The following is a 57,671-nucleotide window of genomic DNA, read 5'->3' as shown; positions in this document are numbered from 1 at the left end:
TGGAAGTTGGTTCTAAAGTGAAAGGTAAGATCGTTAACGTTGCTGACTATGGTGCATTCCTTGAGTTGGCTCCTGGTGTTGAAGGTTTGATCCACGTATCTGAGATGTCTTGGTCTCAGCACTTGAGAAACCCTGCGGACTTTGTGAAAGTAGGTGATGAAATCGAAGCAGTAGTACTTACTTTGGATAAGGACGATAGAAAAATGTCTCTTGGTATCAAGCAATTGACTGAAGATCCTTGGACTAAGCAAGATATGGTGACTAAGTACGCAGTAGGTACTAAGCACAAAGGTGTGGTAAGAAACTTGACTAACTTTGGATTGTTCCTTGAGCTTGAAGAAGGTATCGACGGTCTTGTACACGTTTCTGATCTTTCTTGGACTAAGAAAATCAAGCACCCATCTGAATATGTTAAGGTAGGGGATGAATTAGAAGTAATCGTTCTTGAGCTTGACGTTGACAACAGAAGATTGGCCCTAGGTCATAAGCAATTGGAAGAGAATCCATGGGATACTTTTGAAGGTATCTTCCCTGTTGGTTCTGCTCACAAGTGTACCGTTGTTTCTAAAAACGACAAAGGTGCGGTTCTAGAGCTTCCTTACGGATTAGAAGGATTCGCTACTATCAAAAACCTAGAGAAAGAAGATGGTTCTCAAGTAGAGGTTGGTGAATCTCTTGACTTTAGAGTAACTGAATTCTCTAAAGATGATAAGCGTATTGTTCTTTCTCACACTGCTACTTTCAAAGAAGAAGCTATCCCTGCTGCTAAGCCAGCTAAGAAAGCTGCTCCTAAGAAGAAAGCTGCCGGTGCTGAGCCTCAAGAGAAGTCTACTCTTGGTGATCTAGATGCTCTTTCTGCATTGAAAGAGAAAATGGAAGGTGGAGACAAAAAATAAGCATTTGCTTATTCCGCTATAAAAGTAAAAGCATCCCGAGTAATCGGGATGCTTTTTTTTGTTATTTGAGACCGTTGAGAAAAGTCTGGAGATAAAATGGTTCTTACCGTAACTCATAGTTATAGCGTGAATTATCGCTAGTCTTCGTTGGGGATTTTAATGTCCAAGTTAAATTGCTTGTTTAATTTTTTAATAAAGTAAGCAGAAAGGAGGGGTGATTCCTTTTCAATGTTTTGATGTACAAAGAAGTAGAGCTTTTGTAGGCCCATAACTCTCCAATTAATGATTCTTTCCAACCAGTCGTCCAGTCTGTTGTAGTCGCTTTCATCGTTAGCGCCAACATATCGGATAAACGCAGTGTCATTTGTTAGTCTCATGTGAAGCATGTCCCTTCTTCCGGCTGTGTCAACGACTATATTGGCCCGGTTGTTATTGGCCAATAGTTCGCAGTATTTATCCAGGACCTCTTCATCGGCAAACCATTCAGCATTTCTCAATTCCAAGGCAAGAGGGATTTCTGGAGGGAATTCATTGACGAATTTTTCCACCCTGTCAAAATCTTTAGGCTTGAAGTTATTGTGCATTTGCAAAAAGCTCATGCCCAGTTTGTCTTCGAAGTTGGCAATGGCATCTGCAAAAGCCATGACTGGTTCTTGAACGTTGATTAGGCGTTTGAAATGGCTGACCGAATTAGGGATTTTAGGAAAAAATTTAAATCCATCAGGTGTTTTGTTTGCCCATGTTTTTACTTGTTCGATGCTGGGTGAGCTATAAAAGGTGGCGTTGAGTTCAATAGAGTTGAATTGGGTGGAGTAATAGGTGAGCTCATCTTTGGTACCTCTAGGGTAGAATCCTTTCAGGTCAGCCCTGTTCCATTTGGCACAGCCCACATATACTTCAAAAGGCTCGTCTGATTTGTGTTTATTGAGGATTTTTTTTGTTTCCGGATGGTCTTCCGGTAAGGTGAAATCTATAGATGATGGATCTTCAACACTTCCAAATTTCATGTTTTAGTCATTTAAGTTTTATCGACTTTTAATTTAGGAAAAATACAGAAAGAATTAACGTTCTCTAAGGCTAAAGGTTGTCGGCTAGATAGGGGGATGGAGGGCAATCAATGTTTTTGGGGATTTGAATTGATTGCTATTTACTTTTTATCCGCCGAGTATGCAGAGAAGATCATAGTAAAGGGGGAGCTTTGGATTCTTTGCTTTAGTCTGATATCTAGCTACTTGATACCAGGTGCAGTTTCTCAGTTTTCAACTTCTCTGCTTGATCCCATTTAAGCTTGGAATAGAAAGTGAGTTTGCCTAAAAAAAGAAAAGCATCCCGTGAAACAAGGATGCTTTTTTTAGGAGGTCGAGAGCGGATTCGAACCGCTGTACAAGGTTTTGCAGACCTCTGCCTAGCCACTCGGCCACTCGACCTTATCAGAATTGAGTTGCAAATGTAGGAGATAATTTTTTATATGCAAAATTCCTTTACTTAAATTTTAGTGAATTTTCAAGCTCATAGAAAAGCTCGAAGATTTCATAATTGAGGTTTTGAGTAAATTAACCAAGGAAATAGAGGGCTGTGAGAACTATTTGCACTAATCGGCTTATTTATAGAAATTCTAAATAACCTATTTAGGTAGTCTAATAGGGGTAAATAGCTGTTTATCAGCTGTTAAAATCCTTTTTACGCAGAAAGATGAAAAAGGTTAGGCTAAGTGTACGGGTTTGAAAAATAGAAGTTGGGTAGTACATTTGTGGGGAGTTTTAAAAACCGTGAAATAAACTGATTAAAGTGTTATAAATATGTCAATCAAACGCTCATTATTAAGTGTTCCCTTCAGATTTTGCAACATGGCGTTGATTTTTTTCCTTTTGATAGGAATTAATGCCTTTGCTGCTGATCCTGAAGTTTCTGATAGTGAAGAGGCTGTTAAGGCCGGAGAGTCACTATTCAATGCCAACTGTAAGACCTGTCACAAACTTGATCAAAAGTTTACTGGCCCAGCCTTGCGCGGGGTAAGTGACCGAAGAGACATTGCGTGGATTCAAGCATTTATTAAGAACTCACAAAAAGTGATCCAAGAAGGTGACCCAGTTGCCAATGAGCTTTTCGCTGAGTTCAATAACACGGTTATGCCGGCTCATCCATTCTTAAGCGATGAAGATGTGATGAACTTGCTTTCTTATATCGAATTCGGCGGTAAGGAAGAGGTAGCAGCTGCCGGAGCTGCAGGTGAAGGTGCTCAAGCTGGTGCTGCTTCGGGCGGTGTTCCAAGTGAATACCTTACTATTATATTAGCGGTTTTAGTTCTAGTGTTGTTATTGATCCTAATCGTTTTGGGATTGATTGTTTCTGTATTGAGCAAATACTTGAACAAACAACATTTGGATGAGGAAGATAAAGAGTTTATCAACCAAAAGACTGATTTCAAAAAAGTATTAAAGAGCGATGCGTTTGTTATCATCATCACAGCATTAGTGGTGGCATTGGTGGCAAAGACTGCTATTGATGGACTTTTTACGGTAGGGGTTCAGCAAGGCTATGCACCGACTCAGCCAATTGCATTCTCTCATGAATTGCATGCTGGTGAAAAAGAAATTGAATGTCAGTATTGTCATACTGGTGTTGAAATCGGTAGATCGGCCAATATTCCTTCTCCAAATATCTGTATGAACTGTCATATGCATATTCAGAATGTAGGTGGAAAAGAGGGCGTTTCTCCTGAAATCCAAAAAATATATGATGCGGTAGATAATAATCAACCAATAGAGTGGGTAAGGGTACATAACTTACCAGATTTGGCATACTTTAATCACTCTCAGCACGTGAATGTTGGAGGTATTGAGTGTCAGACTTGTCATGGTCCTATTGAGGAGATGGAAGTAGTACGCCAGCACAGCGCCCTTACAATGGGTTGGTGTATTGACTGTCACAGACAGACAGAAATCAAAACTGCTGGTAATGAGTACTACGATAAGTTGGTACAATTGCATTCGGAATCTAAGGATGCCCTGAAGGTGAAAGACATCGGAGGGTTGGAATGTGCTAAGTGCCACTATTAATTAAAAAATCTTTTAAGAACATTCTTTTCTTTAATATAAAATGAAAGAAAATAAAAAGACATACTGGAAGGGATTAGAACAGCTGACAAACGATCCGGAATTTGTAAAGAATGCAGATCGGGAATTTCCTGAATACCTTCCAATAAGCGACCAAGAAGAAGGGGGATCATCAAGAAGGGATTTCCTTAAACTAATGGGATTCAGTATTGCGGCTGCGTCATTGGCTGCTTGTGAGGCTCCTGTTAGAAAGGCCATTCCTTATGTGAACAAGCCAGTAGATGTAAATCCTTCTATCCCTAATTATTACGCTTCAACCTTTGTATCTGGTGGAGACTATGCTTCCGTTGTAGTTAAAACCAGAGAAGGTAGACCTATCAAAATTGACGGTAATAAGCTTTCTCCAATCACTCAAGGTGGTGTAAATGCCATCGTGGAAGCTTCAGTATTGTCTCTATATGATAAAGAAAGATTAGCCAGCCCATACAAAAACGGTGAAAAATCTGATTGGGCTACTATAGATAAAGAAGTTGCCGCTAAGCTTAAGGCTGCTGGCAATGTTAAAATTGTTACTAATACTATCTTATCACCTTCTACAGACAAAGCTATCGGTGCCTTGTCTGAAACGATAGGCGGTGCAGAGGTTGTTACTTATGATGCAGCTTCTACCTATGGTATTACTAAGGCCAATGAAACCTACTACGGAGTAAATGCGCTTCCAAGCTACAGCTTTGACAAAGCTGATGTTATCGTAAGTTTTGGTGCCGATTTCTTGGGAACTTGGATTTCTCCAATTGAATTTGCTAAGCAATATTCAAAAGGAAGAAAGATTTCTAAGGAAAGCCCTAATATGTCTCGTCATTACCAGTTTGAATCTAACCTTTCATTGACTGGTGCTAACGCAGATTACAGAACTCCAATCAAAGCTTCTCAAAGTGGATTGGCAGTATTAGCGCTTTATAACTTGATCGCTAAAAAAGCTGGAGCTGCCACTGTTAAGGGAGCTGCTGTTGAAGTGGCTCATTTGAGCAAAGCTGCTAATGAACTTTGGGCCAATAAAGGCAAGTCATTGGTAGTATCTGGTTCCAATGATCCTAATGTTCAGATCGTGATCAATGCGATCAACGAACTTCTTGGAAATAATAATTCAACTATTGACTATAGCAATACAGCTTCTTTCAAAAAAGGAAACGATGCTGGAATGGCTAAGTTTGTTGCTGACCTTGCCGCTGGTAGGGTAGATGGAGTGTTGTTCTACAACTGTAACCCAGTTTACGATTACCCACAAGGTGAAGAGTTAGGAAAGGCAATTGCTAAAGCAAAGGTATCTGTAAGTACCAATGCTACTATGGATGAAACTTCTTCTATGGTTCAGTATATTGCTCCTGATCACCACTACTTGGAATCTTGGAATGACTTCCAGCCAAAAGCCGGTGAATTCAGTTTATCTCAACCTGCTATTTCCCCACTTTTTGATACTAGACAAGCGCAAGAATCTTTCTTGACTTGGGCAGGAGTTACTACTAATTACTACGACTTCCTTCAAGAAAATTGGGCTGCCATGTTTGCTGCTCAAGGTGAGACTGCTTCTTTCCAAGAAAATTGGGATAGAGCACTTTACAATGGCGTTTATTCTATTGAAGTTCCTGCTTCTGAAGAAGCTTTAGTAGGCGCTGGGGATATAAGTGCTGCCGCTGCTGCAATTGGAAAAGCTTATTCTGCTTCTAATTCAGGTGTGGAGCTAGTGGTTTACCAAAAAGTAGGTATTGGTGTAGGTACATTTGCTAACAACCCATGGTTGCAAGAAATGTCTGATCCAGTGACTAAAGCTACATGGGATAACTATTTGACTGTTTCTCAGAAATGGGCGACTGAGCAAGGTTTGAAAATGTTTGAGGGAGCCACACAGAAAGCTAAAATCACTGTAAACGGGAAGTCACTTATTGTACCAGTATTGATCCAACCAGGTCAGGCTGATGGTACTATCGGTTTGGCTCTAGGATACGGAAGAACTAAAGCTGGTAGAGTAGCCAATGGAGTAGGGGTTAACGCTTACCCATTATTGGACAACTCTAAAGGTTTTGTTAATTATGATATTACTTCTGGAGTAAGTATTGAGCTTACTTCTGATAGCTATAAAATTGCACAAACTCAGACGCACCAAACTTATATGGATCGTGGTAATGTGATCCAAGAGTCAGTTTTGTCTGAATACAAAAAAGATCCATCTGCTGGTAGAGTTTCACCAGAGATCTATAAAGATGGAGAGTTTGTAAAACCATCTAAGGTATCTCTTTGGAGCGGTCACAAGTATAGCCAGCACCACTGGGGCTTGGCCATTGACATGAACTCTTGTATTGGTTGTGGTGCTTGTACCGTAGCTTGTCAAGTAGAAAATAATGTGGCTGTAGTAGGTAAGCAGGAAGTGCTTAACCGTAGAGAAATGGCTTGGATCAGGATTGACCGTTATTACAGCTCTGATGCTGAAGCGGGAGATTTGGAAGGATTGGAAAAAGCTTCTGACAATCCAGAGGTAACCTTCCAGCCAATGATGTGTCAGCACTGTAACAATGCTCCATGTGAGACGGTATGTCCAGTAGCTGCTACCACACACAGTTCAGAAGGTCTTAATCAAATGACCTATAATAGATGTATCGGTACACGTTATTGTGCAAACAACTGTCCTTATAAAGTAAGAAGGTTCAACTGGTTCAAATACCATGATAATAAGGACTTCTCTCAAGTCAATGTTGCTCAAAACGATGATTTGGGTAAGATGGTACTTAACCCAGATGTTACTGTTAGAGCTAGAGGGGTTATGGAGAAGTGTAGCTTGTGTGTTCAACGTATCCAATCTGGTAAGTTGGCTGCTAAGCGTGAGAAGAGGAAGATCAAGGATGGAGAAGTAACTACTGCTTGTGCCGTAGCCTGTCCTACTGACGCCTTGGTATTCGGTGATATGAATGATCCAAATAGCCAGGTTTCACAAATGTTGAAGATCAAGGAAAACACAACTTCAGCAGTGAAAGAGGTTAATGAGGAGAGAGCATACCATGTATTAGAGGAAATCAACGTAAGCCCTAATGTATGGTACTTCACCAAGATTAGAAATAAGGACAAAAAAGAAGCGTAAATAATAATTTTATAAGATATGCAGGTTACTTCATCCGTACGCGAGCCGTTAGTTACGGGCGGTAAAACATACAAAGACGTTACCCATGACGTTTCCAGACAGGTGGAAGGCAAGCCAACTGTTGGTTGGATGCTTGGTTTAGCTGTAGCTATTGGTACCTTATTGTTAGGTGGCATAGCTGTGGGTGCTACTGTTTGGGAAGGTATAGGTATGTGGGGATTGAACAAGACAGTAGGTTGGGCATGGGATATCACCAACTTCGTTTGGTGGGTAGGTATTGGTCACGCTGGTACTTTGATTTCAGCGGTACTCCTTCTTTTCAGACAAAAGTGGAGAACATCTATTAACAGAGCTGCTGAGGCGATGACAATTTTTGCCGTTATCTGTGCGGCTATGTTTCCAGTACTTCATATGGGTAGACCATGGTTAGGTGCTTATTGGGCATTGCCACTTCCAAACGTTTTTGGTTCACTTTGGGTTAACTTTAACTCACCATTGCTTTGGGACGTATTTGCCATCTCTACTTATTTCTCGGTATCATTGGTTTTCTGGTATATCGGTTTGATTCCTGATTTTGCTACCATTAGAGATAGAGCAACTGGTTTAAGAAAAACTATTTATGGTGCGCTTAGCTTTGGGTGGACAGGGGCTGCAAAATCTTGGATGCACTATGAAGCTGTATCTTTGATCCTTGCCGGATTGGCTACGCCACTTGTACTTTCAGTACACACCATTGTATCGTTTGACTTTGCTACTTCAGTAATTCCTGGATGGCACACTACTATTTTTCCTCCATACTTTGTAGCGGGTGCAATCTTCTCGGGGTTTGCGATGGTGTTGACCTTGATGATCATCACTAGGAAATTGTTTAAACTGGAAGATTATATTACAATGGTACATATCGAGTTGATGAACATTGTAATCATTATCACTGGTTCAATAGTAGGTATAGCTTATATCACTGAGTTCTTTATTGCGTGGTACTCAGGTGTAGAAGCAGAGCAATATGCCTTTATCAACAGAGCATTTGGACCATACTGGTGGGCATACTGGTCAATGATGACTTGTAACGTAATTTCACCACAACTTTTCTGGTTCAAGAAAATCAGAACTTCAATCGTCTTTACTTTCCTGCTTTCTTTGGTAGTGAATATCGGTATGTGGTTTGAACGTTTTGTAATTATTGTAACCTCACTTCATAGGGACTTCTTGCCATCTTCTTGGGCAATGTTCTACCCTACTTGGGCGGATGTTGGAGTTTACCTATTCACCTTTGGTTTGTTCTTTACCTTATTCTTATTGTTTGCTAAGTTCTTCCCGGTAATCAACATGGCTGAGGTTAAATCTGTATTGAAGTCTTCATCTGAAAAAGTAAATAAATAATGGAAAGAGATACGAATTTTATCCTCGGTATTTATGATGATGAGGATGTATTGAAAGATGCAGTAACCAAGGTACGTGAGAGTGGAGTGAAAATCCATGAGGTATTTACTCCATACCCTGTTCACGGTCTTGAAGATGTATTAGGATATAAAAGAAGTAAACTGCCAATAGCTGCCTTTTTGTTTGGTATGCTAGGGACTTGTTTGGCCTTGACTATGCAGGTGCTAATGATGTCAGTGGACTGGCCAATGATCATCGGTGGTAAGGACCATGCTCCACTACCTGATTTCATTCCTGTTACCTTCGAACTTACTGTATTATTGGCTTCCTTCGGTATGGTGGGAGTATTTATGGTGAGCAGTAATTTGAAGCCATGGGCCCAGCCTCGAATTTTTGATTTGAGAAGTACTGATGATAAGCATGTGATGGCAATTGATATTGCCCATAATGCCAATATTGAAGAAACTAAGATCAAAGAGTTGCTTCAGACATCAGGAGCTTCAGAGGTGAATAATAAAAGTTTTGAATAGGTAACATTGAAGATATGAAAATTATTAAGTCCATATATTTAGTTGCGCTTTCTGCTGCTTCTTTGGGAGTAGTATCTTGCGGGGCTTCAGGCGATGATCAGGGGCTGGAATATGCTCCTCAAATGTACCACTCTGTAGCTTATGAGCCGCTTACCCAAATTCAAAATGAAGAAGCTGGAAGCTGGTTGTCAAACAGAGAAGATGGAAAAGGTGAATTTTTCAATAGTAATGTTCACAATCCACACAATATGAATATGAGAGAGCCTGTGGCCAACACAGTAGCTCGTAATCAATATGACATGCTTCCTTACAGGCTTAAAGTAGCTGATTTGGAAGGTGCTAATGCTGTTGAAAATCCAGTTGAATTGACTGATCAGGTATTGGCAGATGGTAAGCGTTTGTTTACCCAGTACTGCTCACCATGTCACGGTGATGGTGGTCAAGGAGATGGTAAAGTAGGTGAAGTAATCGGTGGTGTAGCTAACCTTACCGGTGGTGCTTATATCAACCTTACAGAAGGACACATTTTCCATGTAATTACACACGGAAAAGGTAGAATGGGAGCTCATGGTTCTCAGATTTCTCCAGAGAGAAGATGGAAAATTGTTCACTATGTTAAACAAGAAATTCAGAAACAATAATAATGGCGCACGTTACAAATTTTAACCTGGATCAAAAATTTGACTTCACGGCTGCCCTGAAGAAAACCATCATGATGGTTGGAGGTATTGGGGCGATCTTGTTGGTCATTGGTATCTTCACTTCTATGGGAGGTGATTCACACGGTGGGCATGAAGCTGCTGGTCATCAGACTGAACATGTAGCTGCAGCAGATGATCACGGTGATGCACATGCTGCTGAGGCAGGACATGAGACTGGTGGACATGATGAATTCCATTGGTCTAAGCGTTTTTTCGCTAATCTTTGGATCAATAATGTGTACTTTGCCGGTATTGCCATTATTGGTGTTTTCTTCTTTGCTATTCAATATGCGGCTCAAGCTGGATGGGCTACAGCTATCCTAAGGGTAATGATCTCTTTTGGTAATTGGCTTCCGTTTGCTGCTATTATGATGATCGTTACTTATTTCATTGCTGGTCATGACTTGTTCCACTGGACTCACCATGATCTTTTTGTTAAAGATAGCGGGCATTACGATTCTATTATAGATGGAAAAGGCGGATTCTTCTATTGGCCATTGGCTAAAGGTAGTTTCCCTATTTTCTGGGTAGCTAGATTGGTCATCTTCTTTGGACTTTGGATTTTCTTCTTCAATAAATTGAAAAACCTTTCTTTGCAGGAAGATATCAATGGGGGAGATAGTTATTGGTATAATATCAGAAAATGGTCTGCAATTTTCTTGGTGATCTTTGCTGTATCTTCTTCAATAAGTGCATGGGATTGGATAATGTCAATTGATACTCACTGGTTCTCTACATTATTTGGTTGGTATGTGTTTGCTTCTTGGTTTGTTGCCGGTCTTTCTTCAATTTGTCTGGTAACGATCATGTTGAAAGAGAGAGGTTACTTAGAGATGTTCAATGAAAACCATCTACATGATTTAGCTAAATTCATTTTCGGGTTCTCTATATTCTGGACTTACTTATGGTTCTCTCAGTTCTTATTGATTTATTATGCCAATATTCCTGAAGAATCAGTTTACTTCCTTGAAAGGTTGAATAGTGATAAGTATGGTGCATTTATCTTTGTGAATATTATTCTAAACTTTGTGTTGCCATTCTTAGTTTTGATGACTAGAGACTCTAAGAGACATACCATCTTCTTGAAAGTTGTTTGTACTCTTATCATTATTGGACACTGGGTTGATTTCTTCTTAATGGTTCAGCCAGGTACATTGGGACATAACGGTGGAGTTGGATTTATGGAAGTTGGTATGTTCTTGTTATATGGTTCTGTTGTAATCATGGTGGTATTGACTGGTCTTTCTAAGAAAAATCTTATCGCTAAGAACCATCCAATGTTAGAGGAAACTTATCATCATCACATTTAATACGTATCCGAAAAAGATAAAATTATGTACGGATTTCTTATTGCACTAGGTGTTTTATTATTGGTATCCATCATTTGGATGGTGTACAGGATACAAACTTTGGTTTCTGTAGTTAAGGGTTCTGAAAAGAAAATTGCTACTGGAAGTAATAAAGTTAATGCTGCCTTATTCATCGTATTCCTTTTGGCTGCTGGAGCCCTAATGTTCTGGTATTCTATTAAGGAGTTTGATAACTATAATTTGCCAATTGCCTCTGAGCATGGCGTAGTAACTGATCAGTTGTTCTGGGTTACTATGGCCATTACTGGGGTGGTATTCATCATTACTCATATTCTTTTGTTCTGGTTCAGTTATAGGTACCAATACAAAGAGGAGAGTAAGGCGGCTTTCTTCCCAGACAATAACAAACTTGAGGTTATCTGGACAGCAGTTCCTGCTTTGGTATTGACAGTTTTGATTGTTTATGGTTGGAAGTCTTGGACTGAAATCACTGCTCCGGCCCCTGAAAATGCCCATGTGGTTGAAGTTATGGGATATCAATTTGCTTGGGAATTTAGATATCCAGGTAAGGACAATCAACTGGGTAACTATGATTATAGATTGATCAATCCTTCTAACTCCAGAGGTATTGACTTCACAGATAAAAATGCTTTGGATGATTTTCCTGCTCAAACAGTTGTGATTCCAAAAGGAGAGCCAGTTTTGTTCAAGATTCGTTCTAGAGATGTACTTCACTCTGTTTTTGCTCCTCACATGAGGTTGAAAATGGATGCTGTACCAGGTATGCCTACTAGGTTCTGGTTCGTGCCGACAAAAACTACTGCAGAAATGAGGGCTGAGTTGGGAGATGACGAGTTTGTTTATGAAATAGCTTGTACAGAAGTTTGCGGTGGAGGTCACTTCTCCATGAGAAGAGAGATTGAAGTTGTCGAACCAGCAGAATACCAGAAATGGTTAGCTGAGCAAAAGACCTTTATTGAAATGGATCCTGCTTTGATCGCTGATGCTCCGGCTGAGATTAAAGAACTGGCTCAGATTCAAAGCGGTGAATAAGATATAACTTGATATAATAAAATAATTATGGCAGTAGCTAACATATCAACGCACGGTACTACGGAGCATGACCATCACGATGATCATGCTCATAGTGATAATTTTATCACTAAGTATGTCTTTAGTACCGACCATAAAATGATCGGTAAGCAGTTTTTGGTTACCGGTATTGTATGGGCATTAATTGGTGGTTTCCTTTCTATCCTTTTTAGGTTACAGTTAGGTTTCCCTGACATGGACATGACTTTCTTGAAACCTATACTAGGTGGGTGGATTGATGAGTCTGGGGCTTTAGATACGAATTTCTATTTGGCCTTGGTAACGATGCACGGAACCATTATGGTGTTCTTTGTATTGACAGCAGGTTTGAGTGGTACATTCTCAAACTATTTGATCCCATTGCAAATTGGTGCTAGGGATATGGCTTCAGGCTTTATGAACATGCTTTCTTACTGGTTCTTCTTCGTAGCTGGTGTTATCATGTTTATCTCCTTATTCATCTCTACCGGTCCTGCTGGCGGTGGTTGGGTTATCTATCCTCCATTGTCTGCTTTGGAGCAAGCTATTCCAGGTTCTGGATTGGGTATGACACTTTGGTTGGTGGCTATGGTATTCTTTATTGCCTCTCAGCTTTTGGGTGGTATTAACTATATCACTACTGTCATTAACCTAAGAACAAAAGGGATGTCTTTCTCAAGACTTCCATTGACAATTTGGTCATTCTTCTTGACGGCTGTTATTGGTCTATTGTCATTCCCTGTATTGTTCTCTGCTGCGTTATTATTGGTATTCGATCGAAGTTTTGGTACTTCGTTCTATTTGTCAGATATCTATATCGGAGGTGAAGCACTTCCAAATACTGGAGGTAGCGCTGTATTGTTCCAGCACTTGTTCTGGTTCTTAGGTCACCCTGAAGTATATATTGTATTATTGCCTGCTTTGGGTATTACGTCTGAAGTAATTGCTACTAACTCAAGAAAGCCAATTTTCGGTTACAAAGCGATGATCTTGTCCATGCTTGGTATTACTGTATTGTCTTTCGTAGTATGGGCACACCATATGTTCGTGTCAGGTATGAACCCATTCTTGGGATCGATCTTTATGTTCTTGACATTGATCATTGCGGTGCCTTCTGCAGTTAAAGTATTTAACTATTTGACTACACTATGGAGAGGTAACTTGGTGTTTACACCAGCAATGTTGTTCTCTATTGGTTTGGTATCTTTCTTTATCTCTGGTGGTCTTACTGGTATTTTCCTCGGTAACTCCGCAGTAGATATCCAACTTCACGATACTTATTTCGTGGTAGCTCACTTCCACTTGGTAATGGGATCTGCTTCTTTCTTCGGATTGATGGCTGGGGTTTACCATTGGTTCCCTAAAATGTTTGGTAGAATGATGGATGCCAAATTGGGCTATATCCATTTCTGGTTGACATTTGTTGGGGTTTATATGGTGTTCTTCCCTATGCACTATATTGGTATTGCAGGATTCCCAAGAAGATATTACAGCTGGACTAACTTCAACTTTGCTGATATGTACACTGATCTTAACATGTTCGTATCAGTTGCTGCTATCGTTACCTTCGGTGCTCAGTTTATCTTCTTGTTCAACTTCTTCTATAGCATGTACAAAGGTAGAAGAGCTCCTCAGAACCCTTGGAGATCCAATACTTTGGAATGGACTACACCAGTTGAACCTGGTCATGGTAACTGGCCTGGAGAAATTCCTACAGTTTACAGATGGCCTTACGATTACTCTAAGCCAGGTGCTAAGGATGATTTTATTCCTCAAACCGTACCATTGTCTTCTACTCCAGAATCTAATCTTCCTCACGAAGCAGAGCAGGTTAAATTGGAAAGAGAAATTATGGCTGAAGAGGGTGCTGATGTCCTTGTAGCTAATGAATCAAAAGAATCTTAAAAATATTAACAGCTTTCGCAGGGTCAGTTTGATCACTGTGATAGCTGTTTATTTCTTGATTTTGGTAGGAGGGATAGTAAGAAGTTCCGGTTCCGGAATGGGCTGTCCTGATTGGCCGAAATGTTTTGGGAGCTGGGTGCCTCCTACAAAGGTGAACCAACTTCCCGATAATTATCAAGATATCTATCTCAACAAAAGGTTAGAGAAGAACGAAAGGTTTGTCAAAATGCTTCATAGCCTAGGCTTTCACAAGAAGGCTGAAGAAATTAAGCATGATAAGGCAATACTTATTGAAGGTGAATTTAATGCTACTAAAACCTGGATTGAATACCTAAACAGGCTAACTGGGGCTGTTATTGGGTTATTGGTTATCGCCACCTTTATCTATTCATGGAAGCTACGAAAACAGGATAAAGCCTTGACCATGCTTTCCTTCTTGAATTTGGTATTGGTTGTTTTTCAAGGCTGGATTGGTTCTATTGTTGTTTCTACCAATCTTTTGCATTGGATGATAACAGTTCATATGTTGTTGGCTTTATTGATAGTTTGCTTATTGCTTTATATCCATTATAGAGCTAATAAATTAAACCATAAGGTTAAGCAACAAATAGAAAAACCTGGTGATTTATTTGCCATACTATTATTGGCATTTATATTAATGATTGTCCAGGTAATTTGGGGAACGCAGGTTAGGGAGCAGGTAGATATAATTGCTGCAAGGTTAGGCAATCTTTTCCGTTTTGAGTGGATTGGTCTCCTTGGTATTGATTTTATCATTCATAGATCCTTCTCTTTAATATTATTAGCAATACACCTTTTGTTTATTTATAAAGTATATAAAGTCTCCCACAGGAGATCAGGTATATTTAAATGGTCACAAATTATGGTGGCATTGATCTTATTTGAGATCGTCACTGGGGTAGGGATGGCATATTTTGGTATTCCACCTTTCCTTCAACCTATTCACCTTTTGGTGGGTTCGTTGATCATAGGAGTTCAATTTGTGATCTTATTACAGTTAAGTGATCAGAAAAGAATAGTGTTAAATACAACCAATTCATGAGGACAGTTAATTTATCTGAAGCGTCCTTAATTGACAGCATATTGATTCGCTCGAAAGCATATTATGAATTGATAAAATTCAGGCTTTCGGCATTAGTAACTTTCTCTGCTGTGTTCGGGTTTATTTTAGGAGACAGTGGGGTGATGTTTTCTTGGGGGAAGTTCTTTGCTTTAATGGTCGGAGGTTTTCTGATCAGTGGGGCATCTGGAGCAGCCAACGAGATATTGGAAAGAGATTATGATAAATTGATGAAGAGGACTCAAAACAGGCCTCTACCATTGAATATTATCTCTTTAAACGAAGCGTATTGGTTTACAGTAATTGTGGCCTTGATAGGTATAAGTACCTTATGGTTCTTTACCAATCCTATCACTACTGGTTTGGGTATCTTAAGCATGATTCTTTATGTTTTTGTATACACACCGTTAAAAAGAGTAGGACCTATTGCTGTGTTTGTTGGAGCTATTCCAGGGGCTATGCCGCCATTATTGGGATGGACTGCAGCAACAGGAGCCATTACTTATGAGGCTTTGATTATATTTGGAATTCAATTTATTTGGCAATTCCCCCATTTTTGGGCCATTGCTTGGGTAAGTGATGAAGATTATAAGAAAGCTGGGTTTAAATTACTTCCTTCAGGTGGAAGGAAAGATTTGAATACAGCGATACAGATTATGATTTATACCCTGTTTTTATTGCCTTTGGGCTTATTACCAAGTTATTTTGGTTTAACAGGATTAAATTCTGGAATTGTAGCCACGATTTGTGGGGTGTTGTTTTTGGCACAGACTTTCTCTTTGATGAGAGATTGTTCCAGAAAATCAGCCTTGAAAATTATGTTTGGTTCGTTCCTATATTTGCCTATAGTGCAGATAGCTTATTTATTAGATAAAATACCATAATGGAAGAGAAATTAGCATATACTGAAGGGGCAGAGCAACCCATTGCTATGCATCCAAAGAAGTTTGCCCTGTGGTTATTTATCGTTAGTGTAGTGATGATATTTGCCGCTTTGACCAGTGCATTTATCGTAAGACAGGGTGAGGGGAACTGGTTGGATTATAGCCTGCCGGAGGTACTGTGGTTTACATCTGCGGTGATTTTACTTAGTAGTGCTAGTATGCATTGGGCCTATGTTTCTGCTAAGAACGATCAAATAAGTAATTTGAAAGTAGCTTTGACCATTACCACTATACTAGGTTTAACTTTCTTGGTCGGCCAATGGTATAGCTGGGAAGCTTTGGTAGAAAGGGATGTTTATTTTGTGGGTAATCCTGCTGGCTCATTTATGTATGTGTTGACTGGGTTGCACGCAGCACACTTAATAAGTGGTGTGATATTTCTAATTATTGTATTAATTTCGTCCTATAGATATAAAATACATTCACAGAGTATGAATACCATGGAAATGTGTGCTACTTATTGGCACTTCTTAGGTGGTCTCTGGATCTATTTATTTGTCTTTTTATTATTGAATCATTGAAATATAAAGTTAAAATTTAGAATATATGTCATCGACTGCAATTGAAATCAACTCCAAGAGAGGAACATGGGGTGGTGGAAATGAGCCTTTGAAGGCCAGCTATGGAAAGCTCATGATGTGGTTTTTCCTACTTTCCGACATCTTTACTTTTGCCGCTTTCCTGATTACTTATGGTGCAATTAGGGTAAGTTATCCGGCGTTTTCTGGTCATGTTAAGGAATTTACTCCGTCTAATGAGTATTGGCCGGTTCCTGAAATGATTTTTGATGCTGTGCCTTTTTTGCATGGTGTTCATGCGCCATTGGTATTCGTAGGTGTCATGACTTTTATTCTGATCATGTCTTCTGTAACCATGGTATTGGCAGTAGAAGCTGGACATAGAAATGATAAGGACGATGTGGTGAAGTGGTTGCTTTGGACTGTTGTTGGTGGTGCTACTTTCTTGAGCTGTCAGGCTTGGGAGTGGAGTCACTTTATTCACGGTACTGATGCAGGTACTATAATGACCTATGTGAATTCATTCGGACAAACTGTAACAGAGACTGTGTTTGGAGCAAACCTTCATGTCAATGAATATGGGCCAGCGCCATTTGCTCAATTGTTCTTCTTTATTACTGGTTTCCACGGTTTCCACGTAACAATTGGTGTGGTATTGCTTTTCTTGGCATTTTACCAAGCAGCAGTAGGTGTATATGAAAGAAGAGGTCATTATGAAATGGTTGAAAAAATTGGTCTTTACTGGCACTTTGTAGATTTAGTTTGGGTATTTGTATTTACCTTTTACTACCTTGTCTAACCTCTAAAAATATTTATTAGCTATGTCATCACTTGAAAATAAAACTACCTTAGAGGTTCTTCCTCGTAATAAGGAAAAGATTAGAAAGATTTGGAAGACTGCATTGATCTTATTGATTATTACAGCAGTTGAATTCCTTTTGGCCTTTACCATGGAAAGAGGGATGTTGTTATTTGCAATATTCGTAGGCTTAACCATTGTAAAAGCTTCTTATATTATGATGGAATTTATGCACTTAAAGGATGAATCAAAAGTTTTGTTTTGGTCCATCATGCTGCCTTTGATTTTCTTGGTTTGGTTGCTTATAGCACTTTCCAAAGAAGGCGCTGAAATCTTTTTGATGAGATGGTAATCCAGAAATAATTTGATGAAAATAAAAGTAGGTTGGAGGGAATGCTTCCAACCTACTTTTTTGTTTGTAGTGGAGATATGAAAGTTGTTAGATTATTACAAGGAATGGTACTTGTCTGTATTTTGATGGTACCTGTACTGATTATATTGTTTCTCCGTAATTTCGGGGAAAATGAATATGAGATTCCAGTATTGTATGAAAATGGAATTCAAGATCCGTTCGGAGATTGCGAACTTGATTCTGCTGGCCAACATTATATTCCTGAATTTGAATTTGTGTCCCAAGATTCCAGCAGGATAGGTAAATCTGAAATGGAGGGTAAAGTGACCATTGTTGATTTTTTCTTTACCAGTTGCCCTAGTATATGCCCTGTGATGTCATTGGAAATGGAAAGGGTTCAGGATGCTTTTAGAAATGAAGAACAAGTACAGCTTTATTCGATCAGTATAGATCCTGAATATGATACTCCAGAAGTTTTAAAAGAGTACAGTGAATTACACGGTGCTACAAAGGGAAAATGGTTCTTTTTGAACGGCCCTAAAGAGGAGGTTTATGATTTGGCCAGGTGTGGATTTGTTTTGCCTACCATAGATGGAGAAGGCGTACCAGAAAACTTTACACATAGTGACAAGTTGGCCCTGATTGATGGAGAAGGAAGGATACGAGGTTATTATAGCGGAACCAACAGAGAAGAAGTAGATTTATTGATTTTAGAGACAAAAATATTGTTACATGGAAAGCAATAATTTAGGAAATCCTGCTGACAAGGGGATGTATAGATTGATTACCATTGTTTCGGTTTTGATTCCGGTAGTGGTGGCTGTTTTATTGTTTATGCCAGCAAAGTTGGATTTGGCAAGTGAGTGGGTTTATTTCCTGCCTCATCTTAATGCGGTGATCAATTTCTCAGCCAGTTTGGCCTTGATTGCAGGATTGATATTTATTAAAAATAAAATGATTCCCTATCATCGAGCCAGCATGACCATAGCATTTGGCTTAGGGGCAATTTTCCTGGTATCCTATGTGATTTATCATGCTTCCGCAGAAAGCACCAGTTTTGGAGGTGAAGGCATTATTAGAACAGTATATTTTATAATACTGATTAGCCATATTATTTTGGCAGCAGTGGCTTTATTTCCTATACTTTTGGCTTACTATTATGGAATCAAGGGTATGGTTGAAAAGCATAAAAAGATAGTAAGGTATGCGTATCCTATTTGGCTTTATGTAACCATTAGTGGTGTCATAGTTTATTGGATGATCAGTCCATATTATAACCATTAAACTAAAAAGGGATTGTAGACGTTTGAATATTATGTTACGCTTATTACAAAAAGTTTATTTTAGTTTCCTTTTGGTAGTTTTACCTCAAGTGTATGGTTGGGCCCAGTGTGCCATGTGCCGTGCCTCAGTAGAAAATAATGTATCCAATGGCGATACCACTGTGGGAGCCAGTTTGAATATGGGGATTCTTTACCTATTTGTGGCCCCTTATTTGCTTGCTGGTATTATTGGCTTTCTGTGGTACAGGAATTCAAAAAAAAGAAAAAGACAAGCTATATAAAGAAATTTGAAGTACATAAATAAAAAAGCAAAGTTTGAAAATCAACTTTGCTTTTTTACTTTTAGCCTACTGTGAAATAAATTATGCTCAAAAAAAGAAGGCTCATATTAATTTTTGCGATCATCTCAATGGCGATCGTGCTGGCCATTAATTTTTTTTCCAGTCCTTTACATCCAGAAAAAAGGGCCATTCAAAAGATAGAAGAAAAAATTCAGACGATAGCCAATGAGTTTGATGATGATTTTATTCAGCTTTTGATGAATAATAGACCTGAAAAGCAGATTTCCTTTAGCACCCTCAACTTCCCTTCCCAACATCCTTTTTATATGTATAGTGAGGATGGCAAGCTATTATATTGGTCCAATATCACCATGATTCCTGAATTTGATGTTTTTAAGACGGGGGTTAACTATAAGCCTTATCAGTTGATAGATAATCAAAAGGGGACCTATTTTAGCCGTGTCAGGCGTGTGATCAGGAACAATAAGGTTTATTGGATGGCTCAGGTCTATTCATTGAATGATAAGGTAGAAATAGACAATGAGTATTTGCATTCTGGTTTTAACCAAGAAATCTTCGGGAATGACCGATTTATTCTGGCTTCGGATCCGATGTCAGGATATGAGAGTATTAAAGCAGATGATGGTACTTTTTATTTTTCTATTTCACTGAGAAGTGGGTATAAGGCCGTAGGCAGTAAGTCAAATACGGCATTGATCCTGTTTTTCTTTTCATTAACTGGATTAGTGTTTATTCTAGGGGGAGATTTTGTGATGAGACTTTGGAGGAGGGGGAATAAAAAGGTAGCTCTATTTTATACTATCTCTATTCTAGGGAGCGTCAGGGGAATTATGCTAGTATTTAATTTTCCCCAGGATTATTTTGACCTGGCACTCTTCGATCCATATTATTACGCATCATCCTCATTGAATCCTAGTTTGGGAGATTTATTATTAAATGTAATCGCTGTAATTATAGTATTGGGAATGCTGATAAGTTTATTGGGGAGAAGGCAGGTTATATTAGGCTTTGCTAAGATCCGACAAAAGAAGGCTCCTTGGATTTATTATTTGCTGGCCTATTTCCTTTCCACGGTGTTTTTATTTTTGTTTTTTCTGCTTTTTACTAATATTTCAAATAATTCCCAGTGGACACTGAGTATTCTTGATATTCCTACACTTGATTATCTGAAGGGAATAAGCATACTTATTTTGTTTTTTGGTGGCGCAGCTTATTTGTTGTTTACTTTGATGTCCATTCATTTGGTCTTTTATAAGAGTAGGTGGCAAAAGGCGTATGCACTGAGAATCCTATTATTGTTTTCTATTCCGTTTCTGATTGTAGCAGGATATTTTGATTTTATCTATTTGGTGGTATACATCGCTCACCTGATTCTCTTGGTAGCGATTATTACTTTTGAATTATATGATAATGTTTTCAAGCTTCAGCTGAATACCTTTTTGACTTTTTTCTTTGGTTGTTTGATGGGGGCTGTGATTACAGGGGCCGCTTCCTATCAGGACTTTAGAAAACGGGAGATTTTGTCAAAAATTAAATTGGCCAATCAAGTTTTGTTGAAGAATGATGTTATGGCTGAATTCCTGCTAAGCGATGTGATAGATAGGGTGGAAGAAGACCTTTTTATCAAGAATAGGATGTTGGATCCGCTTGGCTCAAAATCTCCCATCATTCAGAAGATTGAAAAGATTTATTTGCCTAATTATTTTGATCAGTATAATCTCAATGTAATGATTTTTAATCCTAAGGGAGAAGATATACTGAACCGTGGTAATGAAAAGAAATTGGATGATTATCGCTATCAGTTTATGAACAGTGATTATGCGACCAGTGTGAGGGAATTATTTTTTGTGAAGGGAAATGAAGGGATTGAAGGAAATCGATTCTACGCCTTTGTAGGCATGTACAAGGAAGATTTGTTTTTAGGGACTATAGTGATGGAGTTGGTTCAGGAAAGAGTACAGTCTACCAGTGTATTTCCTAAGTTGCTTTTGGATAAAAAGTACGCAGAAGATATTTATGATCGTAATTTTGATTATGCTGTATTCTCCGATGAAATTTTGCAATACAGTGTAGGGGTTTTCAATTTTCGGGATCCAGAGGTGGCCAATTTATTGGATAATGAAAACCTATATACCACTGGTGTGTTTAAAAATCAGTACCATCACTATGCTGTTAGGATACAATCCAGGACCATTCTGATTTCAAGTCCTATATATCCTTATAATTATGTGTTGGCAGACGTATCCTTTTTCTTTGTCTGCTATATTGGTCTCACGCTACTTTTTATTGCTTTATATGTGTTGTTTTCTGGGTTGGGTAAAATGCAATTTAACTATGCTACCAAAATCCAGTTTTACCTGAACTTTGCTTTTTTTGTTCCTATGCTGATCATAAGTGCGGTCTCGATTGGTTTGCTCAGTGATTCCTATATGGAAGATCTTCACAGGCAATATTTTGATAAGGCTGGTATTATCAGAGATTACCTGGCCAAGTATTTGGAACAGGAAGTGCAAGGGACCATGGATAGGGATGACTTTCTTACAGAGGTACATAATTTATCCAGTACAACAGCCTCTGATATCAATATTTACTTGCCAAATGGTAAGTTAATGGTGACCAGTCAACCGAATATTTTCGAGAAAAAGGTGCTTACAGAATACCTTAACCCAATGGCCTATGCAGAGGTGATAGAAGCTCAGAATAATAGGGTGATCTTGGATGAGAAAGTTGGAGGGCTAGACTATAAAACCGTTTATTTGGCATTGAGAGATATTAAACGTCAAGAGGTTCTGGGAATCATAGCCATACCATTTTTTGAATCAGAGGATGATTTGAATGTGCTGATTGTGGATGTATTCAGTACTATTATTAATATTTTTGTGGTCATCTTTATTATCTTTTTGGTGGTGTCCTTCTTTGCCTCCAAAAAATTGACTGATCCGTTTAAGTTGCTTACCCAAAAGCTGAAAGCAACCAATCTTGAGGATAATGAGCCTATGTATTGGCCTATTAAAGATGAAATTGGGCTTTTGGTCAATGAATATAATAATATGCTTTTCAAGTTGGAGGCAAGTAAAAAGGTGTTGGCATCCAATGAAAAGGAATCTGCTTGGAGAGAAATGGCCAAACAGGTTGCGCATGAGATCAAGAATCCTTTAACCCCCATGAAACTGACACTGCAACATCTCTTAAGGTTACAGGAAGAGGGAAGGATAGATGATCCTAAAAAGCTTCGCAAGCCTGTAAATAACCTTATCAATCAAGTAGATACTTTGAGTGATATCGCCTCTTCTTTTTCTACTTTTGCCAAGATGCCTTTACCTAAAAATGAAAGAATGGATTTCCAATTAGTTGTATTCCATGCTGTAGAACTTTTTAAAAATCACGAGAGCGCCAAGGTGGTCCTAAGAAACAAGGCTAAAAAGAGGTTGCCAATTATGGGGGATGATAAACTTTTTGGGCGGGTAATTTCCAATTTGATCATTAACGGAATACAATCAGTAGAAGAAAATGAATTGGCTTTTATTGAGGTGATACTGACTGTAAATGAAGGATGGGTTAATCTCGAGGTAAAAGATAATGGTCGTGGAATTCCAGAAGATTTAACGGATAAAATATTTATTCCTAACTTCAGTACGAAAAGCGAAGGATCAGGATTGGGCTTAGCCATAGCCAAAAGGGGAGTAGAAACAGCCGGAGGTAAAATTTGGTTTGAATCCGAATTAGGGAAGGGAACCTCTTTCTACTTAACTTTTCCCTTGTTGGATGGATCCAAGAACTGATGCGTCAGGATTACTTAAGGAATGAAATATTGTGCGGAAAATATATACATGGTCTGCAAACTGTGCGGCCTGTGGATGATACTTTTTGGTCTCAGCAGGCCTGCTTTTGCACAAGAAAAAAAATGTAGGTGGCAAGCAGTAGAGCAAGGACAGGACAGCCTTTATTTTCAATTGGACTCCCTTTCTGCGCTTAATAGTAGCATTGAGGTATTCAATGCTAAGGGAGAAAAGTATCCTTTTACTTATGATATTAATTCAGGCTTTATTCTCATTAATAATGCTGGAGGAAGCTTACCTGATTCCCTAAAACTTTGTTATCAGACCTTTCCGGTCAGCTTTCATCAACAATATGCCAATAGGACCTTGGAAGCGGATTATGATTCCATGGCCTATTTTAAATCCAAGGAGAAAGAAATTATCGATTCTTTTGATTTTCGGGAAGAGATTTTTTCATCCAGTAAGCTAAATAAATCCGGGAACCTCACGAGGGGAATATCATTTGGGAATGCCCAAAATGTCTTTGTTAATTCTTCCCTAAACCTTCAGATGGATGGACAGCTTACGGATGATTTATTTATTAGGGCAAGCATTACTGATCAGAATGTCCCTTTCCAACCACAAGGAAATACCCAGCAAATTCAGGATTTTGATAATGTCTTGGTGGAACTGTACAATGATAAAATGAGCCTCCGGGCAGGAGATGTAGTGTTTCAGCAACGGCAGTCCTCCTTTTTGAGGTATTATAAAAATGTACAGGGCTTACAATTCACCACCGACTATGAAGTTAACGAAAAATGGAAGGCATCCACTCAACTGGGTGCATCCATAGCTAAAGGAAAGTTTTCCTCGGTAATCATTGAGGTGCAGGAAGGAACCTTGGGGCCATATAGGGTCCCTGGTCCCGAAAATGAACGTTATGTGATAATAATGGCCAATTCAGAAAAGGTTTTTCTGGATGGAAAACAATTGAAAAGGGGCTTCAATCAAGACTATATTATTGATTATAATCAGGGACAGATCACTTTTACCACGAATGTATTGATCACCCAATATTCTCGGGTAAGGATAGATTATGAATATGCTGAGCGAAATTTTAGCAGGTCAATACTTACTGCGAACCATATACAGAAGAGCGATAAGGCCAGCTTTTATGTCAACTATTATAAAGAACAGGATAATAGAAGCCGTCCTTTGTTTAATGAACTGAGTGATGTCGATAAGCGATTATTGGCGGATGTTGGTGATGAAATTGAGGAGGCAATAGTGCCAAGGGTGGACAGTGTGGCATTTGATTCAAATAGGATATTATATCGTAGGGTAAGCAGTTCTGATCTCCAAGGTAGCTTGATTATCTATTATGAATACTCCAATAATAAGGAGGAAGCCCACTATAGTGTTACATTTACTGAGGTAGGAGAGGGGAATGGAAACTACCGCCGAAGGGAACAATTGGCCAATGGATTTGTATATGAATATATAGCTCCTATAGATGGTATAAAGCAGGGTAATTATTCCTTGTATTCGCAACTTCCTGCGCCGAACAAAAAGCAAATGATAACGGCAGGTGGAGATGTGAAGCTTGGGGAGTATGAGAAGGTATATGGGGAAGTAGCATTATCCAATCAGGACCAAAACTTGTTTTCTGAATTGGATAAGGAGGATAATAATGGTTATGCCATGAAATCAGGCTTGGTATCAGCCGGAAGGAAAATTGGCTGGCTGGAAGGTTATCAGTTTAAGGCTGCCACAGAGCTGGAGTATAATTCTATAGATTTTGATTTTATAGACCGATTGAGGTATATAGAGTTTGACCGAGATTGGGGACTGGTCAATCAGGAATCAGAAAAACCTGACAGTGAAAAATTACTTATGGCGACAGTAGGAGTGGTGAAAGATGCCGCGAATGAATTGACCTATCAAGTTAATTACAGAAAGCGAGGTGCTCAGCTGGAAGGAACTCAGCAAAGGGCAAAATATTATCAGCAGTTAGGAGAACGGTTTTTTACAGCACAAAACCTATTCCTCTTGAACAGTAAAATGCCGAGCAGACAATCTACTTGGCACAGGTATGATGCCGAACTGTTTTACCGTTCCAAGGTATTGGTGCCGGGATATCAGTTCAAAGTCGACAGGAATAAGGTGTTGGATACAGAAAAGGATTCAGTCATCAGTACAGCAATGAATTTCCTTTCTCACCATTTTTATGTGAAGTCAAATGATACCTTGAATTATAGTTTTTTTGCGGATTTAACTTGGCGAGAGGATAGGTTGCCTGTTAATGGCCGGATATTACCGGATACTAAAGCCTTTACTACCAACTATGGGCTCAAAAAAGCCTTTGGCCAACATGACATAAAAGGTACTTTTACTTATAGAAAATTGAGGCACTTGAGAGAACAAATGCTTGAAGAAAGTACCGTGATGGGGAGGTTGGATTATTATAGTGCATTATTTGATAATAACCTTAGAAATGAATTGAGCTATGCCATTGGAAATGGAAGGGAGCTAAAGCGGGAGTTTGTGTATTTGCCTGTTCCCACTGGGGAGGGAACCCATACCTGGCGTGATGATAATGAGGATGGAATTCAACAGCTAAACGAGTTTTATTTGGCGATCAATCCTGAAGAAAAGAACTATATCAAGGTTTTTACTCCGACGGATGAGTATATTCAAGCCTACACCACCTTGTTTAATTATAGACTTAATGCCCGTTTCCCTGATCAGTGGAGGAAAGAGAAAGGCTTAAAGCAGGTATTGTTTAAATTCTCCAATACCACTAGCTGGAATGTGGAAAAGAAGATTAACGCTGGGGAATTTTGGAAAAGGGTAAGTCCTTTTATTGCAGGGATTCCCGATGAGGATTTGGTGTCCTTGAGACAGGTTTTTAGGTCGACCTTGTTTTTTAATCGTAGTTCATCTGTTTTTGGTTTTGATCTTGGTACCATAAAGAGCCAGCATAAGCAATTGCTGACAGGTGGTTTTGAGGGAACTGAGCAGTTGGATTGGAGGATGAATACAAGAGTAAATTTCAAGAAGGATTTAAACCTAAGATTGGTTTTTAATGAAGGACAAAGAAATGCGGCATCTGATTACCTTGAGAATAGAAATTACCAGGTTGACCAATTCGCCTTTGGCCCTGAGCTGACTTGGCAGCCTTCCACCATATTCCGGACCTCTCTGAATTATCGCTATACGGACAAACGTAATGAGCAGAATGATGAATTTGATGAAAGGGCAGCTTTACATGAATTGGCTGCTAAAGTCAGGTATGCAAAGGCCATCAAGACTACAGTGAATGCGTTGGTGAAATATACCCAAATTGACTATAATGGTGTTGCCAACTCACCAGTAGGTTATGAAATGTTGGAGGCATTGACAGTGGGCAGCAATGTCAGCTGGAGTATTAATTGGATCCAAAAGATTGGAGAAGGTCTTCAGCTAAACATGAGTTATGAAGGAAGGGATTCTGAAGGTTTAAACAGGTTGGTGCATACAGGCAGGATGCAGATTTCTGCCTTGTTTTAACTCTTTCAAATGGCTATTCTTCTATAATCTTAAAGGATAAGATTTCGACTTTTTCTACCAGCATCTGATCGTTATCTGCTAGCTGTTGGATTTTTCTCACTACTTTCATTCCGTTTATTACTTTGCCAAAGGCAGCAAAGCCTTGACCATCAGGATTTCTTTTTCCGCCAAAATCCAATGCTGGCTGGCTCCCAATACATATAAAAAACTCAGAACTGGCCGTTCCCGGTTCTGCTCTTGCCATGGATAATGTGCCGTTTTTATGTAATAAGCCTGTTTCTTTAGTAGTCTCATGAACAATAGGCTTATAGGGAGATTGATCTGCTTCTAGCCCTAAACCACCTTGGATTACCTCAATTTTCACTTTGCTGTTAGCTTGGTTGTCCATACGCACGGTTCTATAAAAACTGGCTCCCTTAAACTTATTGTTTTTGATGTATTTCAGAAAGTTAGCACTTGTGATGGGGGCTTGCTCCGGATATAATTCAAAAGTGATATTCCCTTTGGTTGTTTTTAACTCAATAATTGGGGTTTGGGCACTTGCTGAATATATCCATAAAAAAGAGAAAAATAACGAAAATAAATAAGTCTGCTTGATCATGATGGTTTTAAGATTTTAAGAATAAAGTATAGAAGCAATTAAATGTTTCCCTCTTTTAGATGAATTGAAATGAAGAGTTAGGCCTATTAGAGTCATAAGGCAGAACTTTACTATGACCTTAAAGTTACAGAGATGAAATGTATTCCTTTCATAGCCTCTATTAAAATAGTTGCTGTTTTTTGAAACAGCTTTAGTGGAGCTTAATTATGAAAAATTTAGATAAAGATGGTTATTGATGATGAAATATTTTAATTTTATATAATACTTCACCTGCAAGGATGTGAGTTGAAAAATGATAATCTTATTTAGTCTATAAAACCCTATATCTAATTAGAACCTATGAAAAAGTTATTACTGTTATTTGTCGCACTTAGCTTAGGATTTGCCTGCTCCAGTCCTAAGGAGAAAAGTGAGCGCCAGGAGACTGCTGTTGAACCAGCCAAAATCCCTGTTCATGCGTGGTTGGGAGGTTATAATGATAAGCCAGAAGAAGAAATCAAAGCCAAGTTTACTGAATTTAAGGAACATGGAATTGATGCCTTAATGTATAACGGTGGTCATGATCCTGCCAGTTATGAAAAAGTCGGTAAGATTGCCAAGGAAGTAGGTCTAGGCTTTCATGCCTGGATTCCAACCATGGTACAGCACAAAACTGATGAGATCGATGCGGATTGGTATGCGGTAAATGGATTGGGTGAATCAGCCCTTGAAAAGCCTGCTTATGTGCCGCACTATACTTTCTTGTGTCCAAGCAAGGAAGGAACTTATAATTTCTTGGAAAACATGTACAGCAAAGTGGCTCAAGTAAAAGAGGTGGATGCGATACATTTGGATTATATCCGTTTTCCCGATGTGATCCTCGCACGTGGACTTTGGGATAAATATGGTTTGACTATGGATAGAGAATATCCTCAGTTTGACTATTGTTATTGTGATGAGTGTACTGGTGACTTTAAAGAAAAAACGGGTATTGATATCAAAGCTGCTGAAGATCCGTCTCAAGTGGAAGAGTGGAAGCAATTCAGGTATGATTTGATTACCAGTATTGTAAACAGATTGTCTGATATGGTGCATGGACATGGCAAGGAAATTAATGCGGCAGTGTTTCCAGGGCCTTCCAATGCCATGAAAATGGTTCGTCAGGAGTGGAATACATGGAATTTGGATGCTGTATTCCCTATGAATTATAATGATTTTTACCTGGAAGGGACAGATTGGATTGGATCTATTACCAAAGAAGAAGTGGATGCTGTTGAGGGGAAGTTTCCAGTTTACAGCGGATTGTTTATCTGTCCTAATCCTGAGAAAAAAGCAGAGATTGAAGATCCAGAAGGTCATGGTTTGATTCCAAGTGAAATGGGAGCTGCTATTCGAAACTCTATCGCCAGTGGAGCAAGGGGTGTTTGTTTGTTTACTCCGGGTCGAATGACTGATGAGCATTGGGTTGAGTTTGAAAAAGCCATCAAGCTAAAAAAGTAAAATACTAGGGTGTTTTCCCATGAAAAGAGGTCCTTTGATTTAATCAAAGGACCTCTTTTGATTAAATACCTAATCTCCCTGGGTAAGCAGGCATAAGCTGTCCTCTAGTGCTTCCACAGAATGGATGATTTCAACTGGGATATCCGTTTCTTCATATTGTTTAAGAGCGATTGTTTTGTTATTTTCTATATAATTAACTGCTCCTTCTAATACAAAGAGCTTGGAAGCCTTATGTGTTTTATGGGCTTTGAGGACCATTCCTTTTTTAAAGGCAATGGCCAATACCCTGAATGAAGTGTTTTGGTGAAGCGCCTGTGCAATGGGGTGGCTGCTACTTTCTAGTTTGGCTTTAATAGAAGGTATTATCATGGTTATCGATTAAAGTAATGTGTGATAATAATTTACGAAAAATAAAGCAGACAATTGAATGGAGCGGAATAATTATGTAAGGGGAGTCACTGGTCTCTTATTTGGTTATATGAGCTTAGGTAAGGCCGGTTTGTTTGTAGTACGTGATCAGGTTATTTCAATGGTGGCCGTTTTACAAAGATACCTGAGATAAACCCTGCAAAAAACACCATGAGATTCTTTTAAAAAAATGTAACTTTGTGAACGATGAATAGTTGTTATACTAACTATTGAAAAATCAATTAAATTAAAAAGTACCATATTATGCCCCAAAGCATTTTAGTGACAGGAGGAACCAAAGGTATTGGCAGAGAGATTATTAAACGATTTGCCCGAGAAGGTTTTGATATTTTTACCTGTTCCAGACACCAAAAGGATCTCGATCAGCTGCAAGAGGAGATTAAACAGGAATTCCCAGATATTAACCTGTATACTAAGCAAGCAGATCTTTCCATTAAAGGGGAGGTCTTATCATTGGCCGCTGCAGTGAAGGAAAAGTTTATTCCAGAGGTATTGATCAATAATACAGGGGTGTTTTTGCCCGGGGCCATCCATGATGAACCTGATGGTAATTTTGAATTGATGATGCAGACCAATTTGTATAGCGCCTATTACCTAGTCAGGGAATTCACTGGTGCTATGATAGAAAGAAAATTGGGTCATATTTTCTCTATGGGGTCCATTGCTGGATTGACAGCCTATGCCAATGGAGGGAGTTATGCCATATCTAAATGGGCCATGCTTGGGATGACCAAGTGCCTGCGACAGGAGTTACTTCCCCATGGGATCAAGGTGACATCGGTAATGCCAGGAGCCACCTTTACTGCCAGTTGGGAGGGAGTGGATATTCCTGAAGAAAGATTTATGAAAGCCAGTGATGTGGCCGAGTCAGTTTGGTCGGCGTATAACCTTTCGCCCCAATCTGTTGTTGAAGAGATAGTGATCAGACCTCAACTTGGGGATCTGTAAATATAGGAAATGATGGAAGTCAAAGAAACCTTAGCAAATATCAATTATTGTAACAGCCTAACCCAGTATTCCAGAAGGAAGACCATTCCGGTCAAAATCGGTGATGTATGGGTAGGTGGTGATAATCCAATTGTGGTGCAGTCCATGACCACCAAAGATACTATGGATACAGAAGGCTCTATAGAGGAGTGTATCCGGATGATCAAAAGTGGGTGTGAGCTGATTCGTATCACCGCCCCAAGCATTAAGGAAGCTGAGAATCTTAAATATATCAAAGAAGGATTGGCTCAAAGAGGTTATTATGTTCCTTTGGTAGCTGATATTCATTTCACGCCTAATGCAGCAGAGGTAGCCGCAAGGATAGTTGAAAAAGTTCGGATCAATCCGGGTAACTATGCCGATAAAAAGAAATTTGAGGTAATTGAGTATACAGACGAAAGCTATCAAGAGGAACTTGACCGTATTCGTGAGCGGTTTTTGCCGCTGGTAAAGATATGTAAAGAGCACGGTACAGCGATGCGGATTGGTACGAACCATGGGTCACTTTCAGACCGGATCATGAGTCGATATGGAGATACACCTCTAGGTATGGTGGAATCTGCTTTAGAGTTTCTTAGAATTTGTGAGGAGGAAAATTACCATGAGATAGTCATTTCCATGAAATCTTCCAATACGCAGGTGATGGTTCAGGCCTACCGGCTATTGGTGGCAAAACTAGATGAAGGAGGCTTTAAGCCCTATCCTTTGCATTTGGGGGTAACCGAGGCAGGAGATGGAGAAGATGGTAGGGTTAAATCTGCTGTTGGGATTGGGACTCTTTTGGAAGATGGTTTAGGAGATACTGTGAGGGTTTCCTTGACTGAAGATCCCGAATTTGAAGCACCAGTGGCGAGGGCTTTGATTGATAGATATACTAAACGTTCAGGACATGACGCCATAAAGGCCATAGATAAATACCCGTTAGACCCATTTGAATATGAAAAAAGAAATAGTCTGGAGGTATTTAATTTTGGTGGCCAAAATGTTCCTAGGGTAATTACGGATATTTCAAAGGTGGACCATATTACCAGAAAGGAAATGAAAATGCTTGGACATTTTTATTTGCCTGAGCTGGATAAATGGAAGATGAATGATGTGGGCTGTGATTTTGTCTATTCAGGGAGTCATCCTGTTTCTTTTATGCTGCCCAATGGGCTAAAAGAAATTGTAGATTGGACTGTGTGGGAAGGGCTTGATGACCATGAAAATAAGTTCCCATCCTATACCCTATCGGAATTTGTGGATGCGTCTGCATACCATCAGGAATTGAACTTCCTTATGTTAAAAGATATTGAGGTCGCGAAAGCGGTTTTGGCTTTGGATGGTCGTAGGGATGTGGTGATTGTTCTTCATAGTGATAATCAACATAATATGCCTGCATTGAGAAGAGCTTATATTGCTTTGATCAATTCAGGGATAGCTTTACCTGTGGTTACAGCTGTTGACTATCAAGAACAAGACGCTGATCAAACCATGCTTTATGCAGCTACTGATGTGGGAGGCCTATTGATCGATGGGCTTGGGGATGGTGTGATGCTTGGTTTGGGAGAGAAGAAGCAGGATGTCCGAGAGGATTTATTGGATACCGTAAAACTTCATAATTCTGTAAGTTTTGGAGTGCTTCAGGCAGCCAGGACCAGAATGTCCAAGACGGAATATATTTCTTGTCCTTCTTGTGGAAGGACGCTTTTTGATCTTCAGGAAACTACGGCCATGATCAGAAAACGCACAGACCACCTTAAGGGGGTTAAAATTGGCATTATGGGATGTATTGTGAATGGCCCGGGTGAAATGGCTGATGCTGACTATGGTTATGTAGGGTCTGGAAAAGGTAAAATAACCCTTTATAAGGGAAAAGAAGTGGTAAAGAGATCAGTGCCTTCTGAGAATGCCGTTGATGAACTCATCAATATTATCAGAGAAGATGGGCAGTGGGTTGAACCAGAAGGGGTTGAGTGATTGTTAGAAAGAGGAGTTTAGATTTAAGCAAAAAGATCAAAAAGCATGGCTGATAATAAAATAAAAGAGTTTTTTCAATTAGGAGAAGTAGGGAACTACTTCATAAGGGTTTTCAAGAAAACCGATCCTAATCAAAAGAGTAATTTGAACCTGCGCATGATGCATGGGATTAATAGAATCTCCATTTTGATATTTTTGGCAGCATTGATCTTCTGGATTGTTAAAAGGTTTATGTAAGTTCCATTACCGCGGCTTATGGACATAGTTTTTTTTAGAGATTATTGTTTGGCAAAATCAGGAGTAACTGAAGATACTCCTTTCGGTCCTGAAACGCTTTGTTTTAAAGTGGGAGGGAAGATTTTTGCCATCACTGATATAGCACTTTTTGAAAGTGTGAACCTAAAATGTGATCCAGAGCGAGCGGTTGAGTTAAGGGAACACTATAGTGGTATTATCCCAGGTTATCATATGAATAAAAAGCATTGGAATACCGTGTCCAGTAAGGGGGATGTGCCGGATCGACTGATTTTAGAATTGGTAGACCATTCGTATAATTTGATATTTAAGGGGCTTCCCAAAAAGCTTCAAAACGAAATTTCCTCATGAGTTTTCTTAAGGTCAGTCAAGTCAGCAAACAGTATGATGAGGAGAATATTGCCCTTCAAGAGTTTAGTTTGCAAGTTCATAAAGGCGGGGTTGTTTCTATGGTTGGTGAAAGTGGTTCTGGGAAAAGCTCCTTATTGAGGATTATTGCAGGTTTAGAAGTTCAAAATTCCGGAGTGGTTCATTTGGGTGACCAGAAGATATTGAATCCCAAAGAAAAGTTGGTTCCCGGTTATGATGAGATTCAGCTGATTCATCAGGAGTATAAATTGTATCCAAATTCCTCTGTGGAGGAAAATATAGCGAGGCCTTTATTATTATATAATAAGGATTATCAAAGGGAAAGGGTAGAGCAACTACTTGATTTACTTTCCCTGCAAGCGCATAGGGATAAAAAGCCAAGACAACTTTCAGGTGGGCAGCAGCAAAAAGTTGCGATCGGTAGGGCGCTTAGTATTGAACCAGAGGTACTCCTTTTGGATGAACCATTCAGTAGCCTTGATGCAATTCAGAAGCGTGAACTGATAGAAGAGTTGAAGCTGATTTTTGAAGAATTGGATGTGACGGTTATCTTCGTGACCCATGATGTAGATGATGCTTTATTGATGAGTGAGGAGTTGATGATTATTCAGAAGGGAAAGCTTAGTCAGCAGGGGAATGTCAGGGATATTTTTAGAAATCCTGTCAATGAGTACGTGGCCAAGCTTTTTGGTAACCTTAATGAAATTCCGGGAGAAGAAAAAACTTATGTCCGTCCATCAGATTTAACTATTAATGAAAGGGACGGGTTGAAGGCGAGAGTGGAAAAACAGCAGTACCTGATTCATTATAATTTGTTGACAGTGGAGCTAGAAGAAGGAAATCTGAAATGGAAAGTAGAGGATACTGCGAGGAAATTCCAAGTAGGAGATGATATCATATTAGACTATGATCCATTGAAGCTGATCCGCTTTGATAAATGATGAGTGTAAAAAAAAAGCTGGTCAAGATAAAAATCTTGACCAGCTTTTTTCTATCGTCTGATATAAAGTCAAATTCAATGCTGGTGACCGTGTTCTCCATGGACATGTCCATGAGCAAGTTCCTCAGGTGAAGCTTCTCTTACTTCCATCACCTCACCATCAAAGTGTAGTTTAAAGTCCACCAAAGGATGGTTAAAGTCTAATAATAAATCTTCTCCAAGGTCTTTAAGTACCTTTGCCTGCATGGGGTATCCCTCTTCATCTATAAGTGGTAGGAAGTTGCCTTCCTGGAGCATTTCCGGCTTAAAGCCTCTTTCTTCTGTCAATTGGGCTTTGGCAATATCCACGATCAATTCATCATCAGCTTCACCATAAGCTTCATTTACCTCGAGGACAAAATTAAAGTGATCTCCTTCATTTTTGTCAACAAGGTATGATTCAAATTTTTCCGGCAAACCACTATTTCCAAATATGAAATAGAAAGGGTCTTCTTGGTCCCTCACCTCGACGCTGAAAGGAGCTGATTCCTCATCAGCTTTGCTTACTTTTAGTTCGTATGTTAGCCCTACTACTTTATTGTTGGAGATTTCCATATATTATGTTTTGCTTTTAAACAAAGATATAAATTTGGCTGATTCTTCCTCATAAAAAGCAAAATATGTAGTTTTTAGTTGTTTTTGATACGGGTGAAATGAAAATGGAGTGCTTTGTAATTTATTGATAGTTTGATGGTTATTGGAAATGAGCTACAATAAAAAAAGGTTAGTCCTCTATGTGAAGACTAACCTCTAATTATATGGTTTTTTACTCTTAAACGACGATATTGACGATTTTTCCAGGTACCACGATGACTTTTTTCGGTGTTTTTCCGTCTAGCCATTTAGTAACATTAGCATCCGATAATGCCGCTTTTTCAATTTCCTCTTTGCTTAAGCTCAAGGAAAGTGGAAGCTTTGCTCTCATCTTACCGTTGATAGAAACAGGGTACTCATGGGCATTTTCAGCCAAATACTCTTCATTGTATTTAGGGAAGCTGGCTTCCACTACTGAGGTTTCATGGCCTAATAGGGACCATAACTCTTCAGCAATATGAGGGGCAAAGGGTGAAAGGATTACGGCCAATGGCTCCAGTATTTCACGCTTATTACATTTCATTGCGCTAAGCTCGTTCACACAGATCATAAAACCTGATACAGAAGTGTTGAAGGAATAATTGTTCATATCCTCTTCTACCTTCTTGATGGTTTTGTGAAGTGCTTTCAGTTCGTCCTTTTTCGGAGCGGCATCAGAAACAGCGAAATTACCATTCTTATCATGGAATAGCCTCCATACCTTTTTTAAGAACTTGGATACGCCATCGATACCATTGGTGTTCCAAGGCTTAAATTGCTCTAATGGGCCCAAGAACATTTCATATAGTCGCAAAGTATCCGCACCATAGCGCTCTATGATATCGTCTGGATTGACCACATTGTACTTGGATTTGGACATTTTTTCCACTTCAGCTCCACAGACATATTTGTCATCTTCAAGGATGAACTCAGCGTCGGCAAGATCTGGTCGCCAAGCCTTAAATTTATCAAGGTCCAAGTGGTCGTTGTACACAATGTTTACATCCACGTGCATGGCAGCAGTATCATAGTCTTTCCTAAGTCCATGACTGACAAATTTATTGGTGCCTTTTACTCTGTAGACAAAATTCGAGCGACCTTGGATCATGCCTTGGTTGATCATCTTTTTGAAAGGCTCCACTATATTGATCAATCCTCGGTCATAAAGAAACTTGGTCCAGAAACGACTATAAAGCAAATGGCCCGTAGCATGTTCAGCACCACCGATGTATAGGTCAACAGCTTCCCAGTAGTTTTGGGCTGCTTTGCTTACAAATTCATCATTGTTTTTGGAATCCATATACCTAAGGAAATACCAGGATGAACCTGCCCAACCAGGCATGGTGCTTAATTCAAGCGGATATTCTCCATCTTTGGTTTTATAGGTCCAATCTTTTGCTCTGCCAAGTGGAGGAGCACCGTCCTCAGTAGGTAAGTATTTGTCTACTTCAGGAAGGACAATTGGGAGGTCTTTTTCTTCCACTAAATAAGGGATGCCATCTTTGAAGTAAACTGGAAGTGGCTCACCCCAGTAACGCTGTCTGGTGAAGATAGCATCACGCATACGGTATTGGATTTTGCCTTTACCGATTTTGTTCTCTTCAAGGAATGCAATGGCTTTGTCCATGGCTTCCCTCATCGGTAATCCATTGATGATATCAGAGTTCATCGCAGTAGCACCCCATCCGTCGAAAGGAATTTCTTCAGTGCTTCCTTCAAGTACTTGGCGAATCTCCATTCCAAAGTGCTTGGCAAATCTATAATCTCTGTCATCATGAGCAGGAACGGCCATCACAGCCCCAGTTCCATAACCAGCCAAAACATAATCTGCTACCCAAACAGGGATTTCTTCACCGTTGAAAGGATTAATGGCATAACTGCCAGTGAAAGCACCAGAGATGGTTTTGACATCACTCATTCGGTCTCTTTCAGAACGGTTTTTGGCTACTTCAATATAAGCTTCTGCTTCAGTTCTTTGGTCTTCAGTGATCAGTTCAGCTGCCAATTCACTTTCTGGAGCCAATGCAAGGTATGTTACACCGTAAATGGTGTCTATTCTTGTGGTAAAGACCTTGATTTTTTTGTCGGAGTCCTTTACTTGGAAAACCATTTCTGCGCCAGTGGAGCGTCCTATCCAGTTACGCTGCATTTCCTTGATAGGCTCATGCCAATCTACTTTTTCAAGGTCATTAAGAAGACGCTCTGCATAGGCTGTTATACGCATACTCCACTGCATCATCTTCTTTCTTTCAACAGGGTGGCCTCCTCTTTCAGAGAAGCCATCTTTCACCTCATCATTTGAAAGCACGGTTCCCAAGGCTGCACACCAGTTTACAGTGGTTTCAGCCAAGTAGGTTAATCTATATTGTAATAATATTTCCTGTTGTTGCTTTTCCGAATAACTGTTCCAGTCTTCAGCGGTAAAGATTTCAGTATCCTCATCACTCACCACATTGATCTTGGCATTTCCTTCAGCTTCAAAAGTTTTGATCAGCTCAGCGATGTCCTTGGCTTTATCAGCATCTTTATCATAATAACTGTTGAACAGTTGCATGAAAATCCACTGTGTCCATTTATAGTAATTAGGGTCTGAAGTTCTGACTTCTTTGTCCCAGTCAAAAGCAAAACCGATATTTTTAAGCTGCTCGGTGTATCTTTTTATATTCTCTTCTGTGGTAATGGCTGGGTGTTGACCAGTTTGGATGGCATATTGCTCAGCAGGCAATCCAAAGGAATCATAGCCCATTGGGTGCAGCACATTAAAACCTTGAAGTCTTTTGAACCTGGTGACAATGTCTGAGGCAATATAGCCCAGTGGGTGTCCTACATGCAGCCCTGCTCCAGAAGGGTAGGGAAACATATCCAAACTGTAAAATTTAGGTTTTTGTGGGTCAACTTTGGCATTGAAGATTTGGGAAGCTTCCCATTTGTCCTGCCATTTTTTTTCTATTTCTTGAAAATTATATTCAGCCATTTTTAGCAAAATTGTTACTTAGAATAGGATTGCTTGCAAAATTAAAAAAATAAATGGGATATGCCTTTGTATTTGCACAGTAAGTCAGGTTAAGTTCGAAGTTTGAGGTGCAAAGTACGAAGAGTGAGAAGAAGAAATAAAAAGCAAGTTCTAAGTATAGTGTCTTATATCTCCTATCTAACTATTACCAGAATCTCCAGCCGCGTTGTCGCGTTCTTCCTCTTCTGAGCCAGTTTTCCCAGATATCCCGAGAGAAATAAATTTCAACCCCGACATTCAGGGTGAAATAACCGTCGTATCGGTGCTTCAGACCGCTACCTCTTCTGATGCGGTGTTGAAAATTGCCATGTTTATCGAAATAGGTCCCGTTTCTGATTTTTTCAACGTCGGGCATGCCGCTATCATCCAACCAGTCAGGGTTTCTGACAGCCAGTCTTAATCTTTCGGGCATTAGGCCTTCGCCGAAGTCTCCATAGCTTTCTAATAAATCCTGATAAAAGTCCTTGATATTAAAAGCACTTATATCATCCATATAATCCGTTAGGGTAAATCTGTAATTCCCTTCTAAGAATAGGTCTGTATATACGTTTAGCTTGTATTTCATTCCTAGCCCCATTGGGAAAACAACAATTACCCCAGGGTATTCCTTTCCTTCCAGTGCCAAAGGGCGGAGGCTGACCCAATCCCCGTCTAATTGTGCTTTAGGGGTATTGGTGCTGGCTCCTACTCCCGCAAAGATGTACCAGTTGAGGAAGTGACGGGTAATATTGTTGAGCTTGACCGGCTTATAATGGTATTCGAATAGAAAAGCCGCTTCAAAATTCCTTGCTCTAAAATGTAGGTTTCTCGGTGTTCTTAAACTACGGGGATCTGCTGGTGGATCTTGGCCGGACATTTGGATAAAGGAACCTTCTAGTCTAAGTCGGGTTTTTGTGCCAATAGTTCTGCGGACATTGGCCGAAAAATTGAAATCCGGCTGTATGCCTTCCTCATATTTCCATAAGGAATAAAGTTCGCCAAAATACTGGGTAACTCCTCCTCCCATTCCTACAGACCAAGCTTCTTCAAACCTAAAGCGATAAAAGCTTTGGGCATAGCTTTCCCATGAAAGGAATAGGATAAAAAATATGAACAGTAAACGCTTCATCCAAAATAATTTGTTCAGTGGGGAAAAACTCGTGCTTCTATTGCCTTACTTTACGTTAATCCTACTTATTAATGTAAATAAACAACTAATTTTCAAGCTTTTCAAATCCAGACTTTAAATGTAGGTCTCTTTGTGGGAATGGGATTTCTATTCCCTCTTCGTTGAATCTTTTAAATATTTCGTAGTAAAGCTGGCTCTTTAGAACATTGGGTCTATTGATATAATCTGAAGTCCAAACCCTTAAGTTAAAATTGATACTATTATCACCATAATCTGTAAATAAGACATCAGGGCTAGGCTTGTTGAGGACTCCTTCATTATTTGAGGCGACCTCCATTAGGATGGTCTTTACTTTTTGAGGATCTTCTTTATATGAAACCCCTACAGGGAAATTAAAACGGATATTGCGATCATTATGCGACCAGTTGATTACAGGGCTATCGATAAACTGACTGTTAGGGACAATAATGGAGATATTGTCATTGGTGACGACCATGGTAGATCTAGCTGATATTTTGATGACGTCACCATTAACATCTGCTACTTCTATTCTATCGCCTACTTTGATAGGTTGTTCAAAAAGAATGATTAGCCCACTGATAAAGTTGTTGGTGATATTTTGCAGACCAAAACCAATACCTACCCCCAAGGCACCTGCTAGTATACCCAATGCGCTCAAGTCAATTCCTGAATTCTGGACGATGATTACAAAGCCGGAAATCAATAGTGCATAGCGAATAATGGTGCCCACAGATTGTCGGGTGCCAATATTCATATTATAGCGGGTAAGTACTTTATTGACGATGAATTTTCGAATCCATTCTGTTACAATTAGCAAAAGGAAAATAGAGAATGCAATGGCAATTATTTCTCCTACGGTCAGTTTGGATTCACCAAGGGTGATGACCACATATTCCAATAATTCATTAAACTTGTCCAAAAAGGCACTGAATCCGTCCTTCTTCACATCTTGTAAAAGTTCTTCCATGTTTTTCCGGGCAATTGAGATTTAAAAACAGTTGTATGGTACAAAATAATAATATTTATATTGTGAAACCAGTTGTGGGCTAAAGGAATTATTTTTGTGTTGGAAATTATAACACTGATTTTGTTTAGCATATTTGTGTGATCGTAGAGCTAATTAAAGCATGAGCAAGCAAAAAGAAGAGCTGGAACACCGGCTAAAACTCCGAAACGTCATTCTGTCTGACTTTGAAAATATCAGAGATATCATGATCTCGATCTATAAGGAGAAGGAGATGACTTATACCAAGCAAGAGTTTAAGAATCAAATTAAGGCATTCCCAGAAGGTCAGATTTGTATTGAAGACAATGGGAAGGTCGTTGCTGTAGCCTTGAGTTTGGTTGTGGAGTATTCCAAGTTTGGGGATAATCATACCTATGACGAAATCACGGGCTATGGGAAGTTTGATACGCATGATATGGAAAATGGGGATACCCTGTATGGTACCGATGTATTTGTGGACAGAGAATATCGAGGATTAAGATTGGGGAGAAGGTTGTATGATGCTCGAAAGGAACTTTGTGAGAACCTTAATTTACGTTCCATCATCGCTGGAGGAAGGATTCCTGGTTATAAAAATTATGCGGATAAAATTACCCCACGAAAATATATTGAGCTGGTAAAGAACAAGGAGATATATGATCAGGTACTGTCTTTTCAGCTGGCCAATGAATTCCATGTTAGAAAGGTAATCACCAAATACCTTCCGGAGGATAAGGAGTCAAGGGCTTATGCGACGTTGTTGGAGTGGAATAATATCTACTACGAAAAGGAAGAAAAGCTGATTGGTAACCAAAAATCCATAGTGAGATTGGGCTTGGTCCAATGGAAAATGCGTCGATTTAGTGATGTGGATGATTTGATGCAGCAAGTGGAATTCTTTGTTGATACCGTTTCAGGCTATAAATCGGATTTTTGTTTGTTACCTGAATTCTTCAATGCACCCTTGCTGGCAGATTTTAATGATATGGATGCTTCAGAAGCGATCAGGAACTTAGCAGATTATACAGAGGAGGTTGTTCAGAGAATGCAGGATCTCGCCTTGTCTTATAATGTGAATATAATAGCGGGAAGTATGCCTGAATATGATGGGAAAAGACTTAGAAACGTGAGTTATCTCTGCCGAAGAGATGGTACTACAGATAAACAGTATAAACTTCATATAACCCCTGATGAGCAGTCATATTGGGGACTGCAAGGAGGGAATGGCATTCGTGTATTCAATACTGACGCAGGAAGGATTGGTATATTGATATGTTATGATGTGGAGTTTCCTGAATTGGGAAGGATTTTGGCTGAGCAAGAGATGGATATATTGTTTGTCCCATTCTGGACTGATACCAAAAATGCCTACCTTCGCGTGAGTACTTGTGCCAAGGCCAGGGCTGTGGAAAATGAGTGTTATGTAGCGATTACAGGCTCGGTAGGCAACTTGCCAAGAGTGGAAAATATGGATATACAGCATTCTCAGGCAGCTATTTATTCCCCTTCAGATTTTTCGTTCCCGCATGATGCCGTTGTGGCGGAAGCATCACTTAATACTGAAACCACAATCGTGGCTGATGTGGATCTTGACTTGTTGACGAAATTGAGGAAGGTGGGAAGTGTCAGGAACCTAGATCAAAGAAGACTTGATTTATATTCCATACAATGGAAAAAAAATAATTGATTATGAAGAATTACCTTAAGGATATTCCGGAAGAAATTTATGAAAAGGCCTCCAAAATCAAATTGCTTATTACTGACGTGGATGGCGTTTTGACAGATGGGGGAGTGATATATGATGATCATTATCTCGAATTGAAAAAGTTCAATGTCAAGGATGGCTTGATCGTGAAAGTTTTGCAAAACAATGGAGTGATGATCGGGGCGATAACAGGACGTAATTCACCAGTGGTGAGAAGTCGGTGTAAGGAGCTTGGCTTTGATTTCCACCACCATGGCATCAGGGATAAGAGAGAAAAACTTTACGAGGTATTGGAGGAATTTAATCTGAAATTGTCCGAGGTAGCTTATATCGGTGATGATTTGATTGATTTGCCTATCCTTACTAAAGTAGGTCTTTCTGTAGCGCCATTGGATGCCTTGCCTTATGTAAGAGATGAAGTGGACATGGTTTCTTCATTAATGGGAGGAAGAGGCGTTTTCCGTGAAGTTGGAGACTTGATATTGAGCTCAAAGGGGCTTTTGAAAAAGATTATTAAAGAATTGATAGAAAAATAGCATCATGCAAGTATTTAAGCAGGCCATGAAAATCACTGATGAGGTGGTTTTGGGCAAAGATAAGCCAGTATTGTTTTCGGGCCCATGTGCCGTGGAGAGTTTTGATATCTGCATGGAAATAGGTAGCACGGTAAAGGAAGAGGCAGAGAAGAACGGGTTTTCGTATGTTTTTAAAGCATCATTTGATAAAGCCAATAGGACTTCCTCTGGGTCTTTTCGTGGAATTGGAATGGACAAGTCTTTGGAAGTACTCCAAAGAGTAGGGAAGGAACTTGGCGTGCCAGTAGTCACTGATATTCATGAAAGTTACCAAGCCAACGAGGTGGCAGCGGTGGCAGATGTCTTGCAGATTCCAGCATTCTTATGTAGGCAGACTGATTTACTCCTGGCCGCAGGAGAAACAGGTAAAGCCATTAAGATCAAAAGAGGTCAATTTATGGCGCCTGAAGATATGCAATATGCTGTCAATAAGGTGAGGTCCACCGGTAACGATAATGTCTGTCTTACTGAGAGAGGTTTTACAATGGGGTATCATAATTTGGTGGTGGATATGAGGTCTTTGCCAACCATGAGGCAGTTTGCCCCTGTAGTTTTTGATATTACCCATTCTGTACAGCAGCCAGGTGGGCAAGGAGGTTCCAGTGGTGGTCAGAGGGAATTTGCTCCATTTTTGGCCAGAGCAGCAGCAGCTACTGGTGTGGATGGATTTTTTATAGAAACGCACCCAGAGCCAGCCAAAGCGCTAAGTGATGGTCCAAATATGATCCCTTTGCATAGGATGGCGGATTTCTTAAGTATGCTTAAGGAAAGCTGGAGTCTTGGTCAACGTTATATGAATTTTGAAGTTCAATAATAAATTATAAAAAAGCCGATTTGATCGGCTTTTTTATTTTTAAATTCAAGGGAATAAATCTTTGTTTATGAATAAGATCATTTTTGTTTTAGTCATTTCCTTTTTCTCCATTTTAAGTTTGCAAGCACAATCCAAGGAGCTAGGGGTTGCTTCCGAAATCAGGAATATATTGGAGTCAAGCAGCCTTGGAGAGCTGTCTCATGATTCAAAAGTGAATTTTAGCCAGTATGATTTATTGATAAAATTTTATTCCAAAAGGGAGTTTAAGGAAGCATGGACCAAGGAAGGTGGTTTAAGCAGTCAAGCTTTGGTCCTTAGAGATCAGGTCAGGGAGTCATTGTATGATGGCTTGGTGCCTGAAGATTATTATTTGGGCCAACTTGATGATATTATCATGAATTTTGAGATTGAGAAGATGGGAGAGAATGCCCTGCAGTTGGCTTATGTTGATTTGATTTTTTCCGAAAGCTACCTGAAGTTGGCCACTGACCTGTATAAGGGGAAAACCCCACAAGAGGCTATTAAGACCAATTGGCAAATTCAGGCTAAGACGGTGAAGGTTAAGTTTGAAGAAGTGCTTGAAAGTGCCGTCAAGGGAGATTCCATAGGGCAAAGTATTAGAGGCTTTTGGCCGGAGTATAAGGTTTATGCGAATATCCGGGAGAGTTTAAGGGACTATTATAAAATGGCCTCTTCCCAAGAAGAGAATACGCCTGAATTGGAATATAAAAAACTTATAAAGCTTGGCGATAGAAACCGACTAATTGTTGAAATAAGGTCAAGGCTTATTGGAGAAGGATCAGAAGTAGATAGTGAATTGTATGATTCTGCCCTTTTGAAGGAGGTATTAAAGGTTCAGAAGCGCTTTGGTCTAAATCCAGATGGGGTGATTGGTCCAGCAACTATTAGTGCTTTGAATGAAACCCCCGAAGATATGATCCTGCGCATAGCTGTTAACCTAGAAAGACTTCGGTGGCTACCCGATACAGTGGTTGAGGATAAGTTTATTATGGTAAATATTGCCAATTATCAACTGGATTATGTCCAAGATAATGGTTTGGATACGCTTTTCAGTTCCAAGGTGATTGTAGGGAAGCAGTACAGGTCGACTCCAGTGTTTAATGGAGAAATGTCTTATATCGTATTCAGTCCAACATGGACTGTGCCATTGTCTATTGTAAGGGGAGAGATGATTCCCAAGATTAAAAGAGATCCAAGTTATTTAAGTAGGAATCATATGAAGATTCTGACTTATTCGGGAAAGGAGGTGGATCCTGCGGGTTTGGAATGGTCTACAGTTTCGGTAAAGAATTTCCCTTATATGGTCAGGCAATCACCTGGGCCCCATAATTCATTGGGGTTAGTGAAATTTATTTTCCCCAATAAATTCAATGTCTATATCCATGATACTCCCAGTAAGTCACTTTTTGATAAAGATATAAGGGCATTCAGTCATGGTTGTATCCGACTTCATAAGCCGGCAGAATTTGCTGAGGTCATATTGCAAGACAACGCTTTATGGGATAAGGAAAAAATCTATGAAGCCATGCATTCTGGAAAGGAAACTGCTGTGATGCTAAAGAAAAAAATACCTGTAGTGATTTTGTATCTCACTTTTTGGACAGATACAGGTGGCAAGAACTATATTAGAAAAGATATTTATAACAGGGATGAAGAAATTGCCAGGGCACTTTTTCAGTAAGAATGAATTTGCATTGTGATTATTGGCAAAGATATGACTTTTAAGGATTTATTTCTTTGCCAATAATTGACTGCTACTGATATATTTTTCCTGTGGGGCATAAATGAATAGGCAGCTTTCATCTTTGATGGTATTGATAATTTCCTCGTAAACATCCATAGGTAAAGCAGGACAGCCCAGGCTCCTTCCTAATCGACCGGCTTTTTGGATGAATTCAGGATTGGCATATTCTGCGCCGTGAATGACGATGGCCCTTTTACGGGCATTGTCGTTTAGGCCTTCTTCCAGTCCGTCGAGTCTTAGGGAATAACCATGTTTTCCGTAATAGGTTTCTGCTGTAAGGTAAAAGCCAAGACTACTCATAAAGCTGGAATTGGTATTGGAAAATTTGGTAGCCATAAGGTTGCCACTATTTCTTCCATGAGCGACATAAGTGTGATGGAGAATGCTGCCCTTTAAAGGGTCAATAGTCCAGAGTCTTTTGGATGATGAAGGAAGGCTAAAGTCGATAATTGTCAAAGGTTTGTTAGGGGATATTAAGCCAGATTGGATTAAATTTAAGTATCCGGATACACCGTGATTCAAGGCTTCCTCAGATAATGGGGTTTCAAAATTCTTTTCTAATAACCCTTTCTTTATTTTTTGAATGATAGCATCTTCCAAATTTCCAGATATCGTTGAGGTAGTCACTGAACTAACTTCCCTAATTGGTGTATAGGAAAATAAGGCCATGCTGATCAAAATCGCCAGAATAAATCCATTTTTTTTCAACATAAGTAATAAATATTGGGATTGTTTTTTAGGTGAATGGATGGTGTAATCTATTGTAAAACAGGTTGATAGGTTTCTTAGTTCAAAACGTGGAAATAAAGTGTTCATTGTGAAAATGAACCGAAAATGTAATTATTGATGTTCTTAACCTTGAAATACCAGACAAAACCTGTTCATTGGATCGCTTTTACTGAGCTTAATCGTAGAATGAAGTGCATTTGAAATATTATTTGGTTAGTTTTGCGGTCTTAAAATATAACAAGCAGTTGATTTAAAGAAACTTGGTATTTAAAAATGAACTAAGTTTTTCAAATCGTAAAACATTATTAAGAAAAAATATGTTTTGATAGGAGATGTTGGGATATGCAGATCACCTATCAGACAGATTTAAACAGTTGAAGTAATTATATGAAAGTATCGGTTTACCGAAAGGAACATTTTAACGCGGCACATAGATTGTACAACCCTGAGTGGTCAGATGAAAAAAATCAATCAGTTTTTGGTAAATGTAATAACCCGAGCTTTCATGGGCATAATTATGAGTTGGTAGTTAAATTGGTAGGTGAGATCGATCCTGAGACAGGTTACGTATATGATATGAAGGTGTTAAGTGATCTGATTAAGGAGAGGGTATTAAAGAAGTTTGATCATAAAAATTTAAATCTTGATACAGATGAATTTAAAAAACTCAACCCAACTGCAGAAAACATTGCTGTGGTTATTTGGAATATTTTAAGAAAAGAAATTGAAGAAAAATACGATCTAACGGTTCGATTATATGAAACAGAAAGGAATTATGTTGAATACGACGGGGATTAATATAGATAGGTCTATAGACGAAATTGGGGATGAGCATATTGGGACTTCCCATGAGACTCCTTTGAGAGAAGATGCTTTTGAGATGGATGATGAATTGAAAATGGAGCTTATCGAAAAGCATTTTAAGGAGATCATGAATGTTTTGGGATTGGACCTGAAAGATGATAGTCTCAGTGGAACTCCTCGAAGAGTGGCCAAAATGTTTGTTCAGGAAGTTTTTAGTGGCTTAGATCCAAAGAATAAACCTGATGTAAAACTTTTTGAAAATAAATATAAGTATAGTGAGATGTTGGTGGAGAAAGACATCACTTTCTTTTCCCACTGCGAACATCATTTTGTGCCCATATATGGTAAAGCCCATGTAGCATATATTTCTAATGGTCATGTAATTGGTTTGTCCAAAATCAACAGGATCGTTCAGTATTTTGCCAAGCGTCCACAGGTACAGGAAAGGTTGACCATGCAGATAGGAAATGAGTTGAAGGAGATTTTAGGAACGGAAGATGTAGCAGTAGTAATCGATGCGCATCATATGTGTGTTTCTTCAAGAGGGGTGAAAGATGTAAATAGCAAAACAGTTACTTCCTTCTACAGTGGCAAGTTTGATCAAGAAGAAAAGACAAGAGCTGAGTTTATGCAGTATATCACGATGAAATAAATCTTAGTTTTCTGATTAAATTATAGAAAGACCGAAGTTGTTTTACTTCGGTCTTTTTTTAGTGGTGGATTTTGGCTTTTCTAGTTTGATTAGGTTTAATTTTTTGTCTTTTAGGTGAGGGGTGATGTTCATTGTTTTCAATATAAATCGTTGGGATGATCTATTAAATGAAAGCTTTTTTTGTTAATTGTGAAAAAACTGTTTAACTTCCAAATTGTTGTTGAAAATTTCATGTATCAATTTTATAGATGAGTATTATTTTATTTTATTGATTTTTATTGATGTTTTTAACTTTTGAGTAGCCCATATAACCTTTATTATGCCCTTAATTAAAGCGTCCTATAGATATAGTGAGGATAGTCAGTTGTGGACTGATATGAAATTTGGTGATCGATTAGCTTTCGATCAGATTTTTAATGATCATATTGAACATCTGCAGGCCTATGGTAAAAGTTTTTCCAATGATGATGATTTAATAGATGATTGCTTGCAGGAGGTTTTTTGTAGGATATGGCAGAAGCGGGAGAAGCTAAAAGACACGAACAATATCAGGTACTATTTAATGGCAGCATTTAGGAATGAGTTGCTTAAAGTCCTAAAGAAAAAATACAAGAGATACTCTTTGATCGGAAGGTTTATGCCAGAGTCTTCAATTGATTTTAATGCTACATTGGAAACGTCTTTTATTGAGGAAGACTCTCGTCAGGAACAAATCCGAGCATTAAACAAGTGTTTCGAAAAGCTCAGTTCCAGACAAAAGGAAATTATCTATTTAAAATACTATAATGGGTTGAGTTTGGAGGAAATTGCGCAGATATTGGCGCTAGATAAGAAATCTGTTTATAATGCGCTTTCAAAAGCGATGATGATATTAAGGAAAAACATGTCTGCTTAATTTTTAGACATTGGTGATGGGGCTTTTGCTCTTATTTTTTATTATGAGAATAAAAAACGGAAAATATATTTCTTTCTATTTCTGTTTTATCAATTAGACAAATACGGTTTTATCTATCTGCTTCCTACTGGTGCGGGAATCGTCCTTCATTGTGGGAAATCAATTTTTTTGAAAAAAAAACATAAAATCAGGGAGTAATTTATATGGTGTTGGGATTTAGGGGTAAAGATAATATCTGAAATACCTTGAAGAACAAGAATAATATATATCAAAAATACCAAGTTGAAGACTTTTTGGTGGATGAGTCATTTATTGATTGGGTAAATGGAAGGGATTCCAAGGTTGATTGGGAAGAGGTGATTTTTTCTTTTCCCCATTTACGACCACGTTCTGAAGAAGCAAAGCGTATCCTCCAAAAACTAAATTTTGATCAAGAGATAGATCCTGATAGAATTTCAAAGCTCCAACAGCGAATCAACAAGCAATTAGAGCAATCTGAGCATTCGAAAAAGGAAGCTCATGTGGTGGCCTTACATGATAGAAAGACTTATTATCAATATAAAGCGCAAAGAAATACTTACTGGGGATGGATTGCTTCAGCAGCTGTTTTGATAGTTGGGATTGTTGGTACATGGTTTTGGGAGTATTCGGAAGAAACCGCTCCTGTTATCAAAGAAGTGCCTTATGTGACCAAGACTACAAAGAAAGGGCAGAAATTAACAACAAGGTTAAGTGATGGGACGATTGTTACCCTGAATTCAGTCAGCCAAATACATTTTGAAGAAATATTTAATGATACCGTAAGGTATGTTTCCTTGGAGGGAGAGGCATTTTTTGATGTAGCAAAGGATGTTCGTCCATTTCGGGTAAAATCGAATGGTACGGTAACTACAGCTTTGGGAACTTCTTTTAATATCAAGCAGCAAAAGGAAAAGGTAAGTATCTCCTTGGTTACGGGTAAAGTGGGTGTCAATATGGTCAGTAAGACAGGGATGAAGGAATCTACACTATTGGTGCCGGGGGAGCAAGTGGCGGTAGATGTTAAGGACAAAATAAGCTTTGTCAAAGGGAAGTTTGATGTATCAGATGTGTTGGCGTGGAAGCGTGGAGTTCTTTCATTTAACAAGTCTTCCAATGCAGAAGTCTGGAAGGAATTAGAAAAGTGGTATGGAGTGGATCTAATCATCCAAAATTCAAATATCAAAAAGCAGAACTGGGATTATACGGGGAGTTTTGATAATGAGAGTTTGGAAAATGTTCTGGAAAGTATAGGCTTTGTGAAAGGTTTTAAGTTCGAAATCAAAGGAGATCAAGTGAAAATTTATTAACAAATATGAAAACCCAAAATGTTAAAGATTAACTCATCATAAACAAAAAAATCAGGGGCAAAATTATCACCCCTGAGAATCAATTCCTGACATGGGGATGAACGGGAATTGAGCATTATGTTTTAACAGTTATTAATTATTAAAACCAAACAAAAGTATGAAAAAAACATTACTAGAACTTAAATGCCGGCATTGTTTCCTGTTGGTATTGGGGTTATTTATAGGAGTGGTGGGGATTTTACGTGCAGAGGATGAAAAAATGTGGATACTTGGGCAGGAGGAGCCCATTGTGGTGGATGTGGTTTTCAAGAACCATAGCCTCGAAAAGGCTTTTAGTTTAATAGAGAAACAGACTTCTTTGAAGTTTTCTTATGACATTAAGGATTTGGATAAGCGTGTACGTATCACTAAGGTTTTTAACAATGAAAAATTAACTGAAGTTCTGGGTTTTATTGGCAATCAAGCCTCACTGGATTTTATGAGGCTCAATAATACTGTTAATGTGGTAAAGGCAAAATATTCTACAAAGAAAAAAGAGCCCCAGCCTCAAGAGGATAGAACCATTTATGGTGTGGTGAAGGATTCAGAGGGGATTACTATTCCAGGTGCAAATATAGTGGAAGTTGGGACAACGAATGGCGTTGCGGCGAATGTTGATGGTGAGTTTTCGTTGACATTGATTACGGCAAATCCTAAGATCTTGGTTTCTTTTGTCGGGTATAAATCTTTAGAAATGGAAATAGGTGCCTCCAGCAAATATGAAATCATTTTACAGGAAGATTTGGAAGCCTTGGAAGAGGTAGTAGTAGTAGGTTTTGGAGAGCAAAAAAAGGTGAGTTTGGTGGGGTCACAGTCTACCATAAAAGCTGGTGAGTTGAAATTGCCCAATAGAAGCTTGACTAATTCCCTTGGAGGTAGATTGGCAGGTATAGTTTCGGTACAGAGAAGTGGAGAGCCCGGATATGATGGAGCGGATATATTTATTCGTGGTATTGCTACATTTGGCTCAAGTCCGCGTAGTCCTTTGTTAATAGTGGACGGTGTGCCAGATAGGGGGATCAATGATATTAATCCGGAAGATATAGAGAGTTTTACCGTTCTGAAGGATGCTTCTGCTACTGCAGTATATGGAGCAAGGGGAGCCAATGGTGTGATCATCATCAACACAAAATCCGGCCAGCCAGGGAAGCCACAAATCAATGTGGAAGTCAATCATGCAGTTACACAATTTACCCAGTTGCCAGAGTTTGTAGAGGCAGCAGATTTTATGCGCCTATACAATGAAGGTTTGTCAGTTAGAGGTAGAACCCCGCAGTACTCTGAAGAACAGATCCTCAAGCATATTTCTGGTGAAGATCCTGATTTGTACCCTAACGTGAATTGGTATGACGAACTGTTCAACAAATATGGATATAATAGAAGCGCCAATGTGAATGTTAGGGGAGGTTCTGATTTTGCTAATTATTACGTTTCTGCTGGATATTTCTCTGAAACTGGCATGTTGAAAAATGACGAGGTACAATCTTATAATTCTAAGTTAAAAGTTGATCGATTCAACTTCCTGACTAATGTAGATGTAAAGGTCACCAAGACCACTAAACTGGAATTGGGGATTAACGGGTTTATCATCAATGGTAATTACCCTGGAGTAGGAACTGGAGATTTATTTGATCAGGCTACACAAGCACCACCTCATGTTATCCCTACAAGGTACTCCAATGGGCAATGGCCACAAGGGTCAGGAGGGGGGAATATTCCCAATCCCTATCGAAATTTGACTCAGTCGGGGTATGCTACTGAATTCAGAAATACTATCCGATCCAATATTCGGCTCAGGCAGGAACTGGATGCCATAACAGAAGGATTAAGTGCAACTACTATGTTTTCCTTTGATGCCTATGGCTGGAATAATCTGAGAAGAACAAGAAATGTGCAGACTTATTTTGCCACTGGAAGGGATGAAAATGGAGAATTGATTACGCAAGTTGTTTCTCCAGGCTCCGATGTGCTTGGGTTTGAAAATTCTCGTGGGGGAAACAGAAAGTTTTATACCGAAACAGCCATTAATTACAATCGCTCATTTGGTAAGCACGATGTTTCAGGTCTATTACTGTATTATCAATCTGACTATGTGAATGGTGATGCAGGTGATTTAATTGCCTCCATTCCTTTTAGGCATAGAGGCCTTTCTGGAAGGAGTACTTATGGTTATGACGAAAGGTATTTTATCGAGGCCAATTTTGGGTATTCTGGTTCGGAAAACTTCTCCCCAAAGAAAAGATATGGCTTTTTCCCTTCTTTTGGTACAGGATGGTTGGTTTCCAATGAGGAGTTTTTTCAACCTATTAAAAATGTCATCAGCCATTTGAAATTCCGATATACTTACGGGTTGACAGGAAACAGTAATACCAATTCTCGCTTTCTTTTTCAGACAAGAATAGATGGAGCAGATGGTTATACCTTTGGGGTTCCTGGAAATACCAGAGGATGGAGTGGCTTACAGGAAGGTCAGGTGGGTTCTGATGTAACTTGGGAAACCGGTAAGCGTCATAATCTAGGGGTTGAAATCAGTTCATTCAATGATGATCTGTCCTTGATTGTGGAACTTTTTAAAGAACGTCGTACAGGGATTTTGTTGATACAAAATGATATTCCAGGAGCTTCTGGGTTCACATCCAATATCCCATATGGCAATATTGGTATTACAGAAAATAAAGGGATTGACATCACACTTAATTATAATAAATATTTCCCGTCCAGTGCTCTTTTGGACTTTGTGTCGTTTAGGGGGACATTTAATTACAACCAAAATAAAAACGTATATGATGGACTTCCCCCCTGGCAACATCCTTGGGAAAATAGGGTAGGACACCGTATAGATCAGCGATTTGGTTATGTTGCTTTAGGATTATTTGAAGATGAAGAAGATATCCAGAATTCTCCCGAACAGGCTGGAGATATTCGTCCTGGGGATATCAAATACCAAGATCTGAACGGAGACGGGATGATCAATAGTTATGACCAGAAAGCCATTGGTTATGGTTCCATTCCTCAGATTTTGTACGGGCTTAATTTAGGCGTAGGGATTAAACGTTTTGAATTTGTGGTGTTTTTCCAAGGAGCTGGAAAATCTGATTTTATGTACTCGGGAGGAACAGGTACCACTCCTTTTTCAGAAGGTCCAACAAGAGGGAATCTTTACAAAAAAGCATTGGACAGGTGGACTCCCGAAAATCCCAATCCTAATGCCTTTTATCCTAGATTATCCACTAGACAGGATGTGACTACCAACTATTATGGAAGTACCTGGTGGCTGTACAGGTCCGATTATATCAGGTTGAAGAATGCTGAGGTAGCTTATAATTTCAGTATGAAGTCTTTGGAAAAATATGGTATGAAAAACCTTAGGGTTTATGTGAATGGGACCAATCTCTTGACCTTCTCTCCCTGGAAAATATGGGATCCAGAACTTGGTGACGGCAGAGGAACGGCATATCCAAATACTACTGCCATTAACCTTGGTGTAAGAGCTAGTTTTCAATAAAACCTAGAGAAAAATGATGAACTTTAAAGAAATAAAATATAGATTAATTGCTTTGGCCTTAATGGGGCAGTTACTTTTCTCTTCAAGTTGTAATGAGGACTTTTTAAATACTGTTCCTGATAATATCACTACACTAGAGGATGTGTTTACGAACAAAAACATGACCGAAGAATGGCTGGCCAGGATATATAATCCTATTCCCCAAATGTGGGATCAGCCTTACGGTACGCCATGGAGTGGGCAGTCTGATGAAGTAAACTATGCATGGTCACAACCAGCTATCAATTCCGGGGCGCTTACACCAGTAAATACCAGTCCCAATCATTGGGATTGGTATTATCAAACTATTAGGTCAGCAGGTGTTTTTCTCGAAAATATTGATATGAACCAGGAAATATTGGAGCAACCTGGAGGCCCACAGTTGATTGCCCAATATAAAGGGGAAGCCCGGTTTTTGAGGGCATATTTTTATTGGTTAATGATGAAGCAGTATGGGCCAATAGTGATTATGGGGGAAAGCACACTGCCTCCAGAAGCCGATTTTCAGATTCCCAGAAGTACTTGGGACGAATGTGTAGCATATGTACTCTCTGAAATGGATAAAGCCCATGAGCTAGTGCCTGAAAAGCATTTAAACCCCAACAATCCCAATCAGGAGGATTTGCAGCAAACAGGTAGGATTACCAAGCCAATCGTCAAAGCCGTTCAGTCCCAGATTTTACTTTATCATGCTAGCCCTTTGTTTAATGGAAATACAAGTTTAGGCAATTTCAAGAACCAGGATGGGACTGTTTTATTCAACCAAAGCTATGACGAGAGCAGATGGAAAAATGCAGCGGATGCAGCAAAGGAAGTGATCGACATGGGGTTATGGGACCTATATGAAGTAGACCATGAAGATCCTTTTGTGAAGGGATATCTCTCGAGTAAAGAATTGATGTACAATGGTTGGGATACAGAGGGAATTTGGTTGAGACCGGATAATAATGTCTTTTTCTCTTGGGAAAGACATTGTTCTCCAAGGAATGCTAATGGCCAAGCTTGGAATGGTATTGCCGTTACCCAAGAGATGGTGGATGATTTTAGAATGGCCAATGGGAAAAGTATAGATAACCCAACCAGCGGATATACTGAAACAGGTTATACTTCAGAGGCGAGTGAATATTATGCGGCTGGTACGTATAATATGTACGTAGGTAGAGAGCCTAGATTCTATGTCAATGTAACGTTTAATGGGGCTACTGTTCCAGTGGTATCAGTGCCAGGGTCAGATTATGTAGAGTTTTATTTTAGTGGAAATAGTGGTAAGCAAGGTGCCCCTAGGGATTGGCCAATTACAGGATATACGGCAAGGAAGAACATTCATCCAAATTCCGACTTCAGAAGTGGAACAAGCTTTTCTAGGCCAGCCATGATGATTCGTTTGGGTGAAATTTACCTGAACTATATAGAGGCACTCAATGAATATTCTCCAGGCCACCCTGATATATTGATCTATCTCAATAAAATCAGAAATAGGGGCGGATTGGCAGATTATGATGGAAGTACTGATCAGGCTACTATGCGAAAGGAAATCCGCTTGGAGAGGCAGATTGAATTGATGTATGAGGGGCATCGCTATTGGGATGTAAGAAGATGGAAAATTGCGGATACTGAAGAAGACCACCAAGGTGGCGCTTTCCATGGGATGAATATAGAAGAAGGTGGATATATGTCTGATCCCGCATTCCATCAAAGGGTAGTAGCCTTTACTAGGGCAGACTGGAGAGATAAATTCTATTTTTATCCAATACCTCAAAGGGAAATCGACAGGAATAAATCTTTGGTACAGTTTCCTGGTTACTAGTTGGTAGTTAGATTTCAAATTAAAAATGTAGTAAACAATATGAAAAAATATACTTTATTTCATTTAGGGATGATAGGTCTGCTAACAATGTTGACCTTGTCCTCTTGCGAAAATGATGACCTTGAAATCAGTCCTTTTGCACAGATTTATATGCCACAAGCTGTTGATAAGCCCTCCCAGCATACCTTAGTGATGAAAGATAGTGCACAGGCCCTCGTCTTTGGGGCCGCTTATGGCTCCCCAGATGTTTTGGAAATGGAAATGGATATCCAGTTTGAATTGGCTCCAGAAATGGTAGCTGAGTTTAACCAGGAAAATGGAACAGGTTATGAAATGATGCCAGAAGGTACTTATGAATTTTCTGGAAAACAGGCCTTTATCAATTCAGGAGAAATGCAATCCAATTCGTTGAAGATGTGGGTAAACCCTGGTAAAGGTTTTGATTTTGAAACGCAATATTTGCTTCCTGTGACTATCAAATCCGTACAGAGTGATTTGCCAATTAATGAAACGTTGAGGACCACTTATTTTTTAGTGGATGCCAACCCTCCTGTATATGAGGCTTATGACAGGTCGCAATGGGGTGTTTTTGATGTTTCTTCAGAAGAAGTGTCGGGAGAAGGTGAAAATAATGGACATGCCAAGCATGCTTTGGATGGGGATATTGAAACGTTCTGGCATACTCAGTGGCAAGGCGCCTCTCCTGGCTTGCCTCATATTATAACTGTTGATATGGGTGAAAGTAAGTTGATTAACGGTTTCTCTTTTATCCAAAGGCAGAATAGAGGTAGCGGAAATGTTAACGATTTGTTTATTGAGGTAAGCGAGGATGGGCAGAATTGGACCCAAGTGGATATATTCCCGGGAAGTCTTCCTAATGACAATAATAACAACCCTGTTTTCGCTAAGGCTCAACAAAATGCCAGGTACTTTAAGGTGACCATCACTAGCACCCATGGGGATACCAATTTTACCCACATGGCAGAGATTTATGCCTTTTAATTTTATCTAGTAGTTTATTGAGAAAGCTGCTCCAAATAGTTTGGGGCAGCTTTTTTTTGTTTCCACTAGGTATATAAGAAAGTCTCTTTAGTGATCTCCTTATTATGGCTATTTCTGGATATAACCCATAATAGTCATAATGGGCCAGTTCAGCTTGATATTAATCTTGTGTGTTGATTGATAATCAAGTGATTGTCCTATTTTGAAGTAATTGTTTGTTTTAAATTATTGATGTCTAATTCGAGTTTTCCTTGGTTATTGCGAAAATCGTCATTTCAATATCGGCTACCTCCTCCTTTTGGTAGAAAATAGTTCAGGGTTTGTATTACAAATTGTTATTCTGAGATGAGAATATATTTCAATCTGTTTAATTCGATTTCTAATTTTTCCTTAGTTAGTGCAAAAAATGTTATTTCAAAGTCTGCGACATAGTCTTTATGAAAGAAAACAGTTCTATTAAAGGGGTACTTTTGAGCAAAGGGCAGTGGGCAATTTCTAGAATACTCTCCACCATCGTCAAAACCTAATTTTTCTAATATCGATTTGTCATAAAAAATCAGGTTAGAATTAATGGTGTCAGCCTTTAGTTTTGCAGAAATTAAATAAGATTTATTTGTATCATATGAAGGTGAAATTTTTTGAATAGATTTTTCCATTTTATGGCTATTTTCTATAAATGTAAACCCTATTCTTACATCGTCAGAGCTGTTTTTTACAATTAGGAGTATGGTACTAGATAATTTGTGATCTCCACAGGTAAAGGATCCTTTTGATTCACTAAAGGTGTAATTATTTGGTAGATGAAACTTTAGACCTAGATTATTAATGTGTTCTTTAAATTGATCGACTTTATTTTTTTCCTGCCCGAATGCTGCTTGCAATAAGCTTAAAAAAAGGAATGTTAATGATAATATTGATTTAGTCATTTAAAAATTGTTTAATTAAAATTAAATAAGGATTGATAAAATTTTATTTCCGCAATGAATCTAAAGGCTATTAGCTGTTGATAAATCTATTGAAACATCGGGTTTTTCTTGTGTCTGATTCGTGTGGACCATTACGTGATGATTTTTCTGTATTTATGTGCTTATTGAAAAAATGATTAAAAATTATTTGAGTTAAAAGGTAGTTCTTTTATGAGATATAAAATTATATAATGAAAAGTCCTTTTATAGAGGACAATAATAATGGGTTTTCTACTAATTAGATTAAAAGTCAATTACGGCTTCTGAGTTAAATACGTGTCTTTATTGAAAATGTTCTTTTTGGCTTTCTTGAATAAAATAGGAGGCTTTTGGAAAATATTGGTTTTAATTTTTGTGTACAATCAGGATGAGAGCATTTTATATTTTATCAAGAGCAGATGGTGGATTGACTTAACCATGTTTAGAAAAGGAATACTATAGAGGAATATGGTTCTTTTTTTGCTAATATGAATACTCAATAGTGATTTCTTTCGAAACCTAATTTAAACCTATTGTTAAATTTTGATTAAGAATTATTGTTTTTATATTTGAAAGTATTTGATAAATAAAATATTTCTCAAAAGAAGGTAATGAAAAGTCATCAAGCACTTTATTCTGAAACTCCTCATAAACCCAAAAGCCCATTCTTTGAAGAAAAAAAGGAATTGGAGGGATTGTTATGGGTGGAGTTTTTAAGAGGAAGTGACAAGGCCCTGGCTGATATTTACCGTATCTATTCAAAAAAACTTTTTAATTATGGAAGGCAATTCACTCAATGTGATGAGCTGATATACGATACCATCCAAGATGTGTTTATCTATTTGGTGGATGCCCGCGAAAAATTATCAGTAGCCAAATCAGTGAAGTTTTATCTTTTTTCGGTTTTTAGGAGAACCCTAATGAAGGCGCTTGAAAAGGACAAAAAGGTGATAAATCCCGATAATGATGATTTTGAAGGCTTTTTGATCAATATGAATAATGGATATCACCCTGTCCATGAAATTATCAGTGAGCGGCATAAAAAGGTGATCATGAATGCGGTTAACCAGTTGCCAGCCCGGCAGAGGGAAATGTTGAACTTGAGGTTTTTTGAAGGGATGAGTTATGAACAGATCGCTTCCATGATGGAACTGGCAAATGCCAAAACTGTTAGGACGATGATGTACCGTTCCCTTGCTCGGCTGAATAAAGTGTTGGCCCCTCTGAAAAAGTCCATTTATTCTTTTATTGTATTTGTCTTCGCGGGAATAATTTAGCTTTCAAATTGCTTCTGAATATATCCTTATTTTAAGTTAAATATTTTTGTTATTTAAAACATTATTTCAACTAATCTTTTAAAACCGTATTTTATATTAATTGATTTGTTGTTTTGTTTTGAATTCAACCATGTATTTGTTGAATGCTTACGATAATATTTAAAAATCGTAAAAAAAATGAAATTTTTTAGTGGTTGTTTTTTTTAATACCTGCACTTTATAAATAAGGAGTTAAAAATACAGTCAAGAGATCAATGGAATTTAATCCAAAAACAGAAGTAGATTTTTTAGAGAATGATTTTTTCGTTCAATGGGTCCTTCATCCAAATGAGGAATCTGAGCGCTATTGGAATAGGTGGTTGAAAAACCATCCTGATAAGGTTTTGATTTTTTCAAGAGCCAAGGATGTATTGCTTTCATTTTCCCAAGAGGAAGAGAAAGGAAGAGATGATGAGAAATTGG

48 protein-coding genes and 1 tRNA gene (2 of these 49 cut by a window edge) are annotated in these 57,671 nt (G+C 38.9%); 39 read left to right on the top strand and 10 right to left on the bottom strand.

What is annotated here, in order from left to right; translation table 11 throughout:
* On the top strand, positions 1–896 hold the 3' portion of the coding sequence (gene rpsA, locus H7U17_RS14645) for a 30S ribosomal protein S1 (protein ID WP_186757500.1). 877 nt of this gene lie to the left of the window's left edge; the window shows 896 of its 1,773 coding nt (coding positions 878–1,773); the start codon falls outside the window, past its left edge; the stop codon is at positions 894–896.
* Between the two features lie 137 nt (positions 897–1,033).
* On the opposite strand, the gene H7U17_RS14640 is transcribed toward rpsA, so the two are convergent.
* Together H7U17_RS14640 and H7U17_RS14635 are read right to left on the bottom strand one after the other, a co-directional pair.
* Complete coding sequence (locus H7U17_RS14640; RefSeq protein WP_186757499.1) at positions 1,034–1,903, bottom strand: DUF72 domain-containing protein; 870 nt, start codon at positions 1,901–1,903, stop codon at positions 1,034–1,036.
* 349 nt (positions 1,904–2,252) lie between these two features.
* Positions 2,253–2,323 (bottom strand) — tRNA-Cys (locus tag H7U17_RS14635).
* Between the two features lie 372 nt (positions 2,324–2,695).
* Between H7U17_RS14635 and H7U17_RS14630 the strand changes: the two genes are divergently transcribed.
* The 18 genes from H7U17_RS14630 (at position 2,696) to H7U17_RS14545 (ending at position 26,571) form a co-directional block, all read left to right on the top strand.
* On the top strand, positions 2,696–3,955 hold the full coding sequence (locus tag H7U17_RS14630; protein WP_186757498.1) for a c-type cytochrome: 1,260 nt from the start codon (positions 2,696–2,698) through the stop codon (positions 3,953–3,955).
* A gap of 40 nt (positions 3,956–3,995) precedes the next feature.
* Positions 3,996–7,085: a TAT-variant-translocated molybdopterin oxidoreductase gene (locus H7U17_RS14625; protein ID WP_186757497.1), complete on the top strand. Its 3,090-nt coding sequence runs from the start codon at positions 3,996–3,998 to the stop codon at positions 7,083–7,085.
* 18 nt (positions 7,086–7,103) lie between these two features.
* Positions 7,104–8,468: an NrfD/PsrC family molybdoenzyme membrane anchor subunit gene (nrfD, locus tag H7U17_RS14620; RefSeq protein ID WP_186757496.1), complete on the top strand. Its 1,365-nt coding sequence runs from the start codon at positions 7,104–7,106 to the stop codon at positions 8,466–8,468.
* Positions 8,468–8,998, top strand: coding sequence for a DUF3341 domain-containing protein (locus tag H7U17_RS14615; protein WP_186757495.1), 531 nt, complete (start codon positions 8,468–8,470; stop codon positions 8,996–8,998). The genes nrfD and H7U17_RS14615 overlap by 1 nt, the downstream gene beginning before the upstream one ends.
* Before the next feature lie 14 nt (positions 8,999–9,012).
* Entirely contained in the window at positions 9,013–9,639 is a 627-nt protein-coding gene (locus tag H7U17_RS14610; protein WP_186757494.1) for a c-type cytochrome, read from the top strand.
* A 2-nt stretch (positions 9,640–9,641) separates the two neighbouring features.
* Entirely contained in the window at positions 9,642–11,009 is a 1,368-nt protein-coding gene (locus tag H7U17_RS14605) for a quinol:cytochrome C oxidoreductase (protein WP_186757493.1), read from the top strand.
* 24 nt (positions 11,010–11,033) lie between these two features.
* Positions 11,034–12,062 carry a cytochrome c oxidase subunit II gene (locus H7U17_RS14600; protein WP_186757492.1) on the top strand — a complete coding sequence of 343 codons (1,029 nt, stop codon included), beginning with the start codon at positions 11,034–11,036 and terminating at the stop codon, positions 12,060–12,062.
* Between the two features lie 27 nt (positions 12,063–12,089).
* On the top strand, positions 12,090–13,985 hold the full coding sequence (locus H7U17_RS14595; RefSeq protein ID WP_186757491.1) for a cytochrome c oxidase subunit I: 1,896 nt from the start codon (positions 12,090–12,092) through the stop codon (positions 13,983–13,985).
* Positions 13,966–15,048, top strand: a complete 1,083-nt coding sequence (locus H7U17_RS14590) for a COX15/CtaA family protein (RefSeq protein ID WP_186757490.1) — start codon at positions 13,966–13,968, stop codon at positions 15,046–15,048. The genes H7U17_RS14595 and H7U17_RS14590 overlap by 20 nt, the downstream gene beginning before the upstream one ends.
* Positions 15,045–15,950 carry a heme o synthase gene (cyoE, locus tag H7U17_RS14585; RefSeq protein WP_186757489.1) on the top strand — a complete coding sequence of 302 codons (906 nt, stop codon included), beginning with the start codon at positions 15,045–15,047 and terminating at the stop codon, positions 15,948–15,950. Before H7U17_RS14590 ends, cyoE begins: the two co-directional genes overlap by 4 nt.
* A complete protein-coding gene (locus H7U17_RS14580) occupies positions 15,950–16,531 on the top strand; it encodes a cytochrome c oxidase subunit 3 (RefSeq protein ID WP_186757488.1) in 582 nt (193 codons plus the stop codon). The genes cyoE and H7U17_RS14580 overlap by 1 nt, the downstream gene beginning before the upstream one ends.
* A gap of 25 nt (positions 16,532–16,556) precedes the next feature.
* Positions 16,557–17,327, top strand: coding sequence for a cytochrome c oxidase subunit 3 (locus H7U17_RS14575; RefSeq protein ID WP_186757487.1), 771 nt, complete (start codon positions 16,557–16,559; stop codon positions 17,325–17,327).
* 22 nt (positions 17,328–17,349) lie between these two features.
* Positions 17,350–17,679, top strand: coding sequence for a cytochrome C oxidase subunit IV family protein (locus tag H7U17_RS14570; RefSeq protein WP_186757486.1), 330 nt, complete (start codon positions 17,350–17,352; stop codon positions 17,677–17,679).
* Between the two features lie 77 nt (positions 17,680–17,756).
* Positions 17,757–18,425 carry an SCO family protein gene (locus H7U17_RS14565; protein ID WP_186757485.1) on the top strand — a complete coding sequence of 223 codons (669 nt, stop codon included), beginning with the start codon at positions 17,757–17,759 and terminating at the stop codon, positions 18,423–18,425.
* On the top strand, positions 18,412–18,963 hold the full coding sequence (locus tag H7U17_RS14560) for a DUF420 domain-containing protein (protein WP_186757484.1): 552 nt from the start codon (positions 18,412–18,414) through the stop codon (positions 18,961–18,963). The genes H7U17_RS14565 and H7U17_RS14560 overlap by 14 nt, the downstream gene beginning before the upstream one ends.
* 31 nt (positions 18,964–18,994) lie before the next feature.
* Entirely contained in the window at positions 18,995–19,243 is a 249-nt protein-coding gene (locus H7U17_RS14555; RefSeq protein WP_186757483.1) for a hypothetical protein, read from the top strand.
* A gap of 83 nt (positions 19,244–19,326) precedes the next feature.
* Positions 19,327–23,046: an ATP-binding protein gene (locus tag H7U17_RS14550; protein WP_186757482.1), complete on the top strand. Its 3,720-nt coding sequence runs from the start codon at positions 19,327–19,329 to the stop codon at positions 23,044–23,046.
* A 21-nt stretch (positions 23,047–23,067) separates the two neighbouring features.
* Positions 23,068–26,571: a hypothetical protein gene (locus tag H7U17_RS14545; protein WP_230981431.1), complete on the top strand. Its 3,504-nt coding sequence runs from the start codon at positions 23,068–23,070 to the stop codon at positions 26,569–26,571.
* Between the two features lie 13 nt (positions 26,572–26,584).
* Here H7U17_RS14545 and H7U17_RS14540 read toward each other — a convergent pair whose 3' ends face one another.
* Positions 26,585–27,172 (bottom strand): peptidylprolyl isomerase, encoded by a 588-nt coding sequence (locus tag H7U17_RS14540; protein WP_186757481.1) that lies wholly within the window; start codon positions 27,170–27,172, stop codon positions 26,585–26,587.
* 339 nt (positions 27,173–27,511) lie between these two features.
* On the opposite strand from H7U17_RS14540, the gene H7U17_RS14535 reads away from it, so the two are divergent.
* Positions 27,512–28,651, top strand: coding sequence for a glycoside hydrolase family 10 protein (locus H7U17_RS14535; protein ID WP_186757480.1), 1,140 nt, complete (start codon positions 27,512–27,514; stop codon positions 28,649–28,651).
* Positions 28,652–28,720: 69 nt separating this feature from the next.
* Here the strand turns inward: H7U17_RS14535 and H7U17_RS14530 are convergent, their stop codons facing one another.
* The gene (locus tag H7U17_RS14530; RefSeq protein WP_186757479.1) at positions 28,721–29,020 is read right to left on the bottom strand and encodes a cupin domain-containing protein; all 300 of its coding nucleotides are present in this window, start codon (positions 29,018–29,020) and stop codon (positions 28,721–28,723) included.
* 58 nt (positions 29,021–29,078) lie between these two features.
* Here H7U17_RS14530 and H7U17_RS20725 point away from each other — a divergent pair, with 58 nt between their 5' ends.
* The 6 genes from H7U17_RS20725 (at position 29,079) to H7U17_RS14505 (ending at position 33,591) form a co-directional block, all read left to right on the top strand.
* Positions 29,079–29,213 (top strand): hypothetical protein, encoded by a 135-nt coding sequence (locus tag H7U17_RS20725; protein ID WP_262891702.1) that lies wholly within the window; start codon positions 29,079–29,081, stop codon positions 29,211–29,213.
* A 110-nt stretch (positions 29,214–29,323) separates the two neighbouring features.
* Complete coding sequence (locus tag H7U17_RS14525) at positions 29,324–30,028, top strand: SDR family oxidoreductase (RefSeq protein ID WP_186757478.1); 705 nt, start codon at positions 29,324–29,326, stop codon at positions 30,026–30,028.
* A 12-nt stretch (positions 30,029–30,040) separates the two neighbouring features.
* A complete protein-coding gene (gene ispG / locus H7U17_RS14520) occupies positions 30,041–32,026 on the top strand; it encodes a (E)-4-hydroxy-3-methylbut-2-enyl-diphosphate synthase (RefSeq protein ID WP_186757708.1) in 1,986 nt (661 codons plus the stop codon).
* A gap of 45 nt (positions 32,027–32,071) precedes the next feature.
* Positions 32,072–32,263 carry a DUF6728 family protein gene (locus tag H7U17_RS14515; protein ID WP_186757477.1) on the top strand — a complete coding sequence of 64 codons (192 nt, stop codon included), beginning with the start codon at positions 32,072–32,074 and terminating at the stop codon, positions 32,261–32,263.
* 18 nt (positions 32,264–32,281) lie between these two features.
* Positions 32,282–32,632 carry an MmcQ/YjbR family DNA-binding protein gene (locus H7U17_RS14510; protein ID WP_186757476.1) on the top strand — a complete coding sequence of 117 codons (351 nt, stop codon included), beginning with the start codon at positions 32,282–32,284 and terminating at the stop codon, positions 32,630–32,632.
* Complete coding sequence (locus tag H7U17_RS14505; protein ID WP_186757475.1) at positions 32,629–33,591, top strand: ABC transporter ATP-binding protein; 963 nt, start codon at positions 32,629–32,631, stop codon at positions 33,589–33,591. Before H7U17_RS14510 ends, H7U17_RS14505 begins: the two co-directional genes overlap by 4 nt.
* A gap of 74 nt (positions 33,592–33,665) precedes the next feature.
* On the opposite strand, the gene H7U17_RS14500 is transcribed toward H7U17_RS14505, so the two are convergent.
* The 4 genes from H7U17_RS14500 to H7U17_RS14485 all read right to left on the bottom strand — a co-directional run bounded on the left by H7U17_RS14500 (position 33,666) and on the right by H7U17_RS14485 (position 39,311).
* Positions 33,666–34,184: an FKBP-type peptidyl-prolyl cis-trans isomerase gene (locus H7U17_RS14500; RefSeq protein WP_186757474.1), complete on the bottom strand. Its 519-nt coding sequence runs from the start codon at positions 34,182–34,184 to the stop codon at positions 33,666–33,668.
* Between the two features lie 217 nt (positions 34,185–34,401).
* Positions 34,402–37,176 (bottom strand): leucine--tRNA ligase, encoded by a 2,775-nt coding sequence (gene leuS / locus H7U17_RS14495; protein ID WP_186757473.1) that lies wholly within the window; start codon positions 37,174–37,176, stop codon positions 34,402–34,404.
* Between the two features lie 184 nt (positions 37,177–37,360).
* Positions 37,361–38,323: a hypothetical protein gene (locus H7U17_RS14490; protein WP_186757472.1), complete on the bottom strand. Its 963-nt coding sequence runs from the start codon at positions 38,321–38,323 to the stop codon at positions 37,361–37,363.
* Positions 38,324–38,408: 85 nt separating this feature from the next.
* Entirely contained in the window at positions 38,409–39,311 is a 903-nt protein-coding gene (locus tag H7U17_RS14485; RefSeq protein WP_186757471.1) for a mechanosensitive ion channel family protein, read from the bottom strand.
* 160 nt (positions 39,312–39,471) lie between these two features.
* Between H7U17_RS14485 and H7U17_RS14480 the strand changes: the two genes are divergently transcribed.
* The 4 genes from H7U17_RS14480 to H7U17_RS14465 all read left to right on the top strand — a co-directional run bounded on the left by H7U17_RS14480 (position 39,472) and on the right by H7U17_RS14465 (position 44,125).
* Positions 39,472–41,016, top strand: a complete 1,545-nt coding sequence (locus tag H7U17_RS14480) for a bifunctional GNAT family N-acetyltransferase/carbon-nitrogen hydrolase family protein (protein ID WP_186757470.1) — start codon at positions 39,472–39,474, stop codon at positions 41,014–41,016.
* Positions 41,017–41,018: 2 nt separating this feature from the next.
* The gene (locus tag H7U17_RS14475; protein WP_186757469.1) at positions 41,019–41,570 is read left to right on the top strand and encodes a KdsC family phosphatase; all 552 of its coding nucleotides are present in this window, start codon (positions 41,019–41,021) and stop codon (positions 41,568–41,570) included.
* 4 nt (positions 41,571–41,574) lie between these two features.
* Positions 41,575–42,423 carry a 3-deoxy-8-phosphooctulonate synthase gene (gene kdsA, locus H7U17_RS14470; RefSeq protein WP_186757468.1) on the top strand — a complete coding sequence of 283 codons (849 nt, stop codon included), beginning with the start codon at positions 41,575–41,577 and terminating at the stop codon, positions 42,421–42,423.
* Between the two features lie 67 nt (positions 42,424–42,490).
* The gene (locus H7U17_RS14465) at positions 42,491–44,125 is read left to right on the top strand and encodes a L,D-transpeptidase family protein (RefSeq protein ID WP_186757467.1); all 1,635 of its coding nucleotides are present in this window, start codon (positions 42,491–42,493) and stop codon (positions 44,123–44,125) included.
* A 48-nt stretch (positions 44,126–44,173) separates the two neighbouring features.
* On the opposite strand, the gene H7U17_RS14460 is transcribed toward H7U17_RS14465, so the two are convergent.
* The gene (locus H7U17_RS14460; RefSeq protein WP_186757466.1) at positions 44,174–44,899 is read right to left on the bottom strand and encodes a murein L,D-transpeptidase catalytic domain family protein; all 726 of its coding nucleotides are present in this window, start codon (positions 44,897–44,899) and stop codon (positions 44,174–44,176) included.
* 405 nt (positions 44,900–45,304) lie between these two features.
* On the opposite strand from H7U17_RS14460, the gene H7U17_RS14455 reads away from it, so the two are divergent.
* The 7 genes from H7U17_RS14455 to H7U17_RS14425 all read left to right on the top strand — a co-directional run bounded on the left by H7U17_RS14455 (position 45,305) and on the right by H7U17_RS14425 (position 54,988).
* Positions 45,305–45,715, top strand: a complete 411-nt coding sequence (locus H7U17_RS14455; protein WP_186757465.1) for a 6-pyruvoyl trahydropterin synthase family protein — start codon at positions 45,305–45,307, stop codon at positions 45,713–45,715.
* Entirely contained in the window at positions 45,675–46,373 is a 699-nt protein-coding gene (gene folE, locus H7U17_RS14450; protein WP_186757464.1) for a GTP cyclohydrolase I FolE, read from the top strand. The genes H7U17_RS14455 and folE overlap by 41 nt, the downstream gene beginning before the upstream one ends.
* Before the next feature lie 319 nt (positions 46,374–46,692).
* Positions 46,693–47,268, top strand: coding sequence for an RNA polymerase sigma factor (locus H7U17_RS14445; protein ID WP_186757463.1), 576 nt, complete (start codon positions 46,693–46,695; stop codon positions 47,266–47,268).
* 245 nt (positions 47,269–47,513) lie between these two features.
* Positions 47,514–48,596: a FecR family protein gene (locus tag H7U17_RS14440; RefSeq protein WP_186757462.1), complete on the top strand. Its 1,083-nt coding sequence runs from the start codon at positions 47,514–47,516 to the stop codon at positions 48,594–48,596.
* 157 nt (positions 48,597–48,753) lie between these two features.
* Complete coding sequence (locus tag H7U17_RS14435) at positions 48,754–52,140, top strand: SusC/RagA family TonB-linked outer membrane protein (protein WP_186757461.1); 3,387 nt, start codon at positions 48,754–48,756, stop codon at positions 52,138–52,140.
* A 13-nt stretch (positions 52,141–52,153) separates the two neighbouring features.
* Positions 52,154–53,986 (top strand): RagB/SusD family nutrient uptake outer membrane protein, encoded by a 1,833-nt coding sequence (locus H7U17_RS14430; protein WP_186757460.1) that lies wholly within the window; start codon positions 52,154–52,156, stop codon positions 53,984–53,986.
* A gap of 39 nt (positions 53,987–54,025) precedes the next feature.
* The gene (locus H7U17_RS14425; protein WP_186757459.1) at positions 54,026–54,988 is read left to right on the top strand and encodes a discoidin domain-containing protein; all 963 of its coding nucleotides are present in this window, start codon (positions 54,026–54,028) and stop codon (positions 54,986–54,988) included.
* A gap of 335 nt (positions 54,989–55,323) precedes the next feature.
* On the opposite strand, the gene H7U17_RS14420 is transcribed toward H7U17_RS14425, so the two are convergent.
* On the bottom strand, positions 55,324–55,914 hold the full coding sequence (locus tag H7U17_RS14420) for a hypothetical protein (RefSeq protein WP_186757458.1): 591 nt from the start codon (positions 55,912–55,914) through the stop codon (positions 55,324–55,326).
* 629 nt (positions 55,915–56,543) lie between these two features.
* Here H7U17_RS14420 and H7U17_RS14415 point away from each other — a divergent pair.
* Both H7U17_RS14415 and H7U17_RS14410 read left to right on the top strand, forming a co-directional pair.
* Entirely contained in the window at positions 56,544–57,209 is a 666-nt protein-coding gene (locus tag H7U17_RS14415) for an RNA polymerase sigma factor (RefSeq protein WP_186757457.1), read from the top strand.
* A gap of 254 nt (positions 57,210–57,463) precedes the next feature.
* Positions 57,464–57,671: the start of a FecR family protein gene (locus H7U17_RS14410; protein WP_186757456.1), read on the top strand. It continues 842 nt past the right edge of the window; only the first 208 of its 1,050 coding nucleotides appear in the window; it begins with the start codon at positions 57,464–57,466; its stop codon lies off the right edge, out of view.

Source organism: Echinicola salinicaeni (assembly GCF_014280965.1).
Lineage (GTDB): Bacteria > Bacteroidota > Bacteroidia > Cytophagales > Cyclobacteriaceae > Echinicola > Echinicola salinicaeni.
This window is presented reverse-complemented; position numbering and strand designations above follow the sequence as displayed.

Bases quoted from the DNA above. Each gene is read 5' to 3' on its own strand.
- H7U17_RS14640 (WP_186757499.1), bottom strand. From the start codon at position 1,903: ATGAAATTTGGAAGTGTTGAAGATCCATCATCTATAGATTTCACCTTA.
- H7U17_RS14630 (WP_186757498.1), top strand. From the start codon at position 2,696: ATGTCAATCAAACGCTCATTATTAAGTGTTCCCTTCAGATTTTGCAAC.
- H7U17_RS14625 (WP_186757497.1), top strand. From the start codon at position 3,996: ATGAAAGAAAATAAAAAGACATACTGGAAGGGATTAGAACAGCTGACA.
- nrfD (WP_186757496.1), top strand. From the start codon at position 7,104: ATGCAGGTTACTTCATCCGTACGCGAGCCGTTAGTTACGGGCGGTAAA.
- H7U17_RS14615 (WP_186757495.1), top strand. From the start codon at position 8,468: ATGGAAAGAGATACGAATTTTATCCTCGGTATTTATGATGATGAGGAT.
- H7U17_RS14610 (WP_186757494.1), top strand. From the start codon at position 9,013: ATGAAAATTATTAAGTCCATATATTTAGTTGCGCTTTCTGCTGCTTCT.
- H7U17_RS14605 (WP_186757493.1), top strand. From the start codon at position 9,642: ATGGCGCACGTTACAAATTTTAACCTGGATCAAAAATTTGACTTCACG.
- H7U17_RS14600 (WP_186757492.1), top strand. From the start codon at position 11,034: ATGTACGGATTTCTTATTGCACTAGGTGTTTTATTATTGGTATCCATC.
- H7U17_RS14595 (WP_186757491.1), top strand. From the start codon at position 12,090: ATGGCAGTAGCTAACATATCAACGCACGGTACTACGGAGCATGACCAT.
- H7U17_RS14590 (WP_186757490.1), top strand. From the start codon at position 13,966: ATGAATCAAAAGAATCTTAAAAATATTAACAGCTTTCGCAGGGTCAGT.
- cyoE (WP_186757489.1), top strand. From the start codon at position 15,045: ATGAGGACAGTTAATTTATCTGAAGCGTCCTTAATTGACAGCATATTG.
- H7U17_RS14580 (WP_186757488.1), top strand. From the start codon at position 15,950: ATGGAAGAGAAATTAGCATATACTGAAGGGGCAGAGCAACCCATTGCT.
- H7U17_RS14575 (WP_186757487.1), top strand. From the start codon at position 16,557: ATGTCATCGACTGCAATTGAAATCAACTCCAAGAGAGGAACATGGGGT.
- H7U17_RS14570 (WP_186757486.1), top strand. From the start codon at position 17,350: ATGTCATCACTTGAAAATAAAACTACCTTAGAGGTTCTTCCTCGTAAT.
- H7U17_RS14565 (WP_186757485.1), top strand. From the start codon at position 17,757: ATGAAAGTTGTTAGATTATTACAAGGAATGGTACTTGTCTGTATTTTG.
- H7U17_RS14560 (WP_186757484.1), top strand. From the start codon at position 18,412: ATGGAAAGCAATAATTTAGGAAATCCTGCTGACAAGGGGATGTATAGA.
- H7U17_RS14555 (WP_186757483.1), top strand. From the start codon at position 18,995: ATGTTACGCTTATTACAAAAAGTTTATTTTAGTTTCCTTTTGGTAGTT.
- H7U17_RS14550 (WP_186757482.1), top strand. From the start codon at position 19,327: ATGCTCAAAAAAAGAAGGCTCATATTAATTTTTGCGATCATCTCAATG.
- H7U17_RS14545 (WP_230981431.1), top strand. From the start codon at position 23,068: ATGAAATATTGTGCGGAAAATATATACATGGTCTGCAAACTGTGCGGC.
- H7U17_RS14540 (WP_186757481.1), bottom strand. From the start codon at position 27,172: ATGATCAAGCAGACTTATTTATTTTCGTTATTTTTCTCTTTTTTATGG.
- H7U17_RS14535 (WP_186757480.1), top strand. From the start codon at position 27,512: ATGAAAAAGTTATTACTGTTATTTGTCGCACTTAGCTTAGGATTTGCC.
- H7U17_RS14530 (WP_186757479.1), bottom strand. From the start codon at position 29,020: ATGATAATACCTTCTATTAAAGCCAAACTAGAAAGTAGCAGCCACCCC.
- H7U17_RS20725 (WP_262891702.1), top strand. From the start codon at position 29,079: ATGGAGCGGAATAATTATGTAAGGGGAGTCACTGGTCTCTTATTTGGT.
- H7U17_RS14525 (WP_186757478.1), top strand. From the start codon at position 29,324: ATGCCCCAAAGCATTTTAGTGACAGGAGGAACCAAAGGTATTGGCAGA.
- ispG (WP_186757708.1), top strand. From the start codon at position 30,041: ATGGAAGTCAAAGAAACCTTAGCAAATATCAATTATTGTAACAGCCTA.
- H7U17_RS14515 (WP_186757477.1), top strand. From the start codon at position 32,072: ATGGCTGATAATAAAATAAAAGAGTTTTTTCAATTAGGAGAAGTAGGG.
- H7U17_RS14510 (WP_186757476.1), top strand. From the start codon at position 32,282: ATGGACATAGTTTTTTTTAGAGATTATTGTTTGGCAAAATCAGGAGTA.
- H7U17_RS14505 (WP_186757475.1), top strand. From the start codon at position 32,629: ATGAGTTTTCTTAAGGTCAGTCAAGTCAGCAAACAGTATGATGAGGAG.
- H7U17_RS14500 (WP_186757474.1), bottom strand. From the start codon at position 34,184: ATGGAAATCTCCAACAATAAAGTAGTAGGGCTAACATACGAACTAAAA.
- leuS (WP_186757473.1), bottom strand. From the start codon at position 37,176: ATGGCTGAATATAATTTTCAAGAAATAGAAAAAAAATGGCAGGACAAA.
- H7U17_RS14490 (WP_186757472.1), bottom strand. From the start codon at position 38,323: ATGAAGCGTTTACTGTTCATATTTTTTATCCTATTCCTTTCATGGGAA.
- H7U17_RS14485 (WP_186757471.1), bottom strand. From the start codon at position 39,311: ATGGAAGAACTTTTACAAGATGTGAAGAAGGACGGATTCAGTGCCTTT.
- H7U17_RS14480 (WP_186757470.1), top strand. From the start codon at position 39,472: ATGAGCAAGCAAAAAGAAGAGCTGGAACACCGGCTAAAACTCCGAAAC.
- H7U17_RS14475 (WP_186757469.1), top strand. From the start codon at position 41,019: ATGAAGAATTACCTTAAGGATATTCCGGAAGAAATTTATGAAAAGGCC.
- kdsA (WP_186757468.1), top strand. From the start codon at position 41,575: ATGCAAGTATTTAAGCAGGCCATGAAAATCACTGATGAGGTGGTTTTG.
- H7U17_RS14465 (WP_186757467.1), top strand. From the start codon at position 42,491: ATGAATAAGATCATTTTTGTTTTAGTCATTTCCTTTTTCTCCATTTTA.
- H7U17_RS14460 (WP_186757466.1), bottom strand. From the start codon at position 44,899: ATGTTGAAAAAAAATGGATTTATTCTGGCGATTTTGATCAGCATGGCC.
- H7U17_RS14455 (WP_186757465.1), top strand. From the start codon at position 45,305: ATGAAAGTATCGGTTTACCGAAAGGAACATTTTAACGCGGCACATAGA.
- folE (WP_186757464.1), top strand. From the start codon at position 45,675: ATGAAACAGAAAGGAATTATGTTGAATACGACGGGGATTAATATAGAT.
- H7U17_RS14445 (WP_186757463.1), top strand. From the start codon at position 46,693: ATGCCCTTAATTAAAGCGTCCTATAGATATAGTGAGGATAGTCAGTTG.
- H7U17_RS14435 (WP_186757461.1), top strand. From the start codon at position 48,754: ATGAAAAAAACATTACTAGAACTTAAATGCCGGCATTGTTTCCTGTTG.
- H7U17_RS14430 (WP_186757460.1), top strand. From the start codon at position 52,154: ATGATGAACTTTAAAGAAATAAAATATAGATTAATTGCTTTGGCCTTA.
- H7U17_RS14425 (WP_186757459.1), top strand. From the start codon at position 54,026: ATGAAAAAATATACTTTATTTCATTTAGGGATGATAGGTCTGCTAACA.
- H7U17_RS14420 (WP_186757458.1), bottom strand. From the start codon at position 55,914: ATGACTAAATCAATATTATCATTAACATTCCTTTTTTTAAGCTTATTG.
- H7U17_RS14415 (WP_186757457.1), top strand. From the start codon at position 56,544: ATGAAAAGTCATCAAGCACTTTATTCTGAAACTCCTCATAAACCCAAA.